The 43,631-nt window shown below is 68.2% G+C and carries 42 protein-coding genes, 1 rRNA gene and 1 pseudogene; 18 read left to right on the forward strand and 26 right to left on the reverse strand.

Annotation, left to right across the window (positions count from 1 at the left end; genetic code table 11):
• Nucleotides 1–2: 2 nt before the first annotated feature.
• From H512_RS0113865 to H512_RS0113875, 3 genes are all read right to left on the reverse strand, one after another.
• Nucleotides 3–1,085: a 5-(carboxyamino)imidazole ribonucleotide synthase gene (locus H512_RS0113865; protein ID WP_026783968.1), complete on the reverse strand. Its 1,083-nt coding sequence runs from the start codon at nucleotides 1,083–1,085 to the stop codon at nucleotides 3–5.
• A complete protein-coding gene (gene purE, locus H512_RS0113870) occupies nucleotides 1,075–1,569 on the reverse strand; it encodes a 5-(carboxyamino)imidazole ribonucleotide mutase (RefSeq protein WP_026783969.1) in 495 nt (164 codons plus the stop codon). Before purE ends, H512_RS0113865 begins: the two co-directional genes overlap by 11 nt.
• Nucleotides 1,570–1,654: 85 nt before the next feature.
• Nucleotides 1,655–1,867, reverse strand: coding sequence for a YdcH family protein (locus tag H512_RS0113875; protein ID WP_026783970.1), 213 nt, complete (start codon nucleotides 1,865–1,867; stop codon nucleotides 1,655–1,657).
• A gap of 414 nt (nucleotides 1,868–2,281) precedes the next feature.
• Here H512_RS0113875 and H512_RS24045 point away from each other — a divergent pair, with 414 nt between their 5' ends.
• Complete coding sequence (locus H512_RS24045; RefSeq protein ID WP_053239870.1) at nucleotides 2,282–3,475, forward strand: OpgC family protein; 1,194 nt, start codon at nucleotides 2,282–2,284, stop codon at nucleotides 3,473–3,475.
• A gap of 118 nt (nucleotides 3,476–3,593) precedes the next feature.
• Here H512_RS24045 and H512_RS0113885 read toward each other — a convergent pair whose 3' ends face one another.
• From H512_RS0113885 to H512_RS24050, 4 genes are all read right to left on the reverse strand, one after another.
• Nucleotides 3,594–3,776 carry a YdcH family protein gene (locus H512_RS0113885; RefSeq protein ID WP_026783971.1) on the reverse strand — a complete coding sequence of 61 codons (183 nt, stop codon included), beginning with the start codon at nucleotides 3,774–3,776 and terminating at the stop codon, nucleotides 3,594–3,596.
• A 322-nt stretch (nucleotides 3,777–4,098) separates the two neighbouring features.
• Complete coding sequence (locus tag H512_RS0113890) at nucleotides 4,099–4,794, reverse strand: DUF1013 domain-containing protein (protein ID WP_026783972.1); 696 nt, start codon at nucleotides 4,792–4,794, stop codon at nucleotides 4,099–4,101.
• Between the two features lie 127 nt (nucleotides 4,795–4,921).
• On the reverse strand, nucleotides 4,922–5,926 hold the full coding sequence (locus tag H512_RS0113895; RefSeq protein WP_026783973.1) for an NAD(P)H-quinone oxidoreductase: 1,005 nt from the start codon (nucleotides 5,924–5,926) through the stop codon (nucleotides 4,922–4,924).
• Nucleotides 5,927–5,980: 54 nt separating this feature from the next.
• The gene (locus H512_RS24050) at nucleotides 5,981–6,445 is read right to left on the reverse strand and encodes a GNAT family N-acetyltransferase (protein WP_053239871.1); all 465 of its coding nucleotides are present in this window, start codon (nucleotides 6,443–6,445) and stop codon (nucleotides 5,981–5,983) included.
• A 181-nt stretch (nucleotides 6,446–6,626) separates the two neighbouring features.
• Here H512_RS24050 and H512_RS0113905 point away from each other — a divergent pair, with 181 nt between their 5' ends.
• Both H512_RS0113905 and rcdA read left to right on the forward strand, forming a co-directional pair.
• Nucleotides 6,627–6,815 (forward strand): DUF1192 domain-containing protein, encoded by a 189-nt coding sequence (locus H512_RS0113905; protein ID WP_026783974.1) that lies wholly within the window; start codon nucleotides 6,627–6,629, stop codon nucleotides 6,813–6,815.
• 523 nt (nucleotides 6,816–7,338) lie between these two features.
• On the forward strand, nucleotides 7,339–7,872 hold the full coding sequence (rcdA, locus tag H512_RS0113910; protein WP_053239872.1) for a protease adaptor protein RcdA: 534 nt from the start codon (nucleotides 7,339–7,341) through the stop codon (nucleotides 7,870–7,872).
• Nucleotides 7,873–8,010: 138 nt separating this feature from the next.
• Here rcdA and rpmE read toward each other — a convergent pair whose 3' ends face one another.
• From rpmE to H512_RS0113925, 3 genes are all read right to left on the reverse strand, one after another.
• Complete coding sequence (gene rpmE / locus H512_RS0113915; protein ID WP_026783976.1) at nucleotides 8,011–8,238, reverse strand: 50S ribosomal protein L31; 228 nt, start codon at nucleotides 8,236–8,238, stop codon at nucleotides 8,011–8,013.
• A 251-nt stretch (nucleotides 8,239–8,489) separates the two neighbouring features.
• Nucleotides 8,490–9,386, reverse strand: a complete 897-nt coding sequence (gene rpoH, locus H512_RS0113920) for an RNA polymerase sigma factor RpoH (RefSeq protein WP_026783977.1) — start codon at nucleotides 9,384–9,386, stop codon at nucleotides 8,490–8,492.
• 135 nt (nucleotides 9,387–9,521) lie between these two features.
• The gene (locus H512_RS0113925) at nucleotides 9,522–10,565 is read right to left on the reverse strand and encodes an RluA family pseudouridine synthase (RefSeq protein WP_036791728.1); all 1,044 of its coding nucleotides are present in this window, start codon (nucleotides 10,563–10,565) and stop codon (nucleotides 9,522–9,524) included.
• Between the two features lie 85 nt (nucleotides 10,566–10,650).
• Between H512_RS0113925 and H512_RS25840 the strand changes: the two genes are divergently transcribed.
• Nucleotides 10,651–11,004: a hypothetical protein gene (locus H512_RS25840; RefSeq protein ID WP_053239873.1), complete on the forward strand. Its 354-nt coding sequence runs from the start codon at nucleotides 10,651–10,653 to the stop codon at nucleotides 11,002–11,004.
• Nucleotides 11,005–11,126: 122 nt separating this feature from the next.
• Nucleotides 11,127–11,447: a DMT family transporter gene (locus H512_RS0113935; protein ID WP_026783979.1), complete on the forward strand. Its 321-nt coding sequence runs from the start codon at nucleotides 11,127–11,129 to the stop codon at nucleotides 11,445–11,447.
• 7 nt (nucleotides 11,448–11,454) lie between these two features.
• On the opposite strand, the gene H512_RS0113940 is transcribed toward H512_RS0113935, so the two are convergent.
• A complete protein-coding gene (locus H512_RS0113940; protein ID WP_026783980.1) occupies nucleotides 11,455–13,254 on the reverse strand; it encodes a hypothetical protein in 1,800 nt (599 codons plus the stop codon).
• Nucleotides 13,255–13,385: 131 nt separating this feature from the next.
• Nucleotides 13,386–14,681 carry an adenylosuccinate synthase gene (locus tag H512_RS0113945; RefSeq protein WP_026783981.1) on the reverse strand — a complete coding sequence of 432 codons (1,296 nt, stop codon included), beginning with the start codon at nucleotides 14,679–14,681 and terminating at the stop codon, nucleotides 13,386–13,388.
• 256 nt (nucleotides 14,682–14,937) lie between these two features.
• Here H512_RS0113945 and H512_RS24060 point away from each other — a divergent pair, with 256 nt between their 5' ends.
• Nucleotides 14,938–15,879, forward strand: coding sequence for a DMT family transporter (locus tag H512_RS24060; protein ID WP_036791732.1), 942 nt, complete (start codon nucleotides 14,938–14,940; stop codon nucleotides 15,877–15,879).
• Here H512_RS24060 and H512_RS0113955 read toward each other — a convergent pair.
• The 5 genes from H512_RS0113955 to H512_RS0113975 form a co-directional block, all read right to left on the reverse strand.
• Entirely contained in the window at nucleotides 15,851–17,200 is a 1,350-nt protein-coding gene (locus tag H512_RS0113955; RefSeq protein ID WP_169507161.1) for an outer membrane beta-barrel protein, read from the reverse strand. The two genes, H512_RS24060 and H512_RS0113955, sit on opposite strands and share 29 nt — an antisense overlap.
• A 103-nt stretch (nucleotides 17,201–17,303) precedes the next feature.
• A complete protein-coding gene (locus H512_RS0113960; protein ID WP_026783983.1) occupies nucleotides 17,304–17,771 on the reverse strand; it encodes an NfeD family protein in 468 nt (155 codons plus the stop codon).
• Nucleotides 17,772–17,784: 13 nt separating this feature from the next.
• Nucleotides 17,785–18,768, reverse strand: a complete 984-nt coding sequence (locus H512_RS0113965; RefSeq protein ID WP_026783984.1) for an SPFH domain-containing protein — start codon at nucleotides 18,766–18,768, stop codon at nucleotides 17,785–17,787.
• 196 nt (nucleotides 18,769–18,964) lie between these two features.
• On the reverse strand, nucleotides 18,965–19,495 hold the full coding sequence (locus H512_RS0113970; protein WP_026783985.1) for a GNAT family N-acetyltransferase: 531 nt from the start codon (nucleotides 19,493–19,495) through the stop codon (nucleotides 18,965–18,967).
• Nucleotides 19,496–19,580: 85 nt separating this feature from the next.
• On the reverse strand, nucleotides 19,581–20,726 hold the full coding sequence (locus H512_RS0113975) for a type III PLP-dependent enzyme (protein WP_026783986.1): 1,146 nt from the start codon (nucleotides 20,724–20,726) through the stop codon (nucleotides 19,581–19,583).
• A gap of 1,021 nt (nucleotides 20,727–21,747) precedes the next feature.
• Here H512_RS0113975 and H512_RS24065 point away from each other — a divergent pair.
• From H512_RS24065 to H512_RS0113990, 3 genes are all read left to right on the forward strand, one after another.
• Nucleotides 21,748–22,704 carry a LysR family transcriptional regulator gene (locus H512_RS24065; RefSeq protein ID WP_053239874.1) on the forward strand — a complete coding sequence of 319 codons (957 nt, stop codon included), beginning with the start codon at nucleotides 21,748–21,750 and terminating at the stop codon, nucleotides 22,702–22,704.
• An 87-nt stretch (nucleotides 22,705–22,791) separates the two neighbouring features.
• A complete protein-coding gene (locus H512_RS0113985; RefSeq protein ID WP_026783987.1) occupies nucleotides 22,792–23,454 on the forward strand; it encodes a DUF1007 family protein in 663 nt (220 codons plus the stop codon).
• A complete protein-coding gene (locus H512_RS0113990; protein ID WP_026783988.1) occupies nucleotides 23,445–24,542 on the forward strand; it encodes a nickel/cobalt transporter in 1,098 nt (365 codons plus the stop codon). Before H512_RS0113985 ends, H512_RS0113990 begins: the two co-directional genes overlap by 10 nt.
• Before the next feature lie 5 nt (nucleotides 24,543–24,547).
• Here the strand turns inward: H512_RS0113990 and H512_RS0113995 are convergent, their stop codons facing one another.
• Nucleotides 24,548–25,294, reverse strand: a complete 747-nt coding sequence (locus H512_RS0113995) for a gamma-glutamyl-gamma-aminobutyrate hydrolase family protein (protein WP_026783989.1) — start codon at nucleotides 25,292–25,294, stop codon at nucleotides 24,548–24,550.
• Between the two features lie 291 nt (nucleotides 25,295–25,585).
• Here H512_RS0113995 and H512_RS0114000 point away from each other — a divergent pair, with 291 nt between their 5' ends.
• Nucleotides 25,586–26,692, forward strand: coding sequence for a TRAP transporter substrate-binding protein (locus H512_RS0114000; RefSeq protein WP_026783990.1), 1,107 nt, complete (start codon nucleotides 25,586–25,588; stop codon nucleotides 26,690–26,692).
• Between the two features lie 63 nt (nucleotides 26,693–26,755).
• On the opposite strand, the gene H512_RS0114005 is transcribed toward H512_RS0114000, so the two are convergent.
• Nucleotides 26,756–28,279, reverse strand: a complete 1,524-nt coding sequence (locus tag H512_RS0114005) for a TRAP transporter large permease (RefSeq protein ID WP_026783991.1) — start codon at nucleotides 28,277–28,279, stop codon at nucleotides 26,756–26,758.
• 21 nt (nucleotides 28,280–28,300) lie between these two features.
• Nucleotides 28,301–28,840 carry a TRAP transporter small permease subunit gene (locus H512_RS0114010; RefSeq protein WP_026783992.1) on the reverse strand — a complete coding sequence of 180 codons (540 nt, stop codon included), beginning with the start codon at nucleotides 28,838–28,840 and terminating at the stop codon, nucleotides 28,301–28,303.
• Between the two features lie 255 nt (nucleotides 28,841–29,095).
• Here H512_RS0114010 and hemH point away from each other — a divergent pair, with 255 nt between their 5' ends.
• The 3 genes from hemH to H512_RS0114025 all read left to right on the forward strand — a co-directional run bounded on the left by hemH (nucleotide 29,096) and on the right by H512_RS0114025 (nucleotide 32,242).
• Entirely contained in the window at nucleotides 29,096–30,112 is a 1,017-nt protein-coding gene (gene hemH, locus H512_RS0114015; RefSeq protein WP_026783993.1) for a ferrochelatase, read from the forward strand.
• Between the two features lie 201 nt (nucleotides 30,113–30,313).
• On the forward strand, nucleotides 30,314–31,741 hold the full coding sequence (locus H512_RS0114020; protein WP_026783994.1) for a homospermidine synthase: 1,428 nt from the start codon (nucleotides 30,314–30,316) through the stop codon (nucleotides 31,739–31,741).
• Nucleotides 31,742–31,882: 141 nt separating this feature from the next.
• On the forward strand, nucleotides 31,883–32,242 hold the full coding sequence (locus H512_RS0114025; RefSeq protein WP_156899493.1) for a hypothetical protein: 360 nt from the start codon (nucleotides 31,883–31,885) through the stop codon (nucleotides 32,240–32,242).
• A gap of 5 nt (nucleotides 32,243–32,247) precedes the next feature.
• Here the strand turns inward: H512_RS0114025 and H512_RS0114030 are convergent, their stop codons facing one another.
• The 3 genes from H512_RS0114030 to H512_RS0114040 form a co-directional block, all read right to left on the reverse strand.
• On the reverse strand, nucleotides 32,248–33,375 hold the full coding sequence (locus H512_RS0114030) for a radical SAM protein (RefSeq protein WP_026783996.1): 1,128 nt from the start codon (nucleotides 33,373–33,375) through the stop codon (nucleotides 32,248–32,250).
• Nucleotides 33,375–34,346 carry a WD40 repeat domain-containing protein gene (locus tag H512_RS0114035; protein WP_026783997.1) on the reverse strand — a complete coding sequence of 324 codons (972 nt, stop codon included), beginning with the start codon at nucleotides 34,344–34,346 and terminating at the stop codon, nucleotides 33,375–33,377. Before H512_RS0114035 ends, H512_RS0114030 begins: the two co-directional genes overlap by 1 nt.
• 188 nt (nucleotides 34,347–34,534) lie before the next feature.
• Complete coding sequence (locus H512_RS0114040) at nucleotides 34,535–35,599, reverse strand: CobW family GTP-binding protein (protein WP_026783998.1); 1,065 nt, start codon at nucleotides 35,597–35,599, stop codon at nucleotides 34,535–34,537.
• Nucleotides 35,600–35,786: 187 nt separating this feature from the next.
• On the opposite strand from H512_RS0114040, the gene H512_RS0114045 reads away from it, so the two are divergent.
• From H512_RS0114045 to H512_RS0114055, 3 genes are all read left to right on the forward strand, one after another.
• The gene (locus tag H512_RS0114045; protein ID WP_026783999.1) at nucleotides 35,787–36,320 is read left to right on the forward strand and encodes a MarR family winged helix-turn-helix transcriptional regulator; all 534 of its coding nucleotides are present in this window, start codon (nucleotides 35,787–35,789) and stop codon (nucleotides 36,318–36,320) included.
• A gap of 114 nt (nucleotides 36,321–36,434) precedes the next feature.
• Entirely contained in the window at nucleotides 36,435–37,382 is a 948-nt protein-coding gene (locus tag H512_RS24070) for a DMT family transporter (protein WP_053239875.1), read from the forward strand.
• Between the two features lie 70 nt (nucleotides 37,383–37,452).
• A complete protein-coding gene (locus H512_RS0114055) occupies nucleotides 37,453–38,487 on the forward strand; it encodes a LacI family DNA-binding transcriptional regulator (protein ID WP_053239876.1) in 1,035 nt (344 codons plus the stop codon).
• Between the two features lie 80 nt (nucleotides 38,488–38,567).
• Here the strand turns inward: H512_RS0114055 and H512_RS0114060 are convergent, their stop codons facing one another.
• Entirely contained in the window at nucleotides 38,568–40,817 is a 2,250-nt protein-coding gene (locus H512_RS0114060; protein WP_026784001.1) for a putative bifunctional diguanylate cyclase/phosphodiesterase, read from the reverse strand.
• A gap of 182 nt (nucleotides 40,818–40,999) precedes the next feature.
• Nucleotides 41,000–41,578 carry a biotin transporter BioY gene (locus H512_RS0114065; RefSeq protein WP_026784002.1) on the reverse strand — a complete coding sequence of 193 codons (579 nt, stop codon included), beginning with the start codon at nucleotides 41,576–41,578 and terminating at the stop codon, nucleotides 41,000–41,002.
• A gap of 506 nt (nucleotides 41,579–42,084) precedes the next feature.
• Between H512_RS0114065 and H512_RS0114070 the strand changes: the two genes are divergently transcribed.
• Nucleotides 42,085–42,438, forward strand: a complete 354-nt coding sequence (locus H512_RS0114070; RefSeq protein ID WP_026784003.1) for a YbaN family protein — start codon at nucleotides 42,085–42,087, stop codon at nucleotides 42,436–42,438.
• 233 nt (nucleotides 42,439–42,671) lie between these two features.
• A pseudogene (locus tag H512_RS26375) lies at nucleotides 42,672–42,836 on the forward strand (helix-turn-helix domain-containing protein); the annotation flags it as partial.
• Between the two features lie 584 nt (nucleotides 42,837–43,420).
• On the opposite strand, the gene rrf reads toward H512_RS26375, so the two are convergent.
• Nucleotides 43,421–43,536 (reverse strand): 5S ribosomal RNA (rrf, locus tag H512_RS0114080).
• Nucleotides 43,537–43,631 lie beyond the last annotated feature (95 nt).

The following is a 43,631-nucleotide window of genomic DNA, read 5'->3' on the forward strand; positions in this document are numbered from 1 at the left end:
GTTCAGACGTCGACCCGGTTGACGTGACCCATCTTGCGGCCGGGCCGGCTCTCGGCCTTGCCGTAGAGGTGCAGCCGCGCGCGTGGGTCGGCGACGATCTCCGCCCAGGCATCGGCGTCGGCGCCGATCAGGTTTTCCATCACCGTCGGCGCGATGGTGGCGACCGAGCCGATCGGCCAGCCGGCGATCGCCCGCACGTGGTTCTCGAACTGCGAGGTCACCGCGCCGTCCTCGGTCCAGTGGCCGGAGTTGTGAACGCGCGGCGCGATCTCGTTGACGACGAGCTGCTCGCCGCCGTCCTTGCGCACCACGAACAGTTCGACGCCGAGCACGCCGACATAGTCGAGCGCCACGGCGATGCGCCGGCCGAGATCAGCGGCGGCCGCCGCCGTGGCGGGCGCGACGGCCGCCGGCACCCGCGTTTCCTTGAGGATGTGGTGGACGTGGGAATTCTCGCCGATGTCGTAGACCGCCGAGCTGCCGTCCGCCGCCCGCACCACGATGGCCGAGACCTCGATCGCGAAGGGAATGAGTGCTTCGAGGATCAGGTCGCGGCTGCCGAGTTCGACGACGGCGGCGGCCAGCGCCTCGCGGCTCTCCACCTTGCGCTGGCCCTTGCCGTCATAGCCGAAGCGCCGCGTCTTCAGGATGGCCGGCAGGCCGGTGACGGCGATTGCCGCGTCGATATCGACGAGGCCGCCGATGGCGGCGAAGGCCGCCACCCCGGCGCCAGCCGCCTTGAGGAAGGTCTTCTCGGCGAGCCGGTCCTGCGAGGTGGCGAGCGCCGCGGCGCCGGGCCGGAGGCGCGTGCGCTGGGCGATCACCTCGGCGGCGCGGGCCGGCACGTTCTCGAATTCGTAGGTGACGACGTCGCAGCGGTCGGCGAAGGCGGCCAGCGCCGCCTCGTCGTCATAGCCGGCGACGGTGTGGGCCTTCGCCACATCGAAGGCCGGGCTGTCGGGATCGGGGCAGTAGACGTGCATCGACAGGCCGAGCCGGGCGGCGGCCAGCGCCATCATCCGGCCGAGCTGGCCACCGCCGAGCATGCCGATCACCGAGCCGGGGGGCAGCATGTCAGGCGCCATCGACGGGCTCCCCGGCAACGGCGGCCGTCTGGCGGGCACGGAAGTCGTCGAGCCGGGCGGCGAGCGCCTCGTCCGACAGCGCCAGCACGGCGGCGGCGATGAGCGCCGCGTTGATCGCCCCGGCCTTGCCGATGGCCAGCGTACCGACCGGCACGCCGCCCGGCATCTGCACGATGGAGAGCAGGCTGTCCTGCCCTTTCAGCGCCTGGCTCTCGACCGGCACGCCGAACACCGGCAGCGGCGTCAGCGCCGCCACCATGCCGGGCAGGTGCGCCGCGCCGCCGGCGCCGGCGATGATCACCTTGAAGCCCTCGGCCTTGGCGCCCTTGGCAAAGGCGAACATCCGATCGGGCGTGCGGTGGGCGGAAACGATCATCGCCTTGTGCGGCACGGCGAGCGCTTCGAGCGTGTCGGCGGCGTGCCTCATGGTGGCCCAGTCGGACTGGCTGCCCATGATGATGGCAACAGGCGGCTTGTCGGTCATGCGGAACGTCCCCCATCCGCTCGGTCGGAAACCGTTCAAGGCGGTAGGGGAAAAGCCCGGCGATGGCAAGCCTTGGATGGCGGTTTCAGGCGATGATATCGGGAACCGTCTGGTCCTCGAGTTGCTGGATGCGGTCCCTCAGCACCAGCTTGCGTTTCTTGAGGCGCTGGATCTGGATGGAATCGGCGGTGCCGAGCGACACCATCGCATCGATCGCCGCGTCGAGATCCCGGTGCTCCTGGCGCAGTCGCGCCAGCTCCAATTGCACTTGTTCGTTGCCTTCTTCCTGCCCGGTCATCCAACGCACCCTTCGCCTCGTCCCTCGCCAGTCGGCGCCGACATTAATCTAGCAGATCCGCGCCGCCTTTTCATGGCCTTCGGCGGGGAAAGCCCCCGCTTTCCGTAACGGCGCCACCAACCCCGTGCTTCTACCGCTTGCCGCTTGCGGCGAATGTGACTAGACAACGTCGGCTTCCCGCGCCGGCTCAGGATTCGACCCGTTCCCTCGATGTCGTCTCCGTACTCCAAATCGATACAAGCCGGCGCTGGCCGTCGGCCGGAAGCGCATTTATGACGACGTCATGCATCTGATGGGCGTCTGACGCGTTAATGCCATCGAGGCTCGCTTCCGGCTGCGCGGCCGGTGCCGGCATTTTCGATGGACCAGGTTCCGCGGCAGACCCGACGGGCCGCCCGAGGCGGGAGAGAGGACATGAATATCAAGCCGCTCGGCAAGCGCGACCATCGCATCGACGTCCTGCGCGCCCTGGCGCTGTTGTCGATCTTCATCAACCACATTCCCGGCAACGTGCTCGAACCCTTCACGCACAAGAACTTCGGCCTGTCCGATTCCGCCGAAGCCTTCGTGCTGCTGGCCGGCGTTGCCTCGGCCTTCGCCTATTTCCCGCGCTTTTCGGCCGGCGCCGTCGCCCTGCCGCTCGCCAAGATCGGCAAGCGCGTGGTGGTGCTCTACGTCGCCCACCTCGCCTCGCTGATAGTCGGCCTCGGCATCTTCTGCTACGGCATGCTGCGCTGGGGCATGCCCATCCTCGACACGCCGCTCAACATCGACATCATCTACGCCGAGCCGACCAAGGCGTTCATCGGCATCCCCCTGCTGACGCAGCAGATCGGCTACCACAACATCCTGCCGCTCTACGTCTGCCTGCTGATCTTCCTGCCGGTGCTGATGCTGGTGGCGCGTTTCTTCGGCCTCGGCGCCATGCTGGCCACCTCGGTCGCCCTTTACGCCGCCGCCCATCTCTTCGCGCTCAACATGCCGAGCTATCCCGGCAACGGCGGCTGGTTCTTCAACCCCTTCACCTGGCAGCTGATCTTCGGCATCGGTTTCTTCATCGGCGTGCGCGTGCTGCGCGGCGAGACGCCGGTGCCCTTGTGGCGGCCGCTCTGGTGGCTGGCGCTCGCCTATCTCATCGCCGCCGGCATCTACCACCGCTACAATCTCTACGGCAGCATCCCCAACGTCTCCTGGCTGCCGCGCAACTTCCAGATCAACGAGAAGCCCTGGGTGGCGCTGCCGCGCCTCCTGCACATCCTGTCGCTCGCCTACGTCATCGGCCACAGCCGGCTGATCATGGGCGCTCTCGGCCGCCTGTCGCCGAACGGCGTGCTGTCGCGCATCGGCCGCAATTCGCTGCCGGTGTTCTGGCTGGGCACGGCGCTGTCGGTGGTCGGACAGGTGCTGCTGTTCGCCGCCCAGCCGGGGCCGGTCGTGCAGATCACCTTCCTCGCCGCCGGCATCCTCGCCCAGGCGGCGCTCGCCTACTTCCTCGACTACCTCGGCAAGGCATCGAGCCGCGCCAAGGCCGACAAGAAGACGGCGGCCGAAGTACCCGGCGAATTGCCCAGCGAGGTGGCCGCCAAGGACGCGCCGGCGGCGGCCTGACGCCGCCCCGGCGAGCCGGCCGGGCCTGGGACATGCGGCACCCATTCAGCAAAAACGCCACGGACGATGTCCGTGGCGTCATGCCGGATTAAGGTGTTCCGAACCGCATTGTCTGTCCTCAGTGCAGGACCTTGGCGTCGGCCGTAAGCTTCAGGATCTCGTCTTTCAGCGCCAGCTTTTGCCGCTTCAACTCATTGAGCGCCACGCCGTCAATGCTCGGGTGCTGACTGGCCTCGTCAAGCTCCCGTTCGAGGGCAGCGTGACGGCGCTCAAGTTCGGCGATATGCGACTGAACAGACATTCGGGCCTCCTTGCTGTGGACTGAGCCTCAACACAATCATCGTGTCATAATTCTGATATGAAGTCGATGGCTCCCCGCTTCAAGACGGCGGCCGCCGTTTATAAATTGCGTCTTTGGCCCATATCCTTGTTGTTAATTGCGAAAATGGCCCCTGCATGATTCCGGATGTTGCGATATCGACCAAGGTCTGACTGCCGGGGGTGCCAGCCGCCCGATCGATCGGCAGCGGTATACGGCCCTTTCCGGATGCGTCGGCGACGCCCGAAACGACAACGGCCGCCCCGAAGGGCGGCCGCCGCAAGACCATCCGGATGGAAGAGGATCAGAAGTCGTCGTCCTCGTCGGACTTGGGGGCGTTGAGGGCGTTGAGCTTGGCGAACACCGCCTCGGCGTCGAGTTCCTCCTCGTCGCGCGACGGCGCCCGGAAGCCGGTGAGCGCGTCCGGCGAGGTGGTCTCCTCGACCGGCAGCAGCGTCTGCGTCAGCACCTTCTCCGGCGACACCTTGCCCGCCTTCTCGACCTCCATGTCCAGCTCGATCTGCGAGCAGAGGCCGAGCGTCACCGGATCGGCCGGCGTCAGGTTGGCGGAGTTCCAGTGGGTACGGTCGCGGATCTGGGCGATCGTCGTCTTAGTGGTGCCGACGAGGCGCATGATCTGCGCGTCCTTCAGCTCGGGATGGTTGCGCACCAGCCACAGGATGGCGTTCGGCCGGTCCTGGCGGCGCGACACCGGCGTGTAGCGCGGGCCGCGGCGCTTGGCCTCCGGCACCCGCACCTTGGGGTCGAGCAGCTTCAGGCGGATCGAGCCGTCCTTCTCGGCCTTCTCGATATCCTCGCGGGAGAGCTGGCCGGTCAGGATGGGGTCGAGGCCCTTGATGCCCTGCGCCGCCTCGCCGTCGGCGATGGCCTTCACCTCGAGGGCGTGCAGCTTGCAGAAGGCGGCGATCTGGTCGAAGGACAGGGCCGTGTTCTCGACCAGCCAGACGGCGGTTGCCTTGGGCATCAGGGGGGTCGACATCGATAAATCCTCTTCGCTGGTCCACCGGCCTTCGCCGGCGGCCCTCCGTCTCGTATCACGATGACCGGGGAATGCCCCCTATATACAGATCGCCCCGCCGTTCCGCAATTGACGAAGGGCAGTTTTCTCAGGCGCCGCCGGGCACCAGCACGATCTTGCCGATGTGGTCGGTCTCCAGCGCCGCGTGCGCCTCGGCCGCCCGATCGAGCGGCAGCACCCGGTCGATCACCGGCGCGACGGAGCCGGCCGACAGGAGCGGCCAGACCTTGTCGTGGAGCGACGCGGCGATCGCCGCCTTGAAGGCCGCCTCGCGCGGCCGGAGCGTCGAGCCGGTGTGGACGAGCCGCTTCTGCATCAGCCGCCCGAAGTTGGCGGTCGCCTTCGCCCCACCCAGGAAGGCGATCTGCACGATGCGGCCGTCGACGGCGGCAAGCTCGTAGTTGCGGTCGACATAGTCGCCGCCCACCATGTCGAGGATGACGTCGACGCCGCGCCCGCCAGTCGCCGCCTTTAGCACAGTAACAAAATCCTCCTCGCGGTAGTTGACCGCCACCTCGGCGCCGAGCTGCCGGCAGGCGGCACATTTCTCGGCGCTGCCGGCGGTGGCGAACACGCGCGCCCCGAAGGCGCGGGCAAGCTGGATCGCCGTGGTACCGATGCCCGACGTGCCGCCGTGGACGAGGAAGCTTTCCCCGGCCTGAAGGCGCGCCCGGTCAAACACGTTGGACCAGACGGTGAAGAAGGTCTCCGGCAGCGCCGCCGCCCGGACGGCGTCATAGCCCTCCGGCCAGGGCAGACAACTGCCGGCCGGCGCCATGCAGTATTCGGCGTAGCCGCCGCCGGCCACCAGCGCCGTCACCCGGTCGCCGACCGCCAGTTGCCGCACGCCGGCGCCGATGGCCGCCACCCGGCCGGCCACCTCGAGGCCGGGAATGTCGGAGGCGCCGGGCGGCGGCGGATAGCCGCCCTGCCGCTGCAGGGCATCCGGCCGGTTGACGCCGGCCGCCTCGACGGCGATCAGCACCTCGCCGTCGGAAAGGGCCGGCAGCGGCCGTCGCGTCGGCTGCAGCACCTCCGGCCCACCGGGGCGGCTGATCTCGATCACCAGCATGTCGGATGGCAACGCGGTCATGGCGGGCTTCCTTCATCTTCGGGCGCGGAGGCACTCCTGCCGCCGGCGGCCAGTCTACAGATGCTTCTCCATGATGGAAAACACCTCTCCGTGCTTTGCGAAGGTCTCGACCACCGTCCATCCCGACCTGGCGTAGAGGCTGGCCGCGCTGGCCGTATAGAGGAAAAGGCGCGGCAGGGCCGCCTGCCGGGCCAGCGCTTCCAGCGCGTCGATCAGGCGGCGGCCGTGGCCCTTGCCGCGATGGCCGGGCGCGACATAGAGACCGGCCAGCCAAGGGTTGAGGTCCGGCCGGCCATCGAGATCGTCGAGGCAGAGAGCCACCATGCCGATGGGCTGATCATCCTCGAGCAGCACCTGCACGATGGGCATCAGCTCGCGGCTCGCCGCGCAGCGAGCCTCGAACGCCAGCATCTCGGCGAGGCTGGTATCGCCGTCGCCGAAGAACGCCTGCCAGCGCCATGTGCCGGTGACGGGCGCAAGATCGGGGCGCTGGCGGGTGGTGACGATGGTCAGGGTCATGGTGGTTTCCGTTACGGCGTCGATTGTCATTAAGCACGCAGAGGCGCGCCACCGCCAATCCTCGTTGGCAGTCCGGATTGCCGGCTGGTGCAAAGCCCCCTCTTCGTCGTCTTGACAGTCCGCGCCGCCGAGCCTTCACTTCCCCCTTGGTGTCGCACACTTGGAGGATGGAGGAACCCCGATGATCATCGATGACGATCGGCCTCAGCCGCCCGCCGCGCATGTCGTCGGCCAGGATCTGTCGCATCTCTCCGTCGCCGATCTCCGCGAGCGCGTCGACCTCCTGCGCGCCGAGATCGCCCGCATCGAGGAAGCCCTGCGCCTCAAGGACGACGTCCGCAACGCCGCCGACTCCCTGTTCAAGTTCTAGGACAAGCCCGGCGGATACGGCAGACGCAGTCCATCAGGCGAACCGTGACCGCCGGACAGGCCCCGGAAATTCGCCGGCCGGCGAAATCCATCGGGGAACTATTCATTGTTAAGGGCGCATTTACCAGTTTCGTTTATCAAGAAGTCGATCCGCACGGTTGGATCGCGAGTGGCTCCTGTCACTCTTTTGACGCCTCCCTGTTCAACTTAGGAAGGGCCGCCCCTGGGCGGCCTTCTTTTTTGGCCGGCCGGCGCGATAGTCTTCACCCCGATTTGCAGAGACTCCAACCCCACTTTGCGTTAACCTTTCCTTCATGTCCGGGCCGGCGGCCACCGCCCCTGGCATGGCTGTTGCGACCCTGCCCGTCATGTCGGGCGACTGTCCCGGAAGGGGATCGATTGCGTCCCCTGCTGGGGATTGCGGGGATGAGCGGCGGCTGCCGTCGGCTTTTCCTTGGCGAGCGGTGCCCGTCAAGTCCAGGTCATGGGCGGCGGAGCCGAGCGTGTGGTGTAGAGGTGGCGTGATGAGTGACTTTTCCGGCAATTCCCATTCCGGCACGGAGGCCATCGCCTTCGGCGCGCGCGCGCTCAATTCGGAGCTGTTCCGCGACCTGTTCCGCGAGGGCATGGCACTGGTCGAGGAGACGGCGGCCTATCTCGACGGCGAAGGCCGCGCCGAGAGCCGGTCGCTCGGCCGCGCCGCCACGCTCGCCTATTCCACCGAGTCGATGCGCCTCACCACCCGCCTGATGCAGATCGCCTCCTGGCTGCTGATGCAGCGCGCCGTCAACGAGGGTGAGATGTCGCCCGACCAGGCGCGCAGCGAGAAGAACAAGGTCCGCCTCGATTTCCAGCCGCCGGTGATGTCCGGCCCGCTGTGGGACGAATTGCCGGCAACGCTGCGGGCGATCATCGAGCGCACCGACCGCCTGCACGAGCGCATCGTCCACATGGACAAGGCGATCTACACCGCCGCCGCCGCGCCGGCCGCCAACGCGATCGCCCGCGACATCGATCGCCTGGCCAGCGCCTTCGGTGCCCGCCGCGTCGACGACTGATCCCTCTCTCGCGGCCCGAAGGCGCGGGGAGGCGCCGGGCGGGCCGCCGTTTCCGGCCCATCCTGCGATGCCGGAAACAAAACCCCGGCGAGCGCCGCTCGCCGGGGTTCGTTATTTCTATGCTGTCGTGGCAGCGCCTTACTTCTTGGCGAACAGGCCACCGAACTTGGAGTTGAAGCGCGACAGACGGCCGCCGCGGTCCATCAGCTGCTGCTGACCGCCGGTCCAGGCCGGATGCACCTTCGGGTCGATGTCGAGGTTCAGCGTCGCATCCTTGGCGCCGTAGCACGAACGGGTGACGAACTCGGTGCCATCGGTCATGACGACCTTGATGTCGTGATAGTCGGGATGAATGCCCTGCTTCATCTTTTCGGTCCTTTCCGGCGTCCGCGAGGACGCGATCGTTGACGCCGGCCTTGTCGGGGCGCCCGGTTACGGGATGTCGGCCGCGCGGCGGTTCCTCAGAGGAACGAGCCGCCCCGAGGAACACCTCGGGCGGCTCGCTTCCGGTCCACCGCATGGCCCGGTCGGGCGCCTCTATAGCGCAAAGCCTCGGCGCGGACAAGCGCGAGATGGCGCCGATGGCGCTGTTCCCGGCCCAATCGTACGACCTATCCTCAGCCGGCGTCGACGACGGCGGGAACCTGCTCGCGGGCCATGGCCTTCATCGCCTCCTGCACCTTCTCGAAGGCGCGCACCTCGATCTGGCGGACGCGCTCGCGGCTGACGCCGAACTCGGTCGACAGGTCCTCGAGCGTCATCGGGTCCTCGGCCAGCCGCCGCGCCTCGAAGATGCGGCGCTCGCGATCATTCAGCACGCCGAGCGCCCGCTTCAGCATGGCGCGGCGCTGGTCGAGTTCCTCGGTTTCGGCCAAGACCGTTTCCTGGTCGTCGCGCTCGTCGACCAGCCAGTCCTGCCACTCGCCGCTCTCGCTGTCCGAGCGCAGCGGCGAATTGAGCGAAGCGTCGCCGGAGAGACGCCGGTTCATGGAAACCACGTCTTCCTGGGTGACGCCGAGCTTGGTGGCGATGGCCTCCACCTGGTCCGGCTTGAGGTCGCCGTCGCCAAGCGCCTGCAACTGGCTCTTGGCCTTGCGAAGGTTGAAGAACAGCCGCTTCTGGTTGGCCGTGGTGCCCATCTTGACCAGCGACCAGGAGCGCAGGATGTATTCCTGGATAGCCGCCTTGATCCACCACATGGCGTAGGTGGCGAGGCGGAAGCCCTTGTCCGGCTCGAAGCGCTTCACCGCCTGCATCAGGCCGACGTTGCCCTCGGAAATCACCTCGCCGATCGGCAGGCCATAGCCGCGATAGCCCATGGCGATCTTGGCGACCAGCCTGAGATGAGACGTGACGAGCTTCTGCGCGGCTTCGCGGTCGTCGTATTCGACGTAGCGCTTGGCCAGCATGTATTCTTCCTGCGGCTCAAGCATCGGAAAACGGCGAATCTCGTCGAGATAGCGGCTGAGGCCGCCCTCTCCGGCGGCGATCATCGGCAATGTGGTTCGGGCCATCGAGCACCCCCGTTGTCGTTCATGGGACCGCTCCCGGACGGACACGGCTCTCCCCCCGGCGCCCCGTCGGCGAGCGCGCCGATAGCCGAATATAGGAACAATCCCGGCATTTTCATGAGTAACTGACGAAAAAGCCTAAAGTTCCCGGAAAGCCGCCACAAGGCCGGCCATGTCGTCCGGCACCTCGCTTTCGAAGCGCAGCAGCTCGCCGCTGACCGGATGTTCGAAGGCGATGAGATAGGCGTGCAGCGCCTGGCGCGGGAAGGCGCGCACCGCCGAGGCCGCTGCCTCCGGCAGCCGGTTGGCCTTGGTCAGGAAATGCGCGCCGTAGACCGCGTCGCCGATCAGCGGATGGCCGGCGGCGGCGAGGTGGACGCGGATCTGGTGCGTCCGTCCCGTTTCGAGATGGCACTCGACCAGCGAAGCGGCGGCGGCGCGTCCCGAAGCGGCGGGAAAGCGCTCGGCCACCTCGTAATGGGTGATCGCCGCCTTGCCGCCGGCGCCCTTGACGATGGCCATCTTGGTACGGTCGGATGATGAGCGGCCGAGCGGCGCCTCGATCGTGCCCCGGAACGGCTCCGGGCTGCCCCAGACCAGCGCCAGATAGCCGCGCTCCAGCGGGCCGGTGCGGCCATGGTCGGCGAACTGGGCGGCGAGGCCGGCGTGTGCCCGGTCGGTCTTGGCCACCACCATCAGGCCGGTGGTGTCCTTGTCGAGCCGGTGGACGATGCCCGGCCGGCGCACGCCGCCGATGCCCGAGAGGCTGTCGCCGCAATGGGCGATCAGCGCGTTGACCAGCGTGCCGGTCCAGTTGCCGGCCGCCGGATGCACCACGAGACCGGCCGGCTTGTCGATGACGATCAGATCGTCGTCCTCGTGGACGACATGGAGCGGGATGTCCTCGCCCTGCGGCTCGGCGTCCTCGGCCGGCGGCACCAGCACGGCGAGATCGAACCGGCCGGCCAGCTTCCTCGCCGCGTCGGTGACGACCGCGCCGTCGACGCTGACCGCCCCAGCCTCGATCAGCGCTTTCAGGCGCGAACGGCTGACGTCGGGAAAGGCCTCGGCGACCAGCTTGTCGAGCCGCGTCCTGGCCGCCGCCTCGATGGTGGCCGTCCGTGCCTCGCCGCCCTCGTCCTGCACCTCGTCTTCCGGGCCGATATCGTCCTCGTCCGCCATCGTTTCCCCTTGCCACGCGTCGACAAACCGCGCCGGATTCGCTAAATGCCGGCTATCGCAGAAATCCGCTCTGAAGGAAAGCATCATGGCGAGGCCGACCGACGACCAACCCGAGGCGCCGCTCGATCCGGCCATCCTCCAGGTGCAGACGCGCCTCCGCGTCATGATGGCGATCGCCGCCGGCACGCTCGGCATCGGCCTGATCGCCGTCTTCGTCGCCATCGCCTTCCGCGTGGCGAAGAGCGGCGACGACGCGCCGCCGGCCGGCGCGCCGTTCCGCACGCTGCTTGAGGTGATGACGCCCGGCACCATCGTGGCCACCCAGGTCGACGCCGACCGCCTGTCGCTGGTCATCGACGGCCCCGAGGGCAAGGTGGTGGAGATCCATCACCTGCCGTCAGGGAAATTGATCGGCAGCGTGGTGCTGGTCGGCAAGTGACCCAGCCGGCTTGACGCCGGCCACCCGCTGTCCCATCTACCTCCCTTGAGGCCACGCCCTCGCCCGCCTTTGGCGGGAATGCCAAGTCCGGGACGGCCCGGCCCGACGCAAGGAGGGCCGCCATGGCCTGGATATATCTGTTGATCGCCGGTCTCTTGGAAGTCGTCTGGGCCTACGGCATGAAGCTGTCGGCCGGCTTCACCCAGCTCGGCGCCAGCCTTCTCACGCTTGTCGCCATGCTCCTGAGCTTCGGCCTCCTGGCCATCGCCATGAAGTCGCTGCCGCTCGGCACCGCCTATACCGTCTGGACCGGCATCGGCGCCGTTGGCAGCTTCGCGGTCGGCATCGTCGTGCTCGGCGAAGCGGTGACGCCGCTGCGACTGATCGCCGCAGCGCTGATTCTCGCCGGCCTCTTGCTGATGAAGCTGTCGAGCCCGGCCTGAGCCGTCCTCATTCCCCCCAGGCGGCGAAGGCGTCGGCGAACACCTTGTCGCCGGGGGCACCCTTCTCGAAGGTCAGGATGGCGCGGCGGCGGTTGCCGTAGCGGATCGGTATGTCGATCCACGACCGCTCCTTCAGCAGCTGAATGTTACGGCTGACGTCCTGGTCGAGGCCGGACAGCGCCAGCCAGAACAGGCTGTCCGACACCTTGGCGACGGCGCCGACGACCGGGTCGCCGCGCGCCTCCTCGGTCTGCTTGGCAATCATGCCCGGCGTGGTGTCGATGAACTTGCCGGCGAACGACGGCGGCACCGTGAAGGAGAACTCCACGATGTGGCTGGCCGGCAGCGCCTGATCGTCGTTCTTGTGGATCGACAGGCGCATCTTGAGGTCGAGCTCGGGCACCTCGATGTCGCCGCGGATCTGCGGCACCGGCTTGTCGCCCGGCAGCGCCGGCTCGTTGACGAACGACCACACCACCCGGCCGTCGAGTTTGGTGCCGGGCGAGCCGGGAATCGGCTCCTCGTAGAGAATGGCCTTCTGGGCGACGGCGATCGTCTCGCCGGCCGACGCGCCGGCCGGCGGAACCGTCGTCGGCTGGACGGGCGCCAGGGCGCTGGCATCCGGCGACGGCATTGTTCCGGCCATGGCGGCGGGCGGCGCGGCGGCCGTGCCACCAGGGGCCGGCGGCAGGTCGGGATCGACGGCCGCAGGCGGAGCGACCGCCTCGGTCTGCACCGCCACGGCGTCGGGTGCCACCGGCGTCGCCGGCGCCGCCTCGCCTTCGGCCGGCAGCCGGTCGAGGATCTTGGGGGCAAGCCCGTCGTCGCCGCTCGTCGCCGCCGCCGTCTCGGCCTGCGGCGCGCCGGCGATCAGCGACGCGATGGTGTCGCGGAAGGCGTAGACGGCGCTGCCGGCGGCGATCACCAGAAGGGCGGCCAGCGCGCCCAGCAGGATGCGGCCGCGGCGACCGGGGCCGGCGCTCTCCTCCGGCCAGGGCAGCGTCGCCGCCTCGCGCTGGGGCAGCATGCGTTCCGGCTCCAGCCGGTCGGCGGCGCCGACCACGGCGACCTCCGGATGCGGCTCGGCCGGATGGACGTCGGCGGCAGAGCCCATTTCCGGCTCCACCCGCCCGGCCGGCACCGGCTCGTCGATCTCCTCCACCTCGCTCATGGCGTGACGGGCGGCGCGCACGGCGGTCGACGAGGCGCCGCCCAGCGTGTCGGCCTGCTTCAGCGTCCGCGACAGCGCGCTGACGCCGACGCCGATGCGCGGCTCGTTGTGCTCGTCGGGCAGGCGGGAGGTCGGCAGCCGCGGCCGCTCGGGCGCCGTCGGCAGGGGCGGCATCGATCGCGGCGCCTCGGGCGGACGCGACGGCGCCTCGCCACGGGCCGGCAGCGGCTCGATGTGGTTGAACGGGTTCATCTCCGGCTGGGACAGCGAGGCGAGCCCGCCGCGACGGGCCGGCGGCGAGGCGGCCGGCGCGGGTTCGGGATGCGGCTCGGGCTCGGCCGGACGGGCGACCTCGACGGGCGCCGGCGGTTCGGCCTTCGGCGCCGGCGGCTGGCCGGCGCCTTCGCCGCCGGTCTCCTCGCTGACGCCGGCAACCTCGGCTTCCACCCGGCGGATGCAGTCCTCGAGCGCCACCCGCTGGTCGGCGATGTCCGACGGCGACAGCGGCGGATTGTAGGAACTGAGCTGCCGGAGCAGCGCGACACGGGCCTTCTCGTAGACGGCGCGCCGCGCCTCGCCCGAACCCGACGGCAGCGAGGAAATGGCACGCTTCAACACGGGATAGTAATCGGCCATGTACCGCATCTCTCGGCTTGGCGCCCCGCCTGACGGCGGAACGCTGTTTCGACAGGACGCCCAAAAGCCACCCTTGCGACGGCGGCCGGGCTTTTTTGCGGCGGGAAGGCCGGCAAAACGTGATGAATCACTTAATCCTGAAACGGATCACGCACAAGAATCGTGTCGAGCCGGTCCGGACTGGTCGACAGCATGGCCACCGGCGCGCCGATCAGTTCCTCAATGTGACGCACGTATTTGATGGCCTGCGCCGGCAGCTCGGCCCAGGAGCGGGCGCCGGCCGTCGATTCCTTCCAGCCGTCCATGCTCTCGTAGATCGGCTTCACCTGCGCCTGCTCTTCCTGATTGGCGGGCAGGTAGTCGATGGTGCGGCCGTCGATCTCGTAGCCGATGCACACCTTGATCTCGTCGAGGCCGTCGAGCACGTCGAGCTTGGTCAGGGCGATGCCGTTGATGCCCGAGGTGATCACCGTCTGGCGCACCAGCACGGCGTCGAACCAGCCGCAGCGGCGCTTGCGGCCGGTGACCGTGCCGAACTCGCGGCCGCGCTGGCCGAGGAAGTCGCCGACCTCGTCGAACAATTCGGTCGGGAACGGGCCGGAGCCGACGCGCGTCGTGTAGGCCTTGGTGATGCCGAGCACGTAGTCGAGCGCCCCCGGCCCCATGCCGGAGCCGGCCGCCGCCTGGCCGGAGGTGGTGTTGGAGCCGGTGACGAAGGGATAGGTACCGTGGTCGTTGTCGAGCAGCGCGCCCTGCGCGCCCTCGAACAGGATGCGGGAGCCGGACTTGCGCTTCTCGTCGAGCAGCCGCCAGGTGACGTCCATGTAGGGCAGGATGAAGTCGGCGACGCCCATCAACTCGTCGCGGATGGTCTCCGGCGCCACTTCCGCCTGACCGAGGCCGCGCCGCAGCGGATTGTGGTGGGAGAGCAGCCGCTCGATGCGGTTCATCAGCGTCTCGGGATGGGCGAGATCGACCAGGCGGATCGCCCGGCGGCCCACCTTGTCCTCGTAGGCCGGGCCGATGCCGCGCTTGGTGGTGCCGATACGGGTCGACGGCGAGGCGGCGTTCTCGCGCAGCTCGTCCAGTTCCTGATGGATCGACAGGATCAGCGAGGCGTTCTCGGCGATGCGCAGGTTGTCCGGGCTGACCTTGACGCCCTGCTCGCGGATGCGCGTCACCTCGGCGACGAAGGCGCGCGGATCGACCACCACGCCGTTGCCGATCACCGAAAGCTTGCCCGGCCGGGCGACGCCCGACGGCAGGAGCGACAGCTTGTAGGAGACGCCGTCGATCACCAGCGTGTGGCCGGCATTGTGGCCGCCCTGGAAGCGGACGACCACGTCGGCCCGCTCGGACAGCCAGTCGACGATCTTGCCCTTGCCCTCGTCTCCCCACTGGGAGCCGACCACCACTACGTTCGCCATTGAAGAGGTCCCGTCGTTCAAGTGTCAGACCTTTCCGGGAGGCGCCATCGGCAGCCCTCGCACGGAAAGCCCCGATACCGAGTGGCACCGGGGCTTGACCGACTATAACGCCCCCCCCCCGCCAATGAAAGCCGCCATGTCGGGAATTTGCCCGATGGCCTGCGGCGGCGTACCGAATCCGCGACGAAGGCGCGTGCCAACCGGCGCGGAAGGCTTTAGGAAAAGGCGGACGGCGGGCGTCGGCGGGAGGTGTCGGGTGGCTGAAGACGGTTTCTGGTCGCGCCTTTACGGCCGGCCCTACCTGTTGTTGACGCTGTCGCCGCTGTTCTGGGCCGGCAACACGGTGGCGAGCCGCCTCGCGGTCGGCGAGGTGTCGCCGATGGCGCTTACCACCTACCGCTGGTCGGGCGTGCTCGTGCTGCTGGCGCTGTTCGCCCGGCGCCCGGTGCTCGCCGACTGGCCGGCCATGAAGCCCCGCCTTCTCTACATCCTCATGATGGGCGCCCTCGGCTTCACCTTCTTCAACGCCTTCTACTATGTCGCCGCCCACTACACCTCGGCGGTCAACATCGGCATCATCCAGGGCGCCCTGCCCGGCCTCGTCTTCGTCTTCGCCTTCCTGATCGCCGGCAGCCGCGTAGCCTTGGGCCAGGTGGCCGGCATGGCGACGACGCTCTTCGGCGTCGGCGTCATCGCCGTCAAGGGCGACCTCGCGACGCTCGCCGCGCTCGACTTCAACGCCGGCGACCTGATGATGCTCGGCGCCTGCGTCGTCTACGCGCTCTACACCGTACTGCTGCCCCGCCGGCCGAAGATCGGCGGTCTCTCCTTCTTCACCGGCCTTTCCGTCGCCGCCTTCCTCACCTCGCTGCCCTTCCTCGCCGTCGAGATCGCTCTCGGCCAGTATCAGGCGCCGACGCCCTTCGGCTGGCTGGTGGTCGCCTATTGCGCCGTGTTCCCGTCGGTGATCAGCCAGATCTTCTTCGTGCGCGGCGTCGAGCTGGTCGGCCCCGGCCGGGCCGGCGTGTTCATCAACCTGATCCCGGTGTTTGCCGCCATCCTCGCCGTGCTGGTGCTGGGCGAGAGCTTCCGCGCCTACCACGCGCTGGCGCTCGCCCTGGTGCTGGGCGGCATCTTCTGGGCGGAATGGAGCAAACGCGGCGAAAGGGTCAGCGACGGAACGTCAGCGTCGCGGTGATGCTGCTGTCGGTGTAGTCGCCGCCGGCCTCGCTGGCGTCGACGATCTTGTGCTCGCCGTCGAGTCCGATCTCCACCGAGCGGTTGAGCTTGTAGCCGATGCCGGCCTTCAGCGTCGTCGTCATCACCGTCCGGTCGATGCCGGTGTAGCTCTCGGCCATCAAGCCGGCGCCGGCCACCACGAAGGCGTTGGGCGCCAGCGCATAGGTGACGGTGACCTCGCCGCTGCGCTTGACGTCGGCCGACGCGCCGGCCGCCGAGGTCGGCTCGAAGCTGGTGGCGGCGACGGCCGTCAGGCGCAGGAGTTCGCTGACGTCCCAGGCGAGCGACGCCGAGCCGATCAGTCCCGACACATTGGCGAGACCGGATTGGTCGAGCCGCTCGTAGCCATAGCCGAGGGCGATCTCGCCGTTGAGGTCGTCGCGGTTGACGGAGACGCCGACCTTGGCCTCGCCGCCGACGCCGTTGCGGCTGAGGCCGTCGCCGGCCGCCGGCCGGTCGAAGCGGCGGCCGAAGGCGCCGACCTCGACGAAAGGCTCCAGCACGGCGCCGCTGTCGAGCGCCAGACGCAGCGAGGAGGACAGCGCCAGATTGTCGAGCGTCGGGTCGCTCTCGTTCACCGTCCGGTCGAGGCCGAGGCCGGTCTTGAGGCCGATCAGGCCGCCGAATCGCTCGTAGCCGAGCGTGCCGGAGAAGGTGTTGGACTTGCCGTCGCCCGACTGATCGTCACGCAGCGTCCAGCCGGCCGAGGCCGACAGGCGATCGGCGTCGGTGACGTCGAAGCGGCCGGAGAGCCGCGCCTCGCCCTCGGGCAGCTTCTCGTCGATGCCAGAGATCGAGCGGCGGAAGGCGCCGGCAACCCGCAGGTCGACGCTGTTGCGCTCCCAGTCGGAGCGAGCCTCCAGCGCGCCGGTCGAGCGGATGAAGGTCTCGTTGCCGTCCAGCGAATGATGGCGCAGGCCGAGGCCGGTCGAGGTGGTGGCATTGACCACGAAACTGCCGAGCCGGAGGCCGAGCGGCTCGTATTCGGCGCGGGCGTCGGCCTCGCGGGCGACGGCCGGCAGGCTCGGCGCCACGGCCGGCAGCTTGGCCGACTGGCTGGGCGGCAGCGGCCGCACGACAGTCCTGAGGTCGGCCGCGTCGAGGCTCGGCCTGAGCGGCGCGGCAACCACGGCATCGGCGTCGGCGGCCTGTCCGGCCTCGTCGATCAGCGGATCGGTGGCGGCCGGCGTCGCCGAAAGCGTGCTGCGCAGCTTCGGCACCGCGCCGGTGTCGTCGTCCTCCTGCGCGAACGATGGCGCGGCGAGGAGAACGGACGCCATCGTCAGAGCCATCGCGGTCTGCCGCCGATGCACGCCTTGCCTCCGTCGCCGCACCCACCGCCCCGAGCGGTGTCCAGTGTTGACGAAGGGTAAACGGAACTGGTTAACGAGGTGTTTCGCCGCCGGCCGGCTCGACCAGGAAACGGCCGTTGCGATGGCCGGTGATGCGCACCCGCGCCCCGGCCGGCAGGTCCGGCCCGTCGGCCCGCCAGACGGTGTCGTCGAGGCGGATGTGGCCCGAGCCCTCCTCGATCGGCCGGTCGACCACGGCAAGGCGGCCGACCTGCCGCCCCAGCCGGTCGTTGGCGAAGCCGTCGCTCTCCTTGGCCGCCCGGCCGTAGACGCGCCGGCCGACCAGCACCGCCACCGCCGACAGGACGACGAACAGCACCAGTTGCATCTGCCAGCTCAGCTCAACGGCGAGGGCAATCAGGCCGACGCCGAGCGCCGCCGCGCCGAACCAGATGAAGAAGGTGCCGGGCGCCACCACCTCGACGCCGGCCAACAGCAGGGCGAGCAGCAGCCAGGACCACGGCCCGAGATAGGCGATCAGCGTTTCAAGGAGGCCCATGACGATATCCCTCTCAGCCGCCGACCGGCGGCACGGCGCCGCGCCGGCGCGGACCGCCGTCCTGCGGCGCGGCTCCCTGTCCGTCGCCGCCAAAGGCGGCGCGGGCCAGTTCGGCGATGCCGCCGATCGAGCCGATCAGCGCCGACGCCTCCACCGGCAGCATCAGGATCTTCTGGTTGGGCGAATGGGCGAACTGGGCCAGCGCCTGCGTGTACTTGTCGGCGACAAAATAGTTGAGCGCCTGCACGTCGCCACGCGCCACCGCCTCGGAGACCATCGCCGTCGCCTTGGCCTCGGCCTCGGCCAGCCGCTCGCGCGCCTCGGCGTCGCGGAAGGCCGCCTCGCGCCGGCCCTCGGCCTGCAGCACCTGCGCCTGCTTGTCGCCCTCGGCCTTCAGGATGGCCGACTGGCGCAGGCCCTCGGCCTCGAGGATCTGGGCGCGCTTCTCGCGCTCGGCCTTCATCTGCCGCGCCATGGAGGCGACGAGGTCGGCCGGCGGATTGATGTCCTTGATCTCGACGCGGGTGATCTTGACGCCCCAGGCCTCGGTCGCCGCGTCGACGACGTGCAGCAGGCGGGCGTTGATCTCGTCACGATTGCTGAGCAGGTTGTCGAGGTCCATCGAGCCCATCACCGTGCGGATGTTGGTCATGGTGATGTTGAGGATGGCCCTCTGGAGGTTGGACACCTCGTAGGCGGCACGCGCCGCGTCGAGCACCTGGAAGAAGGCGACGCCGTCCACGGTGCAGGTGGCGTTGTCGCGGGTGATGATCTCCTGGCTCGGCACGTCCAGCACCTGCTCCATGCGGTTGAGCTTGGCGCCGATGCGATCGAAGAACGGAACGATCAGGTTGAGGCCGGGCTGCAGCGTGCGCGTATAGCGGCCGAAGCGCTCGACGGTCCAGTTGTAGCCCTGCGGCACCTGCTTGATGCCGGCGAACACCACGACGACGGCGAACAGCACCAGCGCGATGACCGCAATGTCACCACCACTCAGAAAGATGTCCATGCGAGCCTCCCCGGAATTGGTCTTGAAGTCTAGGCAGGTACGACGGGAATATCAAATGGTTGCTGGCCGGGCGGGCGCGGGGCGGCAGCCGCCGCGCAGCAGACTCCAGCGCCGAACGGCGCTGGAGCCAACGACCTGCATTTGGGGCGGGATGGCGAGGCAATCGCCGGGGCGACTGCCTGTCTCAGGCGGCGACCGTCGCCGGCTCGGCCGGAACGAGACGGCCGGTCGGCCGCAGCACGCCCTCGGCACCGGACAGGGCGCCGGGAACCAGTTCCAGGCCGAGGAAGCGGTCGCGCTCGTAGGGACCGGGCATGGCAAGTTCCGCCATGCCGGCCGTCGAGAAGCCGAAGCGCCGGTAATAGGGCTCGTCGCCGACCAGCACCACGGCGCCATGGCCGGCCTTGCGCGCCCGTTGCAAGGCAAGCCGCATCAGCGCCGCGCCGACGCCGGCGCCGCGGCAGTCGCCGTCGACGGCCAGCGGGCCAAGCAGCAAGAGCGGCGTGCCGGAGGCGGCGGCCTCGGCGTGCCAGAGCCGCACGCTGCCGACCAGAAGATCGTCGTCGCGGGCGACCAGCGCCAGCCCCTCGGCGGGAAGCCGACCGACGCGAATCTTCTCCGACGATTTGCGGAAACGGCCCGGCCCGAAGGCGCGGTCGAGCAGCGTCTCGCGGGCGAACGTGTCACCCGCCTGTTCATCCATGTAGGCGATCATCGAGGCAACCCCGTCCCCCGCCGCAACCGGCAGGGCGATGAAGTCACGAAGGGAACCGGTCGGGGGCAAGCCGCCCGGAGCGAATTCAGATCACATAGGACTTCAGCGGCGAGAAGCCGTTGAAGGCCACCGCCGAATAGGTCGTGGTATAGGCGCCGGTGCCTTCGATCAGCACCTCGTCGCCGATCTCCAGCGAGATCGGCAGCTCGTAGGGCGTCTTCTCGTAGAGCACGTCGGCGCTGTCGCAGGTCGGCCCGGCCAGCACGCAGGGCGCGGTGGCGCCGCCGTCGTGGCGGGTGCGGATCGGATAGCGGATCGCCTCCTCCATCGTCTCGGCGAGGCCGCCGAACTTGCCGATGTCGAGGTAGACCCAGCGCTGCGTGTCGTCGCGGTGCTTTTTGGAGATCAGCACCACCTCGGCCTTGATCATGCCGGCGCCGCCGACCATGCCGCGGCCCGGCTCGATGATCGTCTCCGGCACGTGGTTGCCGAAGTGGCGGCGCACCGCCTCGTCGATCGAGCGGCCGTAGGCCTCGGTGGCCGGCACGTCCTTGAGGTAGCGGGTCGGGAAGCCACCGCCGAGGTTGACCATCTTCAACTGGATGCCGCGCTCGGCCAGTTCGGCGAAGATCGCCGAGGCCGAAGCGAGCGCGCCGTCCCAGGCGTCGAGGTTGCCCTGCTGCGAACCGACGTGGAAGGAGATGCCGTAGGCGGTCAGCCCCGTGCGGTGAGCATGCTCCAGCACCTCGGCGGCCATCGACGGGTCGCAGCCGAACTTGCGGCTGAGCGGCCACTCGGCGCCGGCGCCGTCGCAGAGGATGCGGCAGAACACCTTGGCGCCCGGCTTGCCGGCGGCCTCGGCCTGGCGGGCGATCTTGTCCACCTCGGCCTCGCAGTCGACGGCGAACAGGTTGACGCCCAGCTCAAGGGCGCGGGCGACGTCGCGCTCCTTCTTGATGGTGTTGCCGAAGGAGATGCGGTCGGCGGTGGCGCCGGTGGCCAGCACCATCTCGATCTCCGGAATGGAGGCGCAGTCGAAGGACGAGCCGAGATCGGCGAGCAGCTGCAGCACCTCCGGCGCCGGATTGGCCTTCACCGCGTAGTAGATGCGGGTGTCGGGCAATGCGTGGCGGAAGGCATTGAAGTTGTCGGCGATAACGTCGAGATCGACGACGAGGCAGGGGCCTTCGGGTCGTCGGCTGGCAAGGAAGTCGAGAATGCGCGCGGTCATGGCCCGTTGGCTCCGTCGTCCGAACTTTGCACTCTGAGGGTGAGCAACCCTGCCTCCGCGACCGGTGTGGACCCGGAGCGCGCGAGCGGATGCACCCTCGTCGCTTCCCGTTGCCGGAAAGCGGCGGATGTCAGTGTCGACCTTGAGTCCTGGAAACCGGCGACGATGCGCCGTGAGAGCCATGACCCCTGGTCGTGCAGCCTTCGATTGGACGGATGTCTCCAGTCCGCACGTCCGGCAAGGAAGTAGTGCCTCTTCAGTAACGTCGGCGTTTGGAGCGCCGGCAGAGACCAAAAAAGCCCTCTACGTCGTTGCTTTAAGTCGCGTCCGCCGCTTGAGAAGCGGCTTAGACCCGGTTTAACTCCGGTCACCGGTTGCCCTCGCCGGAACCGCCGTTAGCGGCCCTAGCGAAACCGGCACGCAACCACAGGCACGTGCGAAATTGGGCAAGGACGCATGTACTCCGCGTTGCCCCCCTCTGCAAGACCTCCGGCCGCGAAAATCCGTCCATGACGACAATTTCATGCGGTGTGCCCCGGCGGCGACACCTTCGCCGCCGCGGACCGGTGGCGGCAAACGGAGTATCGGCGGGACGGACGAAAACATCGTCCCGAAAGCCGGTGCCGGCACCGCCGGCCGGCGCACCCGCCGCCCGTCGCGGCCGGATTCGGATCGCCCGACGGCGGCCGTCGCAACGCTCGCACAAAGTGCAAAGGGTCGCATTGGCCGGCACATAGTTCAGCGGGAAGAATTCGATTGTCCACTCTAGGGAAACTATTCGTAAAACAGTAGAAAAACGCATGATTCGGCATGTCGGAACCGATTTTTCATATTGACGGAACTGAGTGGATTCAGGTCATTAGAGTTAACAGGGCGCGACTGCCGGTTGGCCAATTGCTTGGGCCGCCACATGGTCGGCCCAAAGCGCTTTCGTCGTCGCGCGACGCGTTCCGGAGGCCACGGGACCGCTTGTGCGTTAACGGCGAAAGGACAGGAAACGTCCTCAAACTGGCGGCGGACAATGGATACATTCACACGCATGCGCACCTTCGTGGAGGTCGTCGAAACCGGGGGCTTCTCGGCGGCGGCGCGAAAGCTCGGGCGCTCCAAGGCGCTGATCTCCAAATATGTGAAGGAGCTTGAGGACGAACTCGGCGCCCGCCTCATGAACCGGACCACGCGCCGCCTGTCGCTGACCGAGCTGGGGCAGGCCTATTTCCGCGATGCCGGCGAGATCCTGCAACGGGTCGACGACCTCCAGGACATGGTGCGCGAACGCCATGGCGAGCCCACCGGCTTGTTGCGCGTCGCCGCGCCGCGCACCTTCGGCGATTCGGCGCTCGGCCAGGCGATCATGGACTTCGTGGCCGCCAACCCGGCCATCCGCCTCGACCTCCGGCTCGACGACCGCTTCGTCGACCTGATCGACGAGGGCTTCGACTGCGCCATCCGGGTCAGCGAGCTGAGCGATTCCAGCCTGATCGCCCGCAAGCTCGCCGACTACCGCTTCGCCACCGTGGTGCATCCGGCCGTCATCGCCGCCCACGGCCGGCCGGAGACGCCGGACGACCTGACGCGGCTGCCGTGCATCATCGATTCCAACCTCCGCAACCGCTTCAACTGGCGCTTCCTCGTCAACGGTGTCAAACAGACGGTGCCGGTGTCCGGCCGCGTCGAGGTGAACTCGCCGTCGGCGGTCCGCCTCGCCGTGCTGGCCGGCCTCGGCTTCGGCTCGGTGCCCTACAAGATGGTCGAGGACGACGTTGCCGCCGGCCGGCTGGAGATCGTGCTGCCCGATTTCGAGCTGGGTGCCGCCAGCATCTACGTCGTCTATCCGCACCGCCGGCACCTCTCCGCCAAGATCCGCGCCTTCGTCGACTTCATGGCCGACTGGTTCCAGAAGAACGGCGACGAATGCGCCGCGTCGAGCCCGCAGGCGGTTGTCCCGGCACAGCAGGGAATCGGCCTGGCGCGTTGACATCGTGCCGCCTTGTTTGGCAGCGATGTGTCGGTGGACGCCGATCGTCGTCGGCCGCCGCCCGCTCCTTGCCGCCGGACGCCGCCCGTGACCAACAGTTCCGTTCTCGCCGCCGCTCTCCTTGCCGCCCTCCTGGCTGCGGCGCCGGCTGCCGCCCACCCGCACGTCTGGGTCGACGCCAAGGCCGAGGTGGTGTTCGACGGCAAGGGCGACATCGTCGCCGTGCGCAACATCTGGCGCTTCGACGACGCCTATTCGGCCTTCGCCAGCCAAGGCCTCGATACCAACGGCGACGGCAAGCTGTCGGTCGAGGAGCTGAAGCCGCTCGCCGACATCAACGTCGACTCGCTGAAGGACTACGCCTACTTCACCTTCATCACCGGGGCCGGCGGCGAGGACATCGATTTCGACAAGCCGACCCAATACTGGTTGCAGGACGACGGCGGCCGGCTGATCCTGTTCTTCACGCTGCCGACCAAGGCGCCGGTGAAGGCGGCCGGGAAAATCCGCCTCGAAATCTACGACCCCACCTTCTTCGTCGCCTTCCGGATGATCGACGACAAGGACGGCCCGGTGGTGCTCGACGGGGCTCCTGCCGCCTGCGCCGCCAAGGCGTTCCGGCCGCCCGACCTCGACCCGGCCGCCGCCGCCGCGCTGGCCGCCGTGCCGGCCGACCAGCGGGAACTGCCGGCCGCCCTGCAGATGTTCGCCAACGACCAGACCAACGGAGCGGACATCACATGCCCCTGACCGCCCGCCCCGCGCCGTTCGCCCCCGCCGCGCTGCTTGTCGCCGCCCTGCTTGTCGCCGCCCTGCTTGTCGCCGCGCCGGCCGTCGCCGCGAACGGCCCGTTCGGCGTCGGCCTGCCGGAGCCGGCCGCCAGCAGCAGCCTGTTGCCGGGCCTCTTCCACGCCATCGCCGCCTGGCAGGCCAGCTTCTACCGCGACCTGACGGCGACGCTGTCGGCCATGAAGGCCGACGGCAGCGCCGGCCTCTGGCTGATGGCGCTGTCCTTCCTCTACGGCGTGCTGCACGCCGCCGGCCCCGGCCACGGCAAGGCGGTGATCTCCACCTACGTGCTCGCCAACCGCGAGACGGCCAGGAACGGCGCCCTGCTTGCCATGGTGTCGGCGCTGGCCCAGGCGGTGACGGCGGTGGCCATGGTGCTGATCGCCGCCGTGCTCCTCGGCGCCACCTCGATTGCCATGACGCGGGCGGCGGCGCTGATGGAGGCCGGCTCCTTTGCGCTGATCGCCGCGCTCGGCGTCTGGCTGGTGGTCCGCAAGATCGTCCGGCCGCTCGGCGCCTGGCTTGCCGAGCGCTACGCCCCCGTTGCGGTGACGGTGGGCGGCGCCCCGGCCGTGGCGACCGTCCGCTTTTCCGCCGCCGTCGACGACGACGGCTGCGGCTACGATCATCGCCGGCTTGGCCTCAGGCCCGTCCGACCCGGCCACGTCCACGACGCCACCTGCGGCCACGTCCATGCGCCGGCGCCGGAGACGGCCGCCGGCCGCCTCGACTGGAAAAAGGCGTGGGCCGCCGTGGTCGCCGTCGGCCTCCGGCCCTGCACCGGCGCGCTGATCGTGCTGGTGTTCGCGCTGAGCCAGGGGCTGCTGCTGGCCGGCATCGCCGCCGCCTTCGCCATGGCGCTCGGCACCGGCCTCACCGTCGCCGCCCTGACGCTCATCGCCGTCACCACGCGCGGCCTTGCCCTCCGCCTCGCGGCTGGCGGCGGCGGCGATTTCGCCCGCCGCCTGCACGTTGGCATCGAGGCCGCCGCCGCGCTGATCGTGCTGCTGTTCGGCCTGTTGATGCTCGGCGCCTCGCTCTGGGGCTGATCCCCTCAGCGGCGACCGGCGTAGGCGGCGATCGCCGCGCCGAAGGCTTCCAGGATGGCCCGCGACGGGCCGTCGCTGGCTGCCCAGTATTCGGGATGCCACTGGACGCCCAGCGCGAAGCCGGGCGCGTCCTTCACCGACACCGCCTCGATGGTGCCGTCCGGCGCCGTCGCCTCGACGACGAGGCGATCGGCGAGCCGCGCCACCGCCTGCCGGTGCAGCGAGTTGACGGCGATCTCGCCGTCGACGATGCGGCCGAGGCAGCCGCCCGGCGCCACCGCGACGCCGTGGCGGATGGCGAACTTGCCGTCCATGTCGGGCGCGTCCGGATAGCGGTGATCCATGCGCCCCGGCAGCTCCTGCACGTCGGAGGCCAGCGAGCCGCCCAGCGCCACGTTGAGTTCCTGCAAGCCGCGGCAGATGCAGAACAGCGGCACGCCGCGCTCGATCGCCCGCCGGATCAGCGGCAGGCTGGTGGCGTCGCGCGCCTCGTCGTAGGGGCCCATCGCCTCGGTGGCCGTCACGCCATAGTGCGACGGATGGACGTTGGTCTTCGATCCCGTCGCCACGACGCCGTCGACCCGGTCGAGCACCGCGTCGAGGTCGAGGCGCGGGCCGAAGGCGGAGAGGATCACCGGCAGGCCGCCGGCAACGCCCAGCACCGCCTCCATGTAGGTGGTGGGCGCGCAGTGCCAGGTGTAGCCGTCGAAATCGCGAACGTCGGACGTGAAGAGGACAATGGGCGTGGTCATGAACGGATCCGGGAGCGTTGCAATGCCTCCTTGTTAGCCGATCGGCCGCCCGAGCGGGAGCGCATTCTTTGGGCGGCAATCGGGGCCGCCGCCCTTCATGACGATTTCATGCAACATTCGGAAAAGTTTGCAGGATTGCGGCATCACCTGATTGCGCGGTGCCGGATTTTCCGTTTCTAATGCCGCCAGCCAGTCCGGTGCCTTGCTTGAGCGCGGCCGGACGTCTTGGCTTTTTCAACGATGCCGCCGCCGCGAGCGGGGCGAACGGATACGGGGAACAGGGAGGACCGCATGGATCGCCGTCAGTTCATCAGGAAGGCCGGGCTGGTGTCCACCGGCGCCGCCGCGAGCGTGGGGACGCTCGCCATGCCGGCCATCGCGCAATCGCAACCGGAGATCAAGTGGCGCCTCGCCTCAAGCTTCCCGAAGTCGACCGACGCCATCTTCGGCTCCTCCGAGCTGTTCGCCAGGACGGTGTCCGAGGCCACCGACGGCAAGTTCCAGATCCAGGTGTTTCCGGCCGGCGAACTGGTGCCGGCCCTGCAGGTGCTCGACGCCGTCCAGAACGACACCGTCGAGATGGCCCACACCGCCTCCTACTATTTCATCGGCAAGGACCTGACCTTCGCCATCGCCACCTCGCTGCCCTTCGGCCTCAACACCCGCCAGCAGCAGGCCTGGATCTACCAGGGCGGCGGCCTTGAGCTGATGAACGACTTCCTCGCCGACTACAACACCGTCATGCTGCTCGGCGGCAACACGGGCACGCAGATGGGCGGCTGGTTCCGTCACGAGATCAACACGCTGGCCGACCTTCAGGGGCTGAAGTTCCGCGTCGGCGGCGTCGGCGGCAAGGTACTGTCCATGCTTGGCGTGGTGCCGCAGCAGATCCCGGCGCCCGACATCTACCCGGCGCTGGAGAAGGGCACCATCGACGCCACCGAGTGGGTCGGCCCCTACGACGACGAGCGGCTCGGCCTCTACCAGGTGGCGAAATACTATTACTACCCGAGCTTCTGGGAAGGCTCGTCGGCGCTGCAGTACATGATCAACAAGAAAAGGTGGGAGGCGCTGCCGACGGCCTACAAGGCGGTGCTGAAGGCCGCCGCCGCGCTGGCCAACGACGACATGACCGCCGCCTACGACGCCCGCAATTTCGCCGCCCTGAAGCGGCTCGTCGCGCAGGGTGTGCAGCTCCGGCCATTCAGCCGCGAGATCCTCGACGCCGCCTACGACGCCTCCTTCAAGCTCTACGACGAAGAGGCGGCCCGGAACCCGGCCTTCAAGAAGATCTACGAGCCGTGGAAGCAGTTCCGCGCCGAGAGCTACCAGTGGTTCCGCGTCGCCGAATACAACTTCGACTCTTACGTCTATTCGCAGCAGGCGGCCGGCAAGTAAGGCGGCACATCTCCAGGAAGACGACGAGGCCGGCGGATCGCTCCGCCGGCCTTTTTCGTGGCATCAGGGCTTGGCGCCGAAATCCGGTGCCGGCGCGCCGAAGGACGGAGCGGCCGGCGCGCCGAACGGGCTGCCGCCGGGGGCGCCGAAGGCGGGGGCGGCCGGCGCCGGCGCCATGATGTTGATCTCGACGTTGTCGAGGTCGACCACCGGATGGTCGGCCTTGTAGTGGGTCACCATGCCGGGGAACAGGATGACCAGCGCCACCATGACGATCTGGATCGCCACGAAGGGAATGGCGCCGGCGTAGATCTGCGCCGAGGACACCGGCGCCGTCGTCCGGCCGGTGATCTTGTCGACGTAAGGCCGGTTCGGCGCCACCGAGCGCAGGAAGAACAGTGCGAAGCCGAACGGCGGGTGCATGAAGGACGTCTGCATGTTGACGCCCAGGAGCACGCCGAACCACACGAGGTCGATGCCGAGCTTGTCGGCGACCGGCGCCAACAGCGGGATGATGATGAAGGCCAGCTCGAAATAGTCGAGGAAGAAGGCGAGGAAGAACACCAGGAGGTTGACGACGATCAGGAAGCCGACCTCGCCGCCCGGCAGGCCGGCGAGCAGGCTCTCGACCCAGAGATGGCCGTTGACGCCGTAGAAGGTCAGCGAGAAGACGCGGGCGCCGAGCAGCACGAACATGCAGAAGGCCGACAGCTTGGCCGTCTGTTCCAGCGCCTGCACCACCATGCGGAAGGTGAGACGCCGGTTGATCATGGCGAGCAGCAGCGCGCCGACCGCCCCCATGGCGCCGCCCTCGGTGGGGGTGGCGACGCCGATGAAGATGGTGCCGAGCACCAGGAACACCAGCACCAGCGGCGGCACCAGCGAGGTCAGCACCCTGCCCAGAAGGCGCCAGCCCCTGAGCACCCGCGCCTCCGGCGGCAGTGCCGGCACCAGATCGGGGCGAACCAGCGACACGACGAAGATGAACAGCGCATAGATGGCCGTCAGGATGAGGCTCGGGTAGAGCGCACCCTCGTACATGTCGCCGACCGAGCGGCCGAGCTGGTCGGCCAGCACGATCAGCACCAGGCTCGGCGGGATGATCTGGGCCAGCGTGCCGGAAGCGGCGATGACGCCGGAGGCGATGCGCCGGTCGTAGCCGTAGCGCAGCATGATCGGCAGCGAAATGAGGCCCATGGCGATCACCGACGCCGCGACCACGCCGGTGGTGGCGGCGAGCAGCGCGCCGACGAAGATCACCGCATAGGCGAGGCCGCCGCGCACCGGGCCGAACAACTGGCCGATGGTGTCGAGCAGGTCCTCGGCCATGCCCGATCTCTCGAGGATCAGCCCCATGAAGGTGAAGAAGGGGATGGCGAGCAACGTATCGTTGCTCATCACCGACCAGACGCGGTCGGGAATCGCCTGAAAGAGGTTGGGCGACAAGAGGCCAAGCTCGATGCCGATCAGCCCGAAGCCGAAGCCGCAGGCGGCGAGCGCGAAGGCGACGGGATAGCCGACGAGCAGGAACAGCAGCATCGAGCCGAACATGACCGGCGCGAGGTTGGCGACGAGGAAAGCGGTCATGGCAGGCGGTCCTCGTCGGGGTCAGTTATGGGAGCCGGCGGCCGGCGACGGGTCCGGCCCGGCGCCCGTCAGGAAGGCGATGCGCTTGATCACCTCGCTCACCCCTTGCAGGCCGAGCAGCGAGAAGCCGACGGGGATCAGCGCCCAGGCCGGCCACAGCGGCAGGCCGCCGGCGCTCGACGACACCTCGCCGCTCATCACCTTGGACACCACCTGCGGCCAGCTCAGCCAGATCGTCGCCACGGTGAACGGCATCAGGAAGAGGATCGTGCCGAGGATGTCGATCCATACCTGGGTGCGGCGGCTGAGGTGCGAGGCGACGATGTCGATCCGGACGTGCTCGCCCTTCAGCAGCGTATAGCCGGCGCAGAGCAGGAACACCGCCGAGAACAGGTACCACTGGCCCTCGAGCAGCGAATTGGAGGAATAGTTGAACAGCTTGCGGACCACCGCGTTGCCGGCCGACAGCAGGATCGCCGCCAGCACCAGCCAGCGGGCGAAAGAGTTGACGCCGGCATTCAGCGCGTCGATCGCCGCGCAGACCTTGAGCAGATGACGCATGACAGTCCCCCGCCGGCGGTCCCGGTCGGCCGGCAACGACCGCCGCGAGCACCCACCGGCACCCGCCCGCCAAACGGCGAACGGGCTCCCATAGCTCATTTTCAGCATCAGGCGCAAGCAAATCGCCGGGAATACGCAGTTTTCATAAGCTATTGGCCGATTTTCGCCGCCACCGGCCAAGGCCGTCCGGAGGGCTCGCGCCGCCGGCCGCTTTCCGATAGAAAAGCTCTAAACGCATCGCCGACGAGGCCCGACATGCCGCAGCCGCCCGATCATCCGAACGTTCCCCACGGCAGGGTCGGCGTGCTGCTGGTCAATCTCGGCACGCCCGACGGCACCGACCGCCGCTCGATGCGCCGCTATCTCGAGGAATTCCTCACCGACCGCAGGGTGATCGAGACGCCGCGCCTCAAGTGGTACCCGGTGCTCTACGGCATCATCCTCAACACCCGGCCGCAGAAGAAGGGCCGCGACTACGAGACCATCTGGAACCGCGAGCGCGACGAGAGCCCCTTGCGCACCTATAGCCGCTCGCAGGCCGAGAAGCTGACGGCCCGGCTTGGCGACGCCGTCGTCGTCGACTGGGCGATGCGCTACGGCAATCCGTCGATCGCCTCCCGGCTCGACGCGCTGCAAGAGGCCGGCTGCGAGCGTATCCTCGTCTACCCGCTCTATCCGCAATACGCGGCGGCGACCACGGCCACCGTCAACGACAAGGCCTTCGAGCATCTCCTGAAGAAGCGCTGGCAGCCGGCGCTCAGAACGGTGCCGCCCTATCACGACGATCCCGTCTACATCGACGCCCTCGCCCGCTCGCTGGAGGGCCATCTCGCGACGCTCTCCTTCGAGCCGGAGGTGGTGCTCGCCTCCTTCCACGGCATCCCCAGAAGCTATTTCGAGAAGGGCGACCCCTATTACTGCCACTGCCAGAAGACGGCGCGCCTGCTGCGCGAGCGGCTCGGCTGGAGCGAGGAGCGCCTGCGCGTCACCTTCCAGTCGCGCTTCGGCCCGGAGGAATGGCTCCAGCCCTACACCGACAAGACGGTCGAGGCGCTGGCCAGGTCCGGCGTCCGCCGCCTCGCCGTGCTGACGCCCGGTTTCGTCGCCGACTGCCTGGAGACCATCGAGGAGATCGGCGTCGAGAACGCCGACATCTTCCGCGCCGCCGGCGGCACCGATTTCGCCCGCATTCCCTGCCTCAACGACGGCGACGACGGCATGGCGGTGATCGAGCACGTGGTGCGGCGCGAACTCCGCGGCTGGATCGATTAGCCGGCGAAACAATCGCCGCGGCCTCTCAGCCCGCCAAAAGCCGCACTGACTGGCAAATTTGGGCCGGGCATGCTTTAATGGCGTTTCGGGACCGGCACGACAGGCACAGGCGCCGCCGGCTATCCCGCCATTCCCATTTCCCGTTGACCTGCAAGACGGAGAGCTTCCGGTACCAGGGGTACCGCGACAGGAGAAGTTTGAATGAATTCATGGCCCGTGCATGGCACGATCACCGGTCCCATCGTGATGATCGGTTTTGGCTCCATCGGACGCGGTACGCTGCCGCTCATCGAACGGCACCTTGAATTCGACCGATCGCGCTTCGTGGTCATCGACCCGAGCGACGCCGGCAAGGACATTCTCGCCTATCACGGCATCCGCTACATCCAGGCGAAGATCACCCCCGACAATTACCGCGACATCCTGACGCCGCTGCTCACCGCCGGCGGCGGACAGGGCTTCTGCGTCAACCTCTCCATCGACACCGGCTCGCTCGACCTGATGCGCTTCTGCCGCGAGATCGGCGCGCTCTACATCGACACCGTCGTCGAGCCCTGGGAAGGCTTCTACTTCGACAAGGACGTCGAGCCGGCCCACCGCACCAACTACTGGCTGCGCGAGGCGGTGCGCACCGAGAAGCGGAACAATCCCGGCGGCACCACCGCCGTCTCCTGCTGCGGCGCCAACCCCGGCATGGTCTCCTGGTTCGTCAAGGTGGCGCTGGAAAACCTCGCCCGCGACATGAACATCGACCACGCGCCGCCGAACAGCCGCGACGACTGGGCGCGGCTGATGCAGGCGGCCGGCGTCAAGGGCATCCACATCGCCGAGCGCGACACCCAGCGCACGCTGATCCCGCATTCGATGGACGTCTTCCGCAACACCTGGTCGGTGGACGGCTTCGTCTCCGAGGGCCTGCAACCGTCCGAACTCGGCTGGGGCACCAGCGAGACCTGGGAACCTGACACCGCCCGCCATCACGACGGCGGCTGCCAGGCGGCCATCTACCTGCTGCAGCCCGGCGCCAACACCCGCGTCCGCACCTGGTGCCCGACGCCGGGGCCGCAGTTCGGCTTCCTGGTCACCCACAACGAGGCGATCTCCATCGCCGACTATTACACGGTCGGCGAGGGCGCCCACCCCGAGTATCGGCCGACCTGCCACTATGCCTATCACCCGGCCAATATCGCCGTGCTGTCGCTGCACGAGATGTTCGGCGGCGGCGAGGTGCAGCGCGACACCCAGGTGCTGTCGGAGACCGAGATCATCGACGGCGCCGACGAACTCGGCGTGCTGCTCTACGGCCACGGCCGGAACGCCTACTGGTACGGCTCGCAACTGACCATCGAGGAGGCGCGCAAGCTCGCTCCCTATCAGAACGCCACCGGCCTGCAGGTCACCTCGGCGGTGCTGGCCGGCATGGTCTGGGCGCTGGAGAACCCGGAGGCCGGCATCGTCGAGACCGACGAGATGGACCATGCCCGCTGCCTCGAGGTGCAGATGCCCTATCTCGGGCCGGTCAAGGGCTACTACACCGACTGGACGCCGCTCGCCGGCCGCCCCGGCTTCTTCCCCGAGGACATCGACCAGGACAATCCCTGGAGCTTCCGCAACATCCTGGTGCGCTGACCCCGGATGCGCCGATCAGGGCGACGCCGGCCGGCTCTGCCGCGGCCGGCGTCCGCCGCTGTATTTCTACCTATAAAGGAGTATGGTCCTCCTGACCGGCGTTTCGCCGGCATGGAGGTCATTGTGAATAATGCCGTTTCCTTGCTGTTTTTTCGTACCGCCGCCGTCCTGCTGATCGTCGGCATGTTCTTCGGCATCTACATGGCGGCCAGCGGCAACCACATCGCCGCCGACGCCCACGCCCATCTCAACCTGATCGGCTTCGTGGTGATGTCGGTCTACGGCATCTTCTTCGGCCTCAACCCGGCCCGCAGCGCCGGCCGCCTGCCGAAGATCCTCTGGGGGCTCAACACCGTCGCCGCCGTGGTGATGTTCCCCTCGCTGGTGCTGCTGCTCAACGGCCACACCGGGCTGGAGCCGCTGGTCGCCGCCGCCTCGTTCCTGGCGCTCAGTGGCGCCATCCTGTTCGCGGTGCTGCTGTTCCTGCCGACGGCGCGCTGATTGACTCAGCCCTTCCAGAGCAGCGTGTCGCGGTCGCCGGGGATGTCGAGTTCGGCCGGGAAGTCGGGGAAGACGAAGCGTTTGTCCGCCTTCTCGAAGGTGACGCGGCCGGTCGCCCGGTCGCGCGCCACGATATGCTCGCGCCGCACCTTGCCGACCGGGCTGTCGAGCGTGAAGCGGACGGCGTTGATCCAGCTTGGCGTCGTCGCCGTCAGCTCGTCCTGAAGGGCGAAGAAGCGGTCGAGCGTCACCCGGAACGGCGCCGAATGGCGGATCGGTTCCGGCACGTAGACCGACAGCGTGCGCACGCGATGATCGTCGAGCGTCTCGATCAGCCGCGCCAGCACGTCGCGATGGTCGTTGACGCCCCTGAGCAGCGGGAAATGGTTGTAGAGGCGGATGCGGTGCCGATCGAGCCTGTCGAGCACCTCCGCCACCTCATCGCAGATCTCGTAGGGGTGGGCAAAGTGCAGCACCAGCCGCACGCCCGCCTCGGCGAGGAGATCGAGCTTCCGTTCGTCGGCGAAGATCCTCGGCGCGAAGGCCGGCGTGCGCGTGTGCAGGCGGATCGACCGGACGGTCGGGACGGCGCGAAGGCCGCCGAGCACCAGCGCGAGGTCGCGCATCGACAGCGTCAGCGGGTCGCCGCCCGACAGCACCACCTCCGACACCTCCGGCCGGCTCGCGAGATAGCCGGTCAGCTTCTCCACCTCGGCGGCGAGACCCTTGAGGTCGCCGCCCTCGGCATGGGCGTCGGTCAGCACGTCCTGGCGGAAGCAATACTGGCAATGGCCGGCGCAGACCGAGGTCGGCATGAACAGCACGCGGTCGGCGTATTTGTGGATGATCGCCCGCGAGCCGGGCACCGGCATGTTGGCGCGGTCGTCGACCCAGTCGGCCACCTCGCCGCCGGCCGGCGGCGCGAAGCGCTCGCGCGTCGGCCGCACCATGCGGTGGAGCGGCCCCTCGCAGTGGCCGAGCGCCGCCGCCTCGGCGTCGAGCTTCCGCTGATAGAAGGCCGGCACCTTGATCGGCAGCAGCCGCTCGCGGGCGGCCAGTGCCGCATAGGCAGCGTCGAGGTCGGGCTGCTCGGCCGGCGTGGCGCGGCCGGAAGGGGCGAGGAGCGCGCTCATCAGGCGGTGAGATCGATCAGCCCGGCGGCGCCGCTCTCGCAGCCGAAGGCCAGTTCGAGGCCGTTGCCGCTCCAGGCCAGCGCCGACACCGGCGAGCCGTTCGGCCGGGCGAGCAGCACCTCCTCGCGGTCGGCGAAGCGGCTCAGGAGGATCATGCCGTCGTCATAACCGAGGGCGGCGATCTCCTCGCTCGGATGGCAGGCGACGCGGGTGACCAGTTCCTGCCGGCCGCCCAGCTCCAGCGGCCGCTGGCCCATCGGCCCGTCCTTGTGGAAGAACGGCCACAGCACCGACACGCCGGCGCCGGAGGTGGCGAGATAGCGCCCCTTCACCGACCAGGACATCGACTTCACCTTGGCCGGATAGCCGGACATCCGCATGTTCTGGCCGTCCCTGAGGCGCCAGCCGTGCAGCGCCATCTCCTGCATCGAGGTAACGACGCTGGCGCCGTCCGGCGACACCGTCACGGCGATGTGCGAGCCCTTCCATTCGAGTTCCTGCACCGGCGCGGCGGTGCCGGGGAACCACAGGCCGGCGCCGTTGTAGCCGGCGATGGCAAGGCGCAGCCCCTTCGGGAAGAAGGCGAGGCCGAGGGCGGCGCGCGGCCGCTCCAGTTCGTGCGTCTTGCCGGAGCCGTCGATCGCCACCACCGTCCGGCCGCTGGCGAAGGCGATGGCGCCACCCGGCCCGGCAGCGACCACGTCGATCCACTTGCGGCCGCGTTCGGCGAGCAGCGTGCTGTCGCCGTCGGCGGTGGTGCGCATCACCTTGCCGTCGTCGCCGCCGGTCACCAGCGACTTGCCGTCGGCGGCAAGCGTGGCGGCGAGGATGCCGCCGGCATGCGGCCTGACGACACGGCCGGCCGTGCCGAGCGCGACGGCGCCGTCGCCGGTGACGAAGGTCGGCACGCCGCCGACATAGCGGACGTCGACGACATAGCCGGAAAGCGGAAGCGGGGTGACCTCGGGCACGGTGAACCATCCGGAGAGTTGGCGTTGCGACGGGAGTGCGGCATCCGGCCGGCAAATGCAAGGGCGGCGGCCGTTATGAAGCCGCAGAGCGGCTTCCGGCGCCAGGCGGCGGCGCGCGAGAGCGGGTCCTTCGGGACGAAGCCCCGAAAGACGGACAGCGGGGCGGAAGCCAGGCGCCTGAGGCTGAATCAGACCGCGGCCGCCTTGAAGCCGGCTTCAAGCGCCGCCTTGTCGAGATGGCGGCCGATGAACACGAGGCGGCTCTCGCGCGGCTCGCCCGGCTTCCAGTCGCGCTGGAGATCGCCTTCGACGATCATGTGGATGCCCTGCACCACATAGCGCTTCGGCTCGTCGGGGAAGGCCAGAATGCCCTTGAGGCGCAGGATGTCCGGTCCCTGCGTCTGCGTCACCTCGGAAATCCACGACAGGATCTTGTCGGGATTGAGTTCGCCGCCCCTCAGCGACACCGAGGTGATCTCGGTGTCGTGGTGCGTCTCGTGGCCGTGGTGGTGATCGTGATCATGATCATGATCATGATGGCGATGATCGTGGTCGCAGTCCGGGCCGCAGACGTGATCGTGGTCGTGCTCGTCGGCGTCGAGGAAGCTCGGATCGAGTTCCAGCACCCGGTCGAGGTCGAAGGCGCCGCGATCGAGGATCTTGTCGAGATCGACGGCCGAGCGGGTCGTCTTGTAGACCTTGGCGTAGGGGTTGAGCTGGTGGAGCGTCGCCTCCACCTCGGCCAGCTCGTCGGGGCCGACCAGATCGGTCTTGTTGAGGAGGATGACGTCGGCGAAGGCCACCTGGTCCTCGGCCTCCGGCGCATCGCCGAGCCGGTCGAGGAAGAACTTGGCGTCGACCAGCGTCACCACGGCGTCGAGACGGGCGAGCTTCCTGACTTCCTCGTCCATGAAGAAGGTCTGGGCCACCGGCACCGGATCGGCGACGCCGGTGGTCTCCACCAGGATGGCGTCGAAGCTGCCGCGCCGCTTGGCGAGATTCTCGACGACGCGGATCAGGTCGCCGCGCACGGTGCAGCAGATGCAGCCGTTGTTCATCTCGAACACTTCTTCGTCGGTGTCGATCACCAGGTCGTTGTCGATGCCGATCTCGCCGAACTCGTTGACGATGACGGCATAGCGCTTGCCGTGATCCTCGGTCAGGATGCGGTTGAGCAGCGTCGTCTTGCCGGCGCCGAGATAGCCGGTGAGGATGGTGACGGGAATGGACGGGGCGGCGGCCGGAGCGGACATGCGCATCTCCACGGATGAGAGGACCGCTGTCCTAGCACGCCCGCCTGACGGACGCACGACAAAGGGGGACGGCGGCTCCAGGAAAAATCTTCGGCCCCTAAATAAGTGTCATACTTTCGTGTGAAAAGAGGATCACCGAAAGATGTACGGCGGCAACGGCCGGGCCGGATGACGGAGACGAGGCGGCATGAGCTTCAACCATCGCAAGAGCGTCACCTATCGCCTGGTGCAGGCGGCGCGCGTCCACCGCACCCGCGCCGCCGTCCACCTCGGCCGCATCGGCCTGCACCCCGGCCAGGAGGCGGTGCTGAAGGCGCTGGCCGAGCGCGACGGCCAGTCGATGTCGGAACTGGCCGCCGAGCTGGCGGTGCAGCCGCCCACCGTCACCAAGATGATCTCCCGCCTCGGCGCGCAAGGTCTGCTCACCCGCCAGACGTCGAGCGCCGACGGCCGCCTCGCCCGCGTCTTCCTGACAGACGCCGGCCGCGAGCGGGCTGGCGCCGTCGACGCGGTCTGGAAGCGCGTCGAGAAGGAGGCGCTGTCCGGCCTCGACGAGAAGGACCGCAAGCGCCTCAAGAAGCTCCTGCACCAGATCGAGAGGAACCTGGCGCCGACTGCCCCCGCCGGACATGACGAGGACGACGAGGAAGCGCCCGAGGCCGAGCCGCTGAAGGCCCGGCCGGCGCTGCCGCTCGACGGGGCCGACGACGGCTCCGACTGAGCCCGCAAACCGGCTTACATCTGCCGCCGTAATACTTTAGTATGATATTGAATCGATCCGATGGCGCCGGCGCCGCCGGGTGCCCGCTTCCGTTGCGTGCGAGCAAACCTACGAATGTCCTCCTCCGGGCCGATCCCGCCCTCGCCTCCGCCGAGCCGCGTTCCCCTCAAGGCGCTGCTCGCCCTGTTCGGCTCGACCATCGTCTTCGCCTGCCTCGACACCACGGCCAAGGCGGTGAGCTACCACCTGCCGGTGATCGAGGTTTCCTGGTTTCGCTATTTCATCAACCTGGTGATGGCGGCGGTGGTGCTGAACCCGATCTCCTCGCCGGGGGCCTGGCGCTTCCGGCGGCCGGGTCTGCAGATCGTCAGGTCGCTGCTGCTGACGGCAATGACGCTCGCCAACTTCAGCGCCCTCCACTATCTGCAGGTGGCCGAGGTCACCTCGATCGGCTTCCTGTCGCCGATGGTGATCACCCTCCTGTCGGTGCTGTTCCTGCACGAGACGATCGGCATCCGCCGCGTCGTCGCCATCCTCGCCGGCTTTTCCGGCGTGCTGCTGATCACCCAGCCGGGCTTCGGCACCTTCCACCCGGCCATGCTGCTGGCGCTCGCCTCCATGCTGTCGGGCGCCATCTACACCCTCGTCACCCGCCATCTCGCCACGCGCGTCGATCCCGGTTCGCTGGTCATCTCGCTCGCCGCCGTACCGAGCCTCCTGCTGGTGCCGCCGCTGCTCGTCGTCTGGCAGACGCCGTCCTCGCCGCTTGTCTGGGGCATGTTGATCTTCATGGGCGCCGCCGGTGGCTTCGGCCATTTCCTGGTGATGACCGCCCATCGCTTCGCCTCGGCGGCCGCCCTCGCCCCCTACGGCTACATCCAGCTCGTCTGGACCGTCATTTCCGGCTACCTGGTGTTCGCCGACGTGCCGTCGGTGTGGACGATTGCCGGCGCCGGCGTGGTGATCGCCTCCGGCCTCTATCTCCTGCACCGCGAGCGCGTCGTGCACGCGCAGGCGCTGGCCGCCGCCGCCGGTCCGGTCAGCCGTTCAGCCCTTACGTAGGCAATCCAGTTGACGCAGGCTGGCCTGATGCGTCATGTGATCGATTGAGAAGGCAGAAAACGGGATCGCAATGACCACCAGCAAACGGGAAGACCTCCGCCGCTTTCGCCGCCGCCGCGTGACGCTGAGCCAGCTCGCCGCGCAGCTCGAGGTGTCCACCGCGACGGTTTCCCTGGCGCTGCGCGACAATCCGGCCGTGTCGGCCGAGACGCGCAAGCGCGTGCAGGCACTGGCCGTCGAGATGGGCTATATCTATAATCGTCAGGCCGCCTCGCTCAGGACCGCCCGCACCGACATCGTCGGCGTGGTGGTGCACGACGTGCTCAATCCCTACTTCGCCGAAGTGTTCCGCGCCGTTGAGAGCGAGCTGGAGCAATACGGGCTGACAATCCTCATCTGCAATCACCGCGACAGTATCGAACGCCAGCGCAATTTCGTGCAGGTGCTTCAGCAGCAGAACGCCGACGGCCTGGTGCTCTGTCCGTCGGTCGGCACCACCGTCGCCGACATCGACGCCATCATGCGCACCGGCACGCCGGTGACGCTGGTCTGCCGCGACGTCGAGGGGGCCAATGCGCCGAGCGTGCGCGGCGACGACCGCGACGGCATGCGCGAAGTCACGCGTCTCCTGATCGAAAAGGGCCACAAGGCCATCGCCTTCGTCGGCGGCCTGCGCTCCACCTCGTCGGGGCGCGACCGCTACGCCGGCTTCCGCGAGGCGATGGCCGAGGCGGGTCTCGAGCCGACGCTGGACATTCCCGAACTGATGACCCAGGGCGACGGCCGCAAGGCGGCCGAGATCATCGTCAGCCATACGCCGCGTCCGACCGCCGTCGTCTGCTTCAACGACGTGCTGGCCTTCGGCCTGATGAGCAGCTTCACCCGGCTCGGCATCCGGCCGGGCACCGACATCGCCGTCACCGGCTACGACGACGTCGATGGGGCCGCCACCTGGGCGCCGGCCTTGACCACGGTGGAGAACGGCTCGGAGGAGATCGGCCGCGAGGCGGCCCGCGCCATCTACGCGCTGATCGTCGGCGAGGAGCCGCCCTTCGAGCACAAGCTGATCGCCCCGCATCTCGTGGTGCGCGAATCGAGCGGCTGAGGGCAGCGGACTGAACGGCATCCACACCGTTCGGAAAAGCCGACGCGTGAATGAAAGCCTGCGGCGGCGGACCCGCCGGCTCAGGCCCGGATCGAGGTGGCCGCTTCGGAGACCATGCCCGACGATTCGATCTGCGCCGGCAGCATGGCGCGGGCGAACAGGAAGCCCTGGCCGAAATCGACGCCGAAATGCCTGAGCATGTCGCGCTGCGCCGCCGTCTCGACGCCCTCGGCGATGACGGCGATGCCAAGGTCGTGAGCCAGCGCCGTGATGCCGCGCACGATGGAGCGGCTCTCGCGCTCCTCGGTCAGCGTCGCCACGAAGGAGCGGTCGACCTTCAGGAGGTCGACGGGGAAGTCCTTGAGATGGCTCAGCGAGGCATAGCCGGTGCCGAAGTCGTCGAGGGCGATCTTGATGCCCTTGCCGGCCAGCTGCGACAGCGTCGTCTGCACCTCGTCGGCCACTTTGGACAGCAGCACGTTCTCCGTCACCTCGACCATCAGCGCCGCCGGCGGCACGTGGTATTCGTCGAGGGCGGCCGACAGGCACTCGCAGAGATCGCCGCGCCGGAACTGTGGCGTGGCGACGTTGATGGCGATGTGATCGAACACGATGCCGCGCGATCGCCAGTCGGCGGCCTGCTGCACCGCCTGGTGGATCACCAGGTCGCCGATGGCCAGGCCGAGCTGCGGATCGTCGAGGGCAATACCGAAAAAGCCGGGGCTGGCAATGAAGCCGTCCGGCCGGTGCCAGCGCAGCAGCGCCTCGAAGCCGGCCAGCACGCCAGTGCGCAGGGAATACTTCGGCTGATAGTGGAGGCGCAGATCGCCGCGGTCGATGGCCTGACGGATCGCCCTGAGGATGGAGTGCCGGAGTTCGATCGCCTCGCGCATCGCCCGGTCGAACAGCACAAAGCGGTTGCGCCCCTCGCCCTTGGCCTCATAGAGGGCGATGTCGGCATCCTTGAACAGCTGATCGGCCGGCGTGCCCGACGGCGCGCGGGCGATGCCGACCGAGATGGTCACCGGGATCGCCTCGGCCTCGTAGGCGATCGGCTCCTGCAGGCCGCGCATCATCTGCTCGCCGATGGCGATGATCTCGCTCTCGTCGCCGCAGTCGGCCATCATCAGCGCGAATTCGTCGCCGCCGAGCCGGGCGACCACGCCGAGTTCGCCGACCGACTCGCGCAGCCGCCGCCCCACCTCGGCCAGCAGCACGTCGCCGGCGTGGTGGCCGAGCGTATCGTTGACCGATTTGAAGTGATCGACGTCGATCAGGTAGAGGCCGACGGTGCGGGCCGGCGTGCGGAAGGTCAGCGCCCGGTCGAGCCGCTCCTGGAATACCGCGCGGTTGAGGAGACCGGTCACCATGTCGTGGGTGGCGATGAAGTTGACCTCTTCCTCGGTCGCCCGCTGCAGCGTCGTGTCCTGCACCGTGCCGATCAGGCGCACCACCTTGCCGCGCTGGACCTCCGCCTCGCAGACGCAGCGCGCCCAGCGCCGGCGTCCCGAGCTGGAGATCAGCGGAATTTCCGTCTCGAAGGACTCGCCGCGCGTCAGCACGCGGACGATCAGCCGCTTCACCTCGCCGGCCGCCTCCTCGCGGCAGTAGCCGAGCAACGTCGTCAGGCCGGGCGGCGGCGCCGTCTCGTCAAGCTCCAGGAGGCGATAGATCTCGGCCGACCAGATCATGCGGTCGGCGACGACGTCATATTCCCAGCCGCCGATGCGGGCGAGACGGGCCGTCTGTTCCAACAGGCGCCGCTGCTTGCCGATCTCCCACTTCTGGGCGGCGATCTCCGCATCCTTCTGGGCGCGGGTGATCTGGTCGAGTTCGCGCTCGATGCGAATGCGGCGGAGGTGCAAACGGTCGATGATGGCGCGGATGAGACGCCAGAGATTCTCGATGTCGGGGGTCGATACCTGGCGTGGCTTATCGAACAGCAGCACCACCGCGCCGATGCATAGCCCCTTCTTCACCTCGACGGGCACGCCGACGGCGGCGCGGAAGCCGCCCTCGCCCTGGATCAGCGGGTGGTCGCGAAAGCGAGGCTCCCTAGCAAGGTCCTCGAATATCACCACCTCGCCGGCCTGCACGGCCAGCTCGCTGATCGACACCGAGCGCGGCAGGTCGACGACATGCCGGCCGGCCGACGCCTTGCACCACGAGCGGTCGGCGTCCTGGAAGGTGATGACGGCGGTGTCGGCGCCGAGCAGGCTGCGGGCGAGATCGCAGAGGCCGTCGAATTCGGCCTCGGGCGGCGTATCCAGAATGCGGTAGCGATAGAGTTCGCGCAGCCGCTTCTTCTCGATGGCGCCCGTTCTGGTCATCACCCTCGTTCTCCGCGGCCCGGGAGAATCACCGGGGGCCGTAACCAACTCGGCAATTTTGGGTGGTGATCGTTTCAAAAGGCTGAATGCCGGCCACGGAAAATGCATTGGTGGCACAAAAGGCGAAACGGCCGCCGGGGTGCCGGCGGCCGAATGACGGGCTTGCGACCGTTTTCCAGATTTCAGAGCGTAGCCGGCAGCGACAGCCGGCCAATGCCGCGGGCAACCGCCACGGCGAGCACGATCTTCAGGAGATCGCCAAGGATGAACGGCAGGAAGCCGTATTTGACGGCGCTCTCGGCGCCGATCAGCGTGGCGAGGAAGGCGACGCCGAAGGCCATCAGCACCGCTTCGCCGAGGACCGCGCCGACAACGGTGCCAGCGAGTCGGCCGGCCGTGCGCTCGGCGACGAAGCCGGCAACGAAGGCGGCACCGATGAAGCCGACGAGATAGCCGGCGGTGGCCGGCTTGGCGAACAGCGCCACCATCGGCAGGCCGCCCGACAGCACCGGCAGGCCGATCGCCGCCTCTGCGAGATAGACGAGCACGGCGGCGGCGCCGAGGCGGGCGCCGAGCAGCAGGCCGACCAGCAGCACGGCGAAGGTCTGCATGGTCATCGGCACCGGAAAGAACGGCACCTCGATCTGCGAGGACGCGGCGATCAGCAGCGAGCCGAACACTACGGCCGCCACCTTGACGGCGCGGTTGGAACTGGCGAGCGAGCGGGTGAAGGCGGTGGACGGCTGGTGCGGAGTGGTCAAGTCTCGATCCTTTCCGGCGGAACGGCGCGGCACCGCCTTGCCGATCGCAATATCGCGGCCGACGGTCAGCGCGGCGAAGCTTCCCGCGGACAAAACCATCTGCTCGCCGCCGCGTCAAGATAAGGTCATGGCAATTTATACGCGATAGTGCGTAGGAATGCGAGACGATCCACATCCGGCGGGTGAAGACATGGCGATGGTCGGGCGACCGTGATCCGCATACGCCGGTTACAAAGCCGAAGCGATTCAGCATCGATCCAGCCCGCCGGAATTCGGGACCGAACAGCGGGAGCAATCCCGATAAAAGCAGAAGCCCGGTTCAGCGCCCGGAATTGCAGGAAGACAAGGAGATGGGGCATCTCCGGTCAGCCTGTTATCACCGGGCATGCTCCAGGCGGTGACGACCGGATCTTCTTCGCCGGCCAATTGCCAGTTGCAAACAGCTCGCATAGTCTCGGCGGATTGAGACGGTCGCGTTTGGCCGGTCGTCGCGGGACAACTCGGCAATGCGGCAAGCCTATCTGATCATCGGCTGCTTGATGGTCGCCCTCGGCGCGATCGGCGTTTTCCTGCCGTTGCTTCCGACCACGCCCTTTCTTCTGGTTGCCGCAGCCTGCTTCGCCCGTTCTTCGCCGCGTCTTGAAGCCTGGTTGCTCGCCCATCCGCGTTTCGGCCCGTTTCTGTCCGCCTGGCGACAGCGCGGCGCGATCCCGCGTTCGGGAAAGCTGCTGTCGTCGGCCGGCATGGCGTTCGGCTACTATGCATTCTGGAAGGGAAGCAGCCCCGGCCCCATCACTGCTGTCGTCGTTGCGATCGTGTTCATTCTGATCGCCGCCTATGTGTGGTCACGACCGGAATAGGCTCGTAGTTGCTTGCCTGCTCCTTCCGTCTCCTCCCGCGTACGGGCCTTGAGGGCTTGCGTGTTACAAAGCGCCCTTTCACGAGGACATTGGCGCGCCTCAGCGAGCCGCTGCATCAAGTCCGCCTTCATCCAGCTGTCGATCTGCAAGGCGCAGCCAAGGCACGGCATGCTCCGGGGACAACCGCCTCGCTGCATTTCGCCGGGCCGGTTGATAGTCTCCAACTCCCAAGTCTCTGGCTCAGTCGTGGCAAGACCAACAAGGACATCGGCGACATCCTCGGCCTGTCGCCGCGCACCATCAACAAGCACCTCGAACAGGTGTTCGTCAAACTCGGCGTCGAGAACTGCGCCTCCGCCGCCATCAAGGCCACACGCCTGCTGCTCGACCCGGATTGAGCCGACGGCGTCCCACGATCCTCAGGGCCCATTACCATCGCCATGCCTTTGCGGCGTGGGAGATGAGACACGACCGCCTGCCGTCGTCGGCCGATATAAGCCTTTGCAAGCCGTTGCATAACCATCCGGCCACATTTGACCGGATCTTCCCGCTCTCCCTTTCTGTTTCTCCGCCCTCCCTTTCCGGCTCAAGGGCAAGAAAGGCGTCGCGGCATGGCCAGAGGCCGGCCGGCGCAACGGAGCGACCCAACTCGCCGCATCCTCCAGGCCATCGCAACCGCGACCACGAGTTACCAACCACCTCCGACGTTGCGACAGCCGCGAGTTCCGGAAGCTTCCAGTCTGTCTCCTCCCCCTCTTTGTCTCTCCTTTTCTCTCCATCCCCTTCCCTTTTTCCCTCTCCTTCTCGTCTGTCTCTTTTCGCTCTTCTGTATACCGTTCTACGTTTAGCTACCACAAAACCCCCGCGGATTGCTCAGCGGGGGCTTTGGATTGTTGGTAGTTGTCTGTGTTCTGGCATTGTTGTGAAGAGATATAGTCGTGTGTTTTGTTCGTGTTTGATCCCTTTATCTTGTCCTTTGCAGGCCTGGCGGCGACCTACTCTCCCGCGTCTTGAGACGGAGTACCATTGGCGCTGGGGAGTTTCACGGCCGAGTTCGGGATGGGATCGGGTGCATTTCTCCCCGCCATGACCACCAGGCCGGCGAAGGGCAAGAGCTCATGGCAGGCGTTGGCCTCGTCATGAGCTTTAAGGATCAGGTCTTTGGCGGCGGGCTTGTTGTCCCGCCGGATCGT

It is taken from the genome of Pleomorphomonas koreensis DSM 23070 (genome assembly GCF_000425185.1).
GTDB lineage: Bacteria > Pseudomonadota > Alphaproteobacteria > Rhizobiales > Pleomorphomonadaceae > Pleomorphomonas > Pleomorphomonas koreensis.

Excerpts from the sequence above, each read along its gene's own strand:
- H512_RS0113865 (WP_026783968.1), bottom strand. The coding sequence starts at position 1,085 with ATGGCGCCTGACATGCTGCCCCCCGGCTCGGTGATCGGCATGCTCGGC.
- purE (WP_026783969.1), bottom strand. The coding sequence starts at position 1,569 with ATGACCGACAAGCCGCCTGTTGCCATCATCATGGGCAGCCAGTCCGAC.
- H512_RS0113875 (WP_026783970.1), bottom strand. The coding sequence starts at position 1,867 with ATGACCGGGCAGGAAGAAGGCAACGAACAAGTGCAATTGGAGCTGGCG.
- H512_RS24045 (WP_053239870.1), top strand. The coding sequence starts at position 2,282 with ATGAATATCAAGCCGCTCGGCAAGCGCGACCATCGCATCGACGTCCTG.
- H512_RS0113885 (WP_026783971.1), bottom strand. The coding sequence starts at position 3,776 with ATGTCTGTTCAGTCGCATATCGCCGAACTTGAGCGCCGTCACGCTGCC.
- H512_RS0113890 (WP_026783972.1), bottom strand. The coding sequence starts at position 4,794 with ATGTCGACCCCCCTGATGCCCAAGGCAACCGCCGTCTGGCTGGTCGAG.
- H512_RS0113895 (WP_026783973.1), bottom strand. The coding sequence starts at position 5,926 with ATGACCGCGTTGCCATCCGACATGCTGGTGATCGAGATCAGCCGCCCC.
- H512_RS24050 (WP_053239871.1), bottom strand. The coding sequence starts at position 6,445 with ATGACCCTGACCATCGTCACCACCCGCCAGCGCCCCGATCTTGCGCCC.
- H512_RS0113905 (WP_026783974.1), top strand. The coding sequence starts at position 6,627 with ATGATCATCGATGACGATCGGCCTCAGCCGCCCGCCGCGCATGTCGTC.
- rcdA (WP_053239872.1), top strand. The coding sequence starts at position 7,339 with ATGAGTGACTTTTCCGGCAATTCCCATTCCGGCACGGAGGCCATCGCC.
- rpmE (WP_026783976.1), bottom strand. The coding sequence starts at position 8,238 with ATGAAGCAGGGCATTCATCCCGACTATCACGACATCAAGGTCGTCATG.
- rpoH (WP_026783977.1), bottom strand. The coding sequence starts at position 9,386 with ATGGCCCGAACCACATTGCCGATGATCGCCGCCGGAGAGGGCGGCCTC.
- H512_RS0113925 (WP_036791728.1), bottom strand. The coding sequence starts at position 10,565 with ATGGCGGACGAGGACGATATCGGCCCGGAAGACGAGGTGCAGGACGAG.
- H512_RS25840 (WP_053239873.1), top strand. The coding sequence starts at position 10,651 with ATGGCGAGGCCGACCGACGACCAACCCGAGGCGCCGCTCGATCCGGCC.
- H512_RS0113935 (WP_026783979.1), top strand. The coding sequence starts at position 11,127 with ATGGCCTGGATATATCTGTTGATCGCCGGTCTCTTGGAAGTCGTCTGG.
- H512_RS0113940 (WP_026783980.1), bottom strand. The coding sequence starts at position 13,254 with ATGGCCGATTACTATCCCGTGTTGAAGCGTGCCATTTCCTCGCTGCCG.
- H512_RS0113945 (WP_026783981.1), bottom strand. The coding sequence starts at position 14,681 with ATGGCGAACGTAGTGGTGGTCGGCTCCCAGTGGGGAGACGAGGGCAAG.
- H512_RS0113955 (WP_169507161.1), bottom strand. The coding sequence starts at position 17,200 with ATGGCGTCCGTTCTCCTCGCCGCGCCATCGTTCGCGCAGGAGGACGAC.
- H512_RS0113960 (WP_026783983.1), bottom strand. The coding sequence starts at position 17,771 with ATGGGCCTCCTTGAAACGCTGATCGCCTATCTCGGGCCGTGGTCCTGG.
- H512_RS0113970 (WP_026783985.1), bottom strand. The coding sequence starts at position 19,495 with ATGATCGCCTACATGGATGAACAGGCGGGTGACACGTTCGCCCGCGAG.
- H512_RS0113975 (WP_026783986.1), bottom strand. The coding sequence starts at position 20,726 with ATGACCGCGCGCATTCTCGACTTCCTTGCCAGCCGACGACCCGAAGGC.
- H512_RS24065 (WP_053239874.1), top strand. The coding sequence starts at position 21,748 with ATGGATACATTCACACGCATGCGCACCTTCGTGGAGGTCGTCGAAACC.
- H512_RS0113990 (WP_026783988.1), top strand. The coding sequence starts at position 23,445 with ATGCCCCTGACCGCCCGCCCCGCGCCGTTCGCCCCCGCCGCGCTGCTT.
- H512_RS0113995 (WP_026783989.1), bottom strand. The coding sequence starts at position 25,294 with ATGACCACGCCCATTGTCCTCTTCACGTCCGACGTTCGCGATTTCGAC.
- H512_RS0114000 (WP_026783990.1), top strand. The coding sequence starts at position 25,586 with ATGGATCGCCGTCAGTTCATCAGGAAGGCCGGGCTGGTGTCCACCGGC.
- H512_RS0114005 (WP_026783991.1), bottom strand. The coding sequence starts at position 28,279 with ATGACCGCTTTCCTCGTCGCCAACCTCGCGCCGGTCATGTTCGGCTCG.
- H512_RS0114010 (WP_026783992.1), bottom strand. The coding sequence starts at position 28,840 with ATGCGTCATCTGCTCAAGGTCTGCGCGGCGATCGACGCGCTGAATGCC.
- hemH (WP_026783993.1), top strand. The coding sequence starts at position 29,096 with ATGCCGCAGCCGCCCGATCATCCGAACGTTCCCCACGGCAGGGTCGGC.
- H512_RS0114020 (WP_026783994.1), top strand. The coding sequence starts at position 30,314 with ATGAATTCATGGCCCGTGCATGGCACGATCACCGGTCCCATCGTGATG.
- H512_RS0114030 (WP_026783996.1), bottom strand. The coding sequence starts at position 33,375 with ATGAGCGCGCTCCTCGCCCCTTCCGGCCGCGCCACGCCGGCCGAGCAG.
- H512_RS0114040 (WP_026783998.1), bottom strand. The coding sequence starts at position 35,599 with ATGTCCGCTCCGGCCGCCGCCCCGTCCATTCCCGTCACCATCCTCACC.
- H512_RS0114045 (WP_026783999.1), top strand. The coding sequence starts at position 35,787 with ATGAGCTTCAACCATCGCAAGAGCGTCACCTATCGCCTGGTGCAGGCG.
- H512_RS24070 (WP_053239875.1), top strand. The coding sequence starts at position 36,435 with ATGTCCTCCTCCGGGCCGATCCCGCCCTCGCCTCCGCCGAGCCGCGTT.
- H512_RS0114055 (WP_053239876.1), top strand. The coding sequence starts at position 37,453 with ATGACCACCAGCAAACGGGAAGACCTCCGCCGCTTTCGCCGCCGCCGC.
- H512_RS0114060 (WP_026784001.1), bottom strand. The coding sequence starts at position 40,817 with ATGACCAGAACGGGCGCCATCGAGAAGAAGCGGCTGCGCGAACTCTAT.
- H512_RS0114070 (WP_026784003.1), top strand. The coding sequence starts at position 42,085 with ATGCGGCAAGCCTATCTGATCATCGGCTGCTTGATGGTCGCCCTCGGC.